Below are 49,107 nucleotides of genomic sequence, written 5' to 3'. Positions count from 1 at the left end.
GCCGCGCGGGACAGCCGGACAGCACCGCCGCCCCGCGCACGATCGGTTCCAGCCCGGCGCGGCCCTCGACCAGCCGGTCGAAGTACGCGATGACCTTGACCGTCTCGGCCGCGCCGGAATCGAGCGCGCTCAGATGCGTGACCAGCTCCCTCATCGGTCCATCATCGCGCGTCCGGCTCAGCCGAGCAGCCGCCGCAGCCACGGCGTCCGCTCGGCGCGGGCCTGCTGCGACAGCGCCGCCTGCGGGGCCGAGCCGTCGAAACCGTGGAAGGCACCGGGCCAGACATGCAGTTCGGCCTGCACCCCGGACAGCCACAGCCGGTTCGCGTAGGCGATGACCTCGTCGCGGAAGGTCTCGGTGCTCCCGACGTCGAGGAACGCGGGCGGGAGGCCGGACAGGTCTTCGGCGCGCGCGGGCGCGGCGTACGGCGACACGTCCGGGCCGCCGCGAGCGTCACCGAGCAGGGCCGTCCAGCCGACGTTGTTCGCGGCGCGGTCCCAGCTGCCCATTTCGGCCATCTGGATCGCCGACGGGGAGTCGTTGCGGTCGTCGAGCATCGGGTACACGAGCAGCTGGCCGAGCAGTTCCGGGCCGCCTCGGTCCCGGGCGAGCAGCGCCGTCGCGGCCGCGAGCCCGCCGCCCGCGCTCGCCCCGCCGATCACGACGCGGGAGCCGTCGAAGCCGTACTCGGCGGCGTGCTTGACCGTCCATTCCAGCCCGGCGTAGCAGTCCTCGACCGGTGCCGGATGCGGGTGTTCGGGCGCGACCCGGTAGTCGACACAGACGAAACCGAGTCCCAGTTCCGCCGCGTACTCCTTGAGGAAGTACAGGTCCCCGCCCTTGTGGCCGCCGATGATCATGCCGCCGCCGTGCAGCCAGTACAGGACCGGGACGTCGACCGCACCGGCCGGCCGCGCGACGATCAGCGGAATCGGACCGCGCGGCCCCTCGGCGTCCACTTCGGACACTTCGAGGGCGCCGTCGGCCGTGATCTCGTCCAGCGAGATCTGCCGCTTCGCCGCGGCCGCCCGCACCGCCGGGATCGACTCGAGCGTCTTGATCGGCGGACGCTCGGCGGCGAGCACCTCGAGCGCCGCGGCGAGCTCGGGGTCGAACGGGAGCGGCGGGTAGCTGGCGGTCATCTCGGGCGCCTCCAAGGGATCGGCTGGTGGCTCCATCCTGGCCGCCCGGGAGCCGGACGGGACCAGCCGGGCGGCGGGGATCCCCCGCCACGTGGCGGATCAGCGGTCCAGGCTGATCGCGTTCTTCGCCCGCTCGACGGATTCCTCCGAGGCGGGCCCGGCCGCGTTTTCCGTGGCCAGCGCCTGGTTCAGCTCGACGAACGGGCGCATCCGGGTTTCGTAGCCGGCGAGACCGTCGGCCAGGACGTACGCGCCGACCAGGGCGAGGCTCGTGCCCTGACCGGACAGCACGGACGCGCAGTACCCGGCGTCGCCGACGAGCGCGACCCGGCCGGTCGTCCAGCGGTCCATGCGGATCTGGAGCATGGCGTCGAAGAAGAACGTCTGCGAGTCCGCCATGGCTTCGACCAGGTCAGGGACCGGGCCGCCGACTTCGCTCAGCCGCTCCGCGACGAGTTTCTTCTGCTCCGCGACGTCGCGGATCTCGCGGTACTCCGGCTCGCCGAAACCGAGCGTCACCCGGATCTCCTCGTTGCCGGGCACCGGGTAGACCGCGCCGCCGACGCCCTCGCCCTGGAACCAGATCTGCCAGTCTTCGAGGCCGAGCGTGTTGGCCGCCGGGAAGATCGCCAGATACTGGCCGAGGTAGCGGCGGAACTGGTCCTCCGGGCCGAACGCGAGCCGCCGGACCGCCGAATGCGCGCCGTCCGCGCCGACGACCAAGTCGAACGTCCGCGGCTCGGCCTTGACGAACTCGACCCGGCCGGACTCGGCGTCGAGCGCGGTGATCTCGTCGCCGAAGCGGTACTCGACGTCGGCCGCCTTGTGCAGCAGCTCGACCAGATCGTCGCGGAGGATTTCGATGTCCGCGCTGTCGAGCCTCCCGCTGCTGTAGACGCGTTCCTCGGAACGGAACACCTCGTTGCCGGACGCGTCGAGCATCGACATCCCGCGCATCCGCGTCCGTGCGGCGCGGACCTGCTCCCCCAGCCCCATCCGCTCGACGACCTCCAGCGCGACCCCGCGGATGTCGACCGCCTGGCCCCCGTTGCGCAACCCCTCCGCGCGCTCGACGACCGTCACGTCGTAGCCCTTGCGGCGCAGCCAGTAGGCCGACGCGCACCCGGCGACTCCCGCGCCGCAAACCAGTGCTTCAGGCATGTCTTCGCCTCTCGATACGGTGCATCATTACCTTGATGAACCTGCCCTGACCTGCGTTCCGCCGCCAAAACTGAGCTAGTACAGATGACCCGCTGACCTAGTACAGACAGGACACCGATGCCGACCGAACCGCCGTACCTCCGCATCGCCGCCGCGCTGCGCGAAGAGATCTCGCAGGGAGAGCTGCCGCCGGGCGCGAAGGTGCCGTCGACGCGTCAGCTGGCTTCGGCGCACGGTGTCGCGACGGCTACCGCGGCCAAGGCACTCGACGTGTTGCGTCGCGAAGGCTTGGTCCGCGCCGAACCGCGGTCCGGCCATGTCGTCGCTGGTCAGCACACTGCGGCAGAGTCGAAGCGTCCGGTGTTGACGCGGGATCGGTTGGTGCGCACGGCAATCGCGATCGCCGATGCGGAAGGTGTGGCGGCGCTGTCGATGCGCGGACTCGCCGCGCGACTGGGCGTTCCGGCGATGGCACCGTACCGCTATCTGTCCGGAAAGGACGAGCTGGTCTTCCTGATGGCGGACACGGTCTACGGCGAAACCGGCTATCCGGCGCGGAAACCGGAGGGGTGGCGGGCGCAGTTGGAGTTGTCGGCGCGCACGCTGTGGTCAGTGCACCGGCGGCATCCGTGGCTGGCGCATCTCGTGCCGCTCACCCGGCCTTGGCCGCTGCCGAATCTCGCGGCGCACAACGAACGCGCGCTGGCCGCGTTGTCGGTCTTCGGGCTGAACGCGGCTGATCTGTGCGATCTGAATGTGTTGTTCTACAACCACATTCAAGGCACCGCGATCCATCTGGAGCGGGAGCGGCACGCGATGGGCGCGACCGGGATCACCGAGGACCAGTGGATGGAGACGCAGGCCCGGGGGTACGCGGCGTTGACCGGGTCCGGCCGGTATCCGGTGCTGGCGCGGATGATCGAGGATCTGGCCGAGGGGTACGAGCTGGATCTGGACCACCTGTTCGAGATCGGGTTGCAGGCACTGCTGGACGGGCTGGCGGTCCGATATCCGGTTGGCGGCTCGGTCTCGGAGAGGCAGGATCTGCGGGCGTGAGCCGCATCCGCCTGGTCCCGACGATCCGCGAGCGCAGCAAGTATCAGCGTGAACGCAAGTATCTCGACTTCGAGGTCGACGGCGTCAGCCTGCGCAGCTTGGTCGACACCGGGCTCGACCTGATCTCGGTGCTGGTCACCGACCGTCCGCGCGATCCGCCGCGTTTGGCGCGCGTGCTCGGCGAGGCTCCGGGCGACGCGCCGGACGGACGGGTGCTGCTTTACGTTTGCCCCGAATGCGAGGACATCGAGTGCGGTGCCATCGCCGCGAAGGTCTCGAGGCGAGGTGACCTCGTCACCTGGCGAGACTTCGGCGTACCGGAAGAGGATGAGGCGGACAACGAATTCGCCGAGACCACGGTCTCCTTCTCCGCGCGACAGCTCGTCCGCGAACTGGCCGACCGCTAAGCAGTGAGCTTCAGAATGTCGATCCCCCGCTTGTTGTCCGCCACATACACGTACCCGTCGTGCCAGTACGGAGCCCACGAAGCCGTGTCCGCTGGGCGGTAGTAGGCGATCTGCGTCGGGTTCGACGGGTCGCTCACGTCCAGGAACCGCGTGCCCTGCGAGTAGAACGACTGCACCAGCACATGCCCGCGCACGTCGAAGTAGTGCGCCGAGCAGTCGTCCGAGGCCGGGTCGCTGCCTTCCTGTCCGGCGACGCCCCAGGTGCCGATGCTGCGCATCCGGAACGGCTTCTCCGGCGTGGAGCGCCAGCCTTCGCCGTTGTACGAGCCGTCCAGCGCGGAAATGGTCAGCACGCCGTCGCCCGCGCAGCCGGGGAGGAAGCTTTCCTCGGTGGCGTACACGAGGTCGTGGCCGCGCCAGGCGCCGTCGTCGCCTGAGCCGACCGGGTGGAAGCTGTTGTGCAGGAACTTCGACGGCGCGGCGGTTTCCGACACCCCGCCGCCCGCGTACGGCACCGGCTTCAGCGCGGTCGCCAAGCGGTAGCGGTTCTGCACCGGGTCGCGATGGAAACCGGACGTCCAGTACCCGCGCACGCCGCCCGCGCCCGACACCCAAGCGACGCCCATCTTGTCCACCTGCACGTCGTGCACGTAGTCGGTTTTGCCGTCGTTGCGGGCGAGTTCGATCGGGTCCGGATGCACCTTCGGCGCGCGCGGGTCGCGCACGTCGGTGACCCAGATCGGCCGGCCGCCCCAGTCCGCGGGCTGGTTGTCGGCCTTCGCCGGGCCGCCGGTCCAGAGGTAGCGGCAGTCGTCGACGCAGCTGGTGGTGTGCCCCGCCGGGACCTTGACGTAGCTGAGGATCTCCGGTTTCTCCGGATGCGCCACGTCGACCACGTAAATCCCGGACTCGCCGGTGTGCGTGTTGCCCTTGAACGCGCGCGGGTCGCGGGACAGGAACACGAGCTTGCGCTTCGCGTCGACCTCGGTGTCCTCGGTCTCCCACAGACCCGGCAAGCTCAGTTCGCCGATCGCGCGCGGCTTCGCCGGATCTTGCGTGAGGTCGTACACCTTCAGGCCGAACTGGCCGGATACAACCATCACGTCGCGTTTGCCGTAGCTGAGGAAATTCGCCGAAATGGCTCCTTGCGCGTCGGGCACGTTGCCGACCGGCTGCACGCCCTTGATCGCGCCCGGATCGCCCAGGCTGTGCTTCGCCTCGGTGACCGGCTTGTCGTCCTCGCAGGCCGCGGCGGGCAAGCCGGTGGCGACGAGAGTCGCCGCCGCGGTCGCCATCGCCAGCCCGGAACGAATCCACCAACGGCGCACGCGAAACCTCCCCGAGACCCCAGTGTGACGGAAGCACTGTAAGCCGGTCCCTAACCGGACACAACCGCCTTTCGTTGCTTTCCGCCTGGTAATAAGACAGCATGCGATCGCGTCCGCTCGTCTCGCTCACGCTCGCCGCCGCCGTCGTCGCGGCCGGTCTCTCCGGCTGTTCGCCGTCGGCCGAACCCGCCCAGCCCGGCGTCCTGTCGGTCGGCCTCGGCGAACCCGGCACGCTGCTGCCCGCCGACGTCACCGATCCGTCCGGGCGGCTCGTCACCGGCGCGCTCTGGACGCCGCTCGCCGATTACGATCCGGCCAGCGGGAAAGTCACCCCGCGCGCGGCCGAATCGATCAGCAGCGCGGACCAGGTGACCTGGACCGTCCGGCTGCGGCCCGGCCAGTTCCACGACGGCACGCCGGTCACCGCGCAGTCCTATGTGGACACCTGGAAAGCGATCGCGGGCCATCACTGGGCAAGCACACCGGTACTCACGAAGTCGTTACGGGCCAAGGAAATCACCGCAGTCGACGCGAAACAGCTGCGGATCGTTCTCGACCGGCCGTCGAACCAGGTGCCGGCCTGGCTCTCCGCGCCCGGGCTCGTGCCGCTGCCCGCGTCGGTGCTGAAATCCCGCGACTGGAACGGCTTTGCCCGCCATCCGATCGGCAACGGCCCGCTCCGCCTGGAGGGCGACTGGCAGTCCGGTTCCGGCGGAAAGCTCGTCCGGGTCACGGCCGATCCGGAACGGGCCAAGGAAATCGATCTGCGCGTCGGCAATCCGGCGGAGCACTACGACGATGTCAAAGAAGGCAAACTCGACGTCGCCACATCCGTCCCGGGCGAACGGCACGAGGCGATGCACGCCGATTTCGCCGACCGGCACGCGATGTGGGCTCTCCCCCGCGCTGGTTATCTGGTTTTTTCCGCCGAGGCAACGCGGTTCGCCGACCCGACGGTGCGGCACGCCTTCGCGCTCGGCACCGACCGCGCCGCGCTGGAGTCCGGCCCGCTCGCGCACCAGGCGGACGCCGCCAAGGGGTTGCTGCCGCCGGTGGTCGCACCGGGCGAACGGTCCGGCAACTGCCGTCCGTGCACTTTTGACGGCCCGGCCGCCAAATCCCTGGTGAGCCAAGCGGGATTCACCGGCGACGTCACGGTGTACTACGACAGTTTCGACAGCACCTGGCCGCAGGCATTGGCCGACGGCTTGTCGAAAACCCTGGGAATATCGGTCACCGCACAGCGAAAAGCGACCGGGGGCAAGCCCACCGGGCCGTCCGCCGTGGAAGTCAAGGCCGTCTCGCCGAGCCCGGCCGACTTGCTCCACACACTCGCCGATGCCGCCAGTTACACCGACGCCGGATTCACCGCCGACCTCAACTCCGCCGAAACCACTGCGTCACCGGAAGAAGCCGCGCAGCTGTTCCGGATCGCGGAGAACGAAGCTCTGCGCGATCTCCCGGCGATTCCACTGTGGACTGGACACGGCCACGCCGTCTGGTCCGCCCGGGTCCACGACGCGGTCGCGACGCCTTTCGCCGGGATCGACCTGACGCGGCTGCGTGCCTAAACCCGCGCGTGCTGCGCCAGCATCTCGCCGAACGCCGCTGTCAACGGGTCCGGTTCGCTGCGGCCGTATGCGACCAGCTCGCGCCGGATCGGCTTGCCAGGGCGCAAAACCCGGCCGCTGAACTCCGCGGGCAGGACGTTCGCCGGGACCAGCGCGGGCCCCAATCCGGCCGCCGCGAGCAAGGGCGCGGCGGCGGTCTGTTCCGTGCGCACCGCCGGACGCGGCCGGAATCCCGCTTCCGCGCAAGCAGCGTCGAGAAGTTCCGCTAAACCGTGGCCAGGCGCGTAGTGCACCCACGCGCAGTCGGCAAGCTCGGCCAGGTCGACGGTACCGTCCGAAGTGGACTCCGTAGCTCCGTCAGCCGGGAGCACGACGACGAATTCTTCCGTGCCGAGCGTCCGCACCGGACCAGTCCACCCAGCCGGACGCGGACCGATCGCGAGGTCCGCTTCCCCGGCCAGCATCGCGTCGCGCAGTTCGTCGGCGTGGCGGTACTCGAAAAGCCGCACATCGACGTCCGGCCGTTCGCGCCGCCACACCCGGAGCGCGGGCGGCAGCACCCCGAGACTCACCGAGTAGACCGTGGCGACCAGCAGTTCTCCGGCGACCTGACCGGACGCCTGCCGGGCCGCGCACCGGGCGCGTTCGGCGTCGGCGAGCGCGGCGCGGGCGTGCGGCAGCATCGCGCGACCCATCGGCGTGAGCCGGACCGAACGCGGCAGCCGTTCCAGCAGCGGCCCGCCGACGCTGTGTTCCAGCGCGCGCATCTGGTGCGAAAGCGCGGGCTGCGTCACGTACAGCTGCTCGGCAGCCCGGGTGAACGAACCGGTGTCCACCACCGTGACCAGGTACTCGAGCTGCCGCAGGCTTGTCATAAACCCAGCTTATCGAAGCCGTGAGAAGTAAGCCTTGGACTCATCGGATGGGCGAGGTCAGGATCGGAGGCATGAGCAGCACACGCGTGGCCCTCGTGGCCGGGGCCAACGGCATCATCGGCCGCAAACTCATCTCTCACCTGCGCACTCTCGACGGCTGGGAGGTGCTCGGGCTTTCCCGTCGCGGCGGGCCGGGCAGCCTCGCCGTCGACCTGCTCGACCCGGCGGGCACCCGGGCGGCGCTGTCCGGCGTCGGCGCGACGCACCTGTTCTACGCGGCTTACCAGGACCGGCCGACCTGGGCGGAACTCGTGCCGCCCAACATGGCGATGCTGGAGAACCTGGTGAACGGCCTCGACGAAGGCCCGCTGGAGCACGTCAGCCTGATGCAGGGCTACAAGGTCTACGGCGCGCACCTCGGCCCGTTCAAGACCCCCGCGCGAGAAGCCGACGCCGGACAGCACATGCCGCCGGAGTTCAATGTGGACCAGCAGAAGTTCCTGGAACGCCGGGCCGCGGCCGGCGGCTGGTCGTGGTCGGCGATCCGGCCGTCCGTGGTCGGCGGGACGACGCTCGGCAACCCGATGAATCTCGCGCTCGTGATCGCGGTCTACGCCTCGATCTCGAAGGAACTCGGCCTGCCGCTGCGCTTCCCCGGCAAGCCCGGCGCGTACGACAGCCTGCTGGAGATGACGGACGCGCAGTTGCTCGCCGAGGGCACGGTGTGGGCGGCGACGTCGAGCCGCAACGAAGCGTTCAACATCGCCAACGGCGACCTCTTCCGCTGGCGCGAACTGTGGCCGAAGCTGGCCGCGTACTTCGACCTCGAGGTCGCGCCGCCGTTGCAGCTGCCGCTGGCCACCGTCATGGCCGACAAGGAACCACTGTGGACCGAGATGGCGGCGAAGCACGACCTCACCGCTTCGTACGCCGACGTCTCCTCGTGGGCCTTCGGGGACTTCGTGCTCTCCTGGGACTACGACATGTTCGCGGACACGTCGAAGTCACGTCGCGCCGGTTTTCATTCCTATGTGGACACTGAGCGGATGTTCTACCGGTTGTTCGACGAATTCCGCCGCGACCACGTCATCCCCGGCCGATGAACGGCATCGTGGTGGCGGTGATGGTGAGGAACTGGACGTTGGCGTCCAGCGGCAGGCCCGCCATGTAGAGCACCGCATCGGCGACGTGGGCCGCGTCGAAGGTCGGCTCGGCCATGAGCCGTCCGTCGGCCTGCGGGATGCCCGCGGCCATCCGCTCGGTCATCTCGGTGGCCGCGTTGCCGATGTCGATCTGTCCGCACGCGACATTCCAGGCGCGGCCGTCGAGCGAAATCGACCGGGTGAGGCCGGTGACGGCGTGCTTGGTCGCGGTGTAGGCGACGCTCGCCGGACGGGGCGCGTGCGCGGAGATCGAGCCGTTGTTGATGATCCGGCCGCCACGGGGCTCCTGGTCGCGCATCAGCCGCACGGCCTGCTGCGCGCAGAGGAACATGCCGGTGAGGTTCGTGTCGACGGTGCGCCGCCAGTCCTCGACGGACAGATCCGCGACGGTGCCGCCGAGCGACACTCCGGCGTTGTTGACCAGCAGGTCCAGCCGGCCCCACTCGCCGCGCACCGTCGAGAACAGCGCCTCCACCGAAGCCGGATCGGCGACGTCCGTCGGCACCACCAGCGCGTTCGGGTCCGAACCGGCCGTCTCGCGCAACGCGTCCTCGCGCCGTCCGGCGAGCGCGACCCGGTACCCGGCGCCGAGCAGCGCCCCGGCGATCCGGCGGCCCAGCCCGGAACCCGCCCCGGTGACCACAGCAGTCTTCTCCGACACGTCGCCTCCTCAAAAAATCCGCTCGCGCGCACGTTGCCATATCGCGGCACACTGGGTTCATGGGACCACGTGACACGCTGCTCGCCGGGTTCGCCAGACAGCTGGGCCATCCGCGGGGCCGGGCCGGGCAGGCTGTCGTCCGGCTGCTCAACAACGTCAACCGCGGACCGGTCACCGGAGCGGTCGAGGCGCTGGAGATCCAGCGCGGCGAAACCGCTCTGGACGTGGGGTTCGGCGGCGGGCTGGGTCTCGACCTGCTGCTGCGGGCCACCGAGGGCGGCACGGTGCACGGCGCGGAAATCTCCGAAACGGCGCTGGCCCGAGCGCGGCGGACGTTCCCGAAAAACCTCGCCGCCGGACGGTTGGTGCTGCACCAGGCCGGAATGGCCGAGCTTCCGCTGGGCGACGGGTCGATCGACGCGGCGCTGACCGTCAACACGGTCTACTTCATTCCCGAACTGGTGCCCGCGTTCGCCGAGGTCGCGCGGGTGCTCGCGGACGGCGGGCGGTTCGTCGTCGGCATCGGCGATCCCGCGATGATGCGGAACATGCCGTTCACCAGCCACGGCTTCCGGCTGCGACCGCCGGAAGAGATCGAGAAAGCGCTCGGGGACGCGGGGCTGGCGCTCCGCCGCCACGATCGGCTCGGCGACGGGCCTCGCGCGTTCCACTTGCTGGTCACCGGACGGTGAGAAGGGCGGGTTCCCCGTTCGAGGAACCCGCCCCTGCCGCTACTTCTTCGGCACGCCCAGCGCGGCCAGGGCCGGACCGGCCATGATCGCGCCGTTGCCGGTCACCGCGTCGAACCCGGGTGCGCCGAGGTCGATCGCGCTCGACACCAGCGCGGTGCGGACGTCCGCCGGGGTCGCGGACGGTTTGCCGGACAGCAGCAGCGCCGCGATCGCCGCCGCGTGCGGGGCCGCCGCCGAGGTTCCGAAGAACGGCTGGAAGCCGGTGACCGAGGTGGCCACGCCGTCGGCCGCGGTGATGTCCGGCTTCGCGCGGGTCGCGCCGCCGGTCGAGGACACGTTGCCCGGAGTCAGCTCAGTGCCGTCGGCGTTGTAGAAGACGTGCCGCTGGCCGTCGGAGGTGAAGCGCTCCCACTTGCTGGCCGAGGTGAACAGGCCCGGGTACGGGCCGGCCGGGTTCGCCGGGTCGCCGTTCTCCAGCGGACGGCCGAACGCGGCCGCGGCCGGGGCCGCGGCCACCGAGAACGCCGCGGCGGCCGCCGAGTGGCCCGAAGTCACGCCTGCGGTGCTGAAGCCCTTGAGCGAACCGGAGTCGACGAACCGGCCGCGGACCACGTTGAGCGCGAAGAACCGGTCGGCGCCGCTGTACTTGACCACCGCGAGGCGGTAGCCGGAGCCGGAGGACGGCACGGTCAGGCTCTCGTACGGGTTCTGCGAACCATTCTGCGGGTTGTCGCTGGAGGCGACGACGCTGCCGGAAGCGTCGAGCAGGAACAGGTCGTAGTCATTGGCCGAGTGCCCCCACGGATCCGACCAGAACAGCGTCACCGGCCTGCCGAGCGAACCCGGCGACAGCGGGTCGGTCGTCTGCACGCCGCTGCCCGGGTCGAAGTCGTGCGGGGTTCCGGTGACGCCCGGCAGCGTGGTGCCGGACGAGCGGAAGTCGCCCTCGTAGTAGCCGCTGGTGCCGTCGGTCAGGTTGCCGGAGTTGCCCGCGGAGGAGAAGTAGAGCGCGCCAGCCGCGGTCACGTCGTTGACTGCCTGCGCGACCTGGGTGTCCTGGAACGGCGACTCGTCGAAGTACGCGACGTCGTCGACGATCACCGTGCACTTGCCGGTGGTGCGCAGCGCGCGGATGTTGTCCGCGAAGCTCGACTCGCTGGTGAACGCGGTCGCGAAGCCGAGCGTCGCGCCCGGGGCGAGGTCGTGGACGATCTCCAGCATCGCGGTGCCCTCGTCGCCGCTGCCTGCCTGTCCGGGCAGCACGTCGACCGCGGGCAGTTCGCCTGCGTCCTGCGACTTTTTCAGCGAGTTGACGCCGTCGGAAAGCACGCAGACCTTCACGCCGGTGCCGTTCACGCCGTATTGCGTGCGGGCGGTGTCGGCACCGTGGGTCTTGTCCCCTTCGGACACCTGCACGGCGGCGACGGCCTTCTTGGCCAACTGCTGGCGCTGCGCGTCCGGCTCGTTCCAGGTCATCGCCTGCGTGGCGGGCTGGACCTGCCGGACGTCGCCACGCGCTGCGATCCGGTCCACCGCGTTGAGCGGCAGCTGGGCGCGAACCGAGCCATTGGACGAGGTGGACTGAACGGTGCCGCCCGCGGCGCGCACGGCCTTCGCGATCGCCGCACTGGCAGTCCCCGCGATGTCCACGGACACCGTGCCAGCCTGGGTGACCGGCAGGCCAGTGCGGTAATTCGGCAGCAGCGCGGCGAGACCGCGGTCAGCGCGCAGGCGCTTCTCCACGACGAGCTGGCTGGACTGCTTCTGCTCGGCCGGGGTGAGAGTCTTCTTGATCCCCTGCAACGCGCTGATCCCCGCCCCCGTGCGCGCGTTCGCCACGTCCGCGGCCGACGGCTGCGCGACGGCGACCCCGCTCCCGGCGAGCACCACCCCTACCGCGAGGGGCACCGAATACGCGGCCACCCGTCTCGTTCTTCTCATGCCAACTCCTGTCCTCGCCCCCGGCCACCCACTGTGGTCAGGTGAATCTAAAGAGCGACCGGGAGGAAGACCACCGACCAAAGTGGTATTTGCCCGGAAAGCCCACCTGGTGAGACTTCGCCGGGCGCTTCCCGGCCCGGAGCGGAGCTGGCACTCTGCTCTCGTGGCGAACCTGGGGAGGGACTTCGCGCGGCTCTGGTCCGCGTATGCGATCAGCACAGCGGGCAGCACGGTCGGCGCGGGCGCGCTCGGGCTCGTCGCGGTGCTCGTGCTCGACGCCCCCGCGTGGCAGGTTTCGCTGATCACCGCCATCTCGGCCGCCGCCAGCGCCGTCCTTGCCTTCCCGCTCGGACCCCGTGTCGAGTTCGCCCGGAAGCGTCCCGCGATGATCGCTGGAGACCTGGTCCGCTGCGCCGCGCTGGCGAGCGTGCCGGTGGCGGCCGCGCTGCACGTGCTGACCATGCCGCAGCTTTATGCCGTCGACATCGTCGTCGCCACCGCGGCCGTTATCTTCTCCGCGGCCAGCGGTGCGCACCTGAAAGCCCTTGTCGCGCCTAAGGAACGGGCTGTCGCCTTGAGCCGTTTCGAGAGCACGGACTGGGTCTGCTGGTCAGCCGGACCACCGCTGGGCGGCGTCTTGATCAGCGGGCTGGGCGCGACCGCGACGATGCTGATCGACGCTTTTTCGTTCTTGCTGTCCGCGCTCGGAATCCGCCGCTTGCGCACGCCGGAACCGCCGCCTGTTGTCTCCGAAGGACCTTCGCGGCGCGGATTCACCGACGGCTGGCATTACCTGCTGCGCAGTCCCGAACTGCGACCGCTGTTCTTCAACTCGGTGCTGTTCAGCGGCGCGGTTCTTTGGGTCACGCCGCTGCAAACCGTGCTGATGCTGCGCGATCTCAGCTTCGCGCCTTGGGAATACGGCCTCGTGCTCGGCGTTCCCTGCCTCGGCGGGCTCCTCGGCGCTCGTCTCGCGCCGACGCTCAGCTCCCGCTATGGCGCGCAGAAAGTGTTGCGCTGGACCAGTTTCGCGCGCACTCCGTGGCTTCTCGCGCTGCCGTTCGCTATTCCCGGAGCCGGCGGAGTCGCCTTGCTGATCGCCGCGAACTTCGGGCTGTTGCTGGTGGCGGGCATCTTCAACCCGACCTACTCGGCGTATCGCCTGTCCCTGATCGACGACACCGTCCTGACCCGGACGCTCACCGCCTGGTCGACCGGAACCCGTACCGCGAAACCGATTTTCGTCACCCTCGGCGGGATCGCCGCCGGAGTGCTCAGCGTGCGCGTCTCCCTGGGGATTGGCACCGTCCTTTGTCTGCTCAGCGCCGCGGCGTTGCCCGCCCGCCGAGCTGGGTGATCAGTTTTTGTCGGTGGCGCCGGTTACCGTGGCTGCCATGTTCAAGATCGACCGCGCGACCGCTGCCGACGCCGCCGCGCTCACCGACCTCATGCACGCGTCATCGGCCTATCAAGGCCGGTACGCCTCGATCCTGGAGGGATATGTCGTCACGCCGGATTACCTTCGTCAGCACCAGGTTCTGGTCGCCCGCGGTCCCGCCGGACCAGTCGGGTTCGCCGCGCTCACCGATGCCGAGCTGGACCTGCTGTTCGTCGCCGACGAAGCGCAAGGCACCGGGCTAGGTGCTCGGCTGGTAGCGGAAATTCTCGCTGTGGCAAGGGAAAACGGACTGTCCGAAGTGCGTGTGGTGTCGCATCCGCCCGCGGTGAAATTCTACGAACACATGGGTGCCCGGCAGGTCGGGACTATCCCACCGAAACCGCCGAAGATCTCGTGGTCCCGGCCCGAACTGGTTTTTTCCTTGGCAGCGCCCGAAAACGACCGCGCCCTGGCCCGCGAAACCACCGCGGGCCAGGGCGACCGTCGAAGAATCAGAAGTTGATCATATGGCCGGCCAGTCCGTGCACCGCTTCCTTGACCGCCTCGCCCAGTGTCGGGTGCGCGTGCACGTTGCGGGAAACCTCGTGCACCGTAAGGTCCCACTGCTGCGCCAGCGTCAGCTCCGGCAGCAGCTCCGTGACGTCCGGGCCGATGAGGTGCGCGCCGAGCAGTTCGCCGTACTTCGCGTCGCTCAGCACCTTCACGAAGCCCGCCGCGTCGCCGAGGCCGTGCGCCTTGCCGTTCGCCGTGAACGGGAACTTCGCCACCTGAACGTCGAAGCCCTTCTCGCGCGCCTGTTCCTCGGTCCAGCCGAAGCTCGCGATCTGCGGCTGGCAGTAGGTCGCGCGCGGGATCATCACGAAGTCCAGTTCCATGGTCTCCGCGCCGGCGATCGTCTCCGCCGCCACGATGCCCATCGACTCCGACGCGTGCGCCAGCATCAGCTTCGCCGTCACGTCGCCGATCGCGAACAGGTGCGGCACGTTCGTCCGGCCGCGGCCGTCGATCGCGATCGCGCCGCGCTCGGTCAGCTCGACGCCGGTGTTCTCCAGGCCGTAGCCCTCGACGTTCGGCCGGAACCCGATGGCCTGCAACACCTTGTCGGCCTCGAGCACCTGCTGCTCGCCGTTCTTCGACACGGTGACCGCCACCTTGGCTCCCGAGTCGTCGATCGCCTCGACCTTGGTGCCCACCAGCACCTTGATCCCCAGCTTGCGGTAGCGCTTCGCCAGCTCAGCCGACACCTCGGCGTCCTCGAGCGGCACCATCCGGTCGAGGAACTCGACGATCGTCACGTCCACACCGTAGTTGCGCAGCACGTACGCGAACTCCACGCCGATCGCGCCGGCCCCGGCGATCACGATGCTGCCCGGCAGCTCGCTTTCGAGGATCTGCTTTTCGTAGGTGACCACGCGCTCGCTGCGCTGCGTGCCCGGCAGCAGCCGAGCCGTCGCGCCGGTGGCGATGATGCCGTAGGTGAAGGTGATGCGCTCGCCGTTCACCTCGAGGGTGTTGGCGTCCACGAAGGTGCCGCGCCCGTTGTACTCGGTGATCTTGTTCTTCTTCATCAGGAAGTGCACGCCCTTGACGCGCCCGTCCGCGACCTTGCGGCTGCGCTCGTACGCCGCCGTGTAGTCGAACCGGATCTCCCCGTCGGAGGAGATGCCGTAGGTCTTGGCCTCCTCCTTCACCGTGTGCGCCAGCTCGGCATTGCGCAGCAGCGCCTTCGAAGGGATGCAGCCGACGTTGAGGCACACCCCGCCCCAGTACTTCTCTTCCACGACCGCCACGCTCAGGCCCAGCTGCGAAGCCCGGATCGCCGCGACGTACCCACCGACTCCGGCCCCGAGGACCACCACGTCATAGTCTGCGCTCATACCGTTGAAACTACCTCCCGCGCCAGCGCGGGGCGGCGTGACGGCGCCCGCTTCGAGCCCGGCTGCCGCCCGCCCTGGTTCGTCCGTCTCTTCCCGCCGCGCATCGCCGGGCGGCTGACCCCGGCGAAGCTCGCCAGAACCGGACGTCGTCTGCTCCGTCGCGCTGGCTCGGGGACGGTTGGATTGTCCACAGTGGCCGCCGCGCCTTCGGCTGGCGGGACCGCGGAATCCGCCGGTCAGACCGGCGGGCGCACCCCTCGGATCCCGGCCAGGAGCTCCGTGACGGCGGCCATGATCCGCGCTGTGGCCTCCTCCAGCACTTCCCTGGTCAGCTCCCGCCCGCGCAGGTCGCCGAGGTCCACCGGCTCCCCGGCGACGAACTCGATCTTCCGCCGCGGCAGGACGCGCGGGAACCACGCGCCGGCGGGCAGCAGTTCGTGCGTGCCCCAGTTCGCGACCGGGATCACCGGCACGCCGGTCTCCAGCGCGATCCGCGCCGCGCCGGTCTTGCCCTTCGAGGGCCAGCCGTCCGGATCGGCGGAGAGCCCGGCCTCCGGGAAGATCGCCACGCATTCGCCGGCTCGCACCGCGGCGACCGCGTCGCGGTACGCGCCCGCGGCGGTCGGCGCGCCGCGGTGGACCGGGATGTGCTTGCCCGAACGCATCACCGACTTGATCACCGGCGCGTTCCACAAGCTCGCCTTCGCCAGGTACCGCGGCACGCGCCCGGAGCCGAGGCAGAACGCGGTGAGCGTCGTCGGGTCGGCGTTGGACAGGTGGTTGGAGGCCACCACGACCCCGCCCGACTCCGGGATGTTCCGGGCGCCGCGCACGCGGAACCGGCTCGTCAGGGCGAGCAGTTGCCACACGACCTCGATCGCGAAGTGGTACCAGGCGCCCCGGCCGGACCGCGCGAAGCGCCTGCCGTACCTCTGCATGCCGCGGAAGCCGAGCAGCTCCCCTTCGAGCGGGGTCCAGTGGTCCCGGGTCCGGGTGCGCAGCGCCATGAGCGTCATTCGTAGCGGAAGACACTCCGGTTCGGCGCCGCGCGCACCCCGGACGCGGCACGGATCACACTCGCTCGAGCACCACCACGGGGATCTCGCGGTCGGTCTTCTTCTGATAGTCGTTGTAGGCGGGCCACACCGCGGCGAGCTTGTCCCACAGCCGGGCGCGTTCCTCGCCGGTCGCGGTCCGGGCGCGCGCGGTGAACTTGTCCGCCCGCACCTGCACGCGGACCTCGGGGTTCTCCTGCAGGTTCAGGTACCAGCCGGGGTGGTTCGGCGCGCCGCCCTTCGAGGCGACGATCACCGGGTTGCCGTTGTCCTCCTGGTAGATCAGGGCGAACTTGCGGTCCTGCCCGGTCTTGCGCCCCTTCGTGGTGAGCACCAGCGTCGGCACGCCCTCCTGCCAGTCGTGCCCGACCTCCCCGTCGGTCTCCTCGTAACGGCGAACGTGCTCGTCACCGAACAGCATGCGGATTTCCTTTCGTTCGACTTCCGCGCTCGACAGCCCGGACCTGCCCTCCCACCCTGCCGCGAACCGGTCGGTCGCGCTGATCAGCTCGTGCAGCGTGCCCGGTTCGTCGAAGGCGTGCCCGGCGTCGCCGATCATCTTCAGCTCGGCGCCCGGCAGCACCTGTGCGAGTTCCCAGGCGGTGGTGGCGGGAGTGACCACGTCGTACCTGCCCTGCACCAGAACGCACGGGATGCCCGACAGCTTCCCGGCGCCGCGGATCAGCTGGTCCGGGGCGAGCCAGCCGCCGTGGCGGAAGTAGTGGTTCTCGATCCGCGCGATCGCGAGCGCGAACTCCGGCTCGGCGAACGCGGCCACCACCTCTTCCTGCGGGGTGAACTTGACCGTCTCGCCCTCCCACCGGCTCCAGGCGAGCGCGGCCGGCCCGTGCACCTTCGGGTCCGGATGATTCAGCAGTTCGTGGTACACCTCGAGCAGGTCGGCGCCACGGCGCGCGTACGGCACCGGTGCGAGGAAGCGCGACCACGCCTCCGGGAAGATGCACGCCGCGCCGCCGCCGAAGAGCCACTGCACTTCTTTGCGCCGAAGCGTCGCGACGCCGCGCAGGATCAGCTCGGTCACGCGTTCCGGATGCGTCTCGGCGTAGGCGAGCGCGAGCACGCTGCCCCACGAACCGCCGAACAGCTGCCAGCGGTCGATGCCGCGGTCCTCGCGCAGCTGCTCCATGTCGGACACCAGATGCCAGGTCGTGTTCACCGAGAGGTCGACGTCCGGCTCGCTGCAGTGCGGCGTGCTCCGGCCGCAGCCGCGCTGGTCGAACAGGACGATCCGGTAGCGCTCCGGGTCGAACAGCCGCCGGTGCCGCGCGGAAGCGCCGCCCCCGGGCCCGCCGTGCAGGAACGCGACCGGTTTGCCCTCGGGATTGCCGCATTCCTCCCAATACAGCGTGTTGCCGTCGCCGACCGGCAGCATCCCGTGGTCGTACGGATCGAGTTCCGGGTACAGACCGAGCATGCAGCCACTATGCCCGACCTCGGCCGGGTCCCGCTGGGGGTCCACTGTGGACGCGCGGACGCGGCCGGAGGGCTCCGGTTAGGCTGCCCTCATGGCGAAGGTACTGGTGGTGGAGGACGACGCGGCGATCGGCAGCGTCCTCGACTCCGCGCTGCGCGGGCACGGCCACACAGTGCAATGGTGCCGGGACGGCCGGAGCGCGCTGCGCGAGACCGCGGCCGATCTCGTGCTGCTGGACCTGGGCCTCCCGGACGTCGACGGCGTCGAGGTGTGCCGGCGGCTGCGCTCGGCCCTGCCGGGCGCGGTGCTGGTGATCCTGACCGCGCGAGCGGACGAGATGGACGTCGTGGTCGGACTGGAGGCCGGAGCCGACGACTACCTCCCCAAGCCCATCCGGCTGGCCGAACTGCTCGCCCGGGTGCGCGCGCACCTCCGCCGCGGCGCGCCCGCCGCGCCGTCGACGCCGGTCGTCCGGATCGGCGCGCTGGAGGTCGACATCGCGAGCAGGCGGGTCACGCTGAACGGCCGGGAGGTCGCGCTGCGCGCACGGGAGTTCGACCTGCTCGCGCGGCTGGCCGTCCAGCCGGGGCAGGCGGTGAGCCGCGACACCCTGATGTCCGACGTGTGGGATTCGCACTGGCACGGTTCCACCAAGACGCTCGACGTGCACATCGCCGCGCTGCGCCGCAAGCTCGCCTCGGCCGCCGAGTCGCCGTACGAGGTGCCGCGGATCGCCACCCTGCGCGGGCACGGATACCGGCTCGAAGGGGACTGACGGAGTGCGCCGCCGGATCGTGACGCTCACCGTCCTCGCGGCCGTCCTGGCCACGAGCCTGTTCGGGCTGCCGCTCGCCGTCGGGGCGCTGTGGTACTTCCGCACGCACACCACGTCCGCGCTGGAGCGGGCCGCCGACAGCACGGCCGTCGTGATCTCCGACGCGCTGGCCGCCGGCCAGCCCTTCCAGGTCCCGGACAACGAGGACGGCGCCGAGGTCGGCGTCTACGACCCGGTCGGCCATCTCCTCGCCGGGGAAGGCCCGCCGACCGCGGACGACGTCGTGCGCGGAGTCGCCGCCAGCCGCAGCGACATGCTGAACCAGAAGGTCGGCGACGAGGACGTGCTGGCCGTCCCGGTGCTGACCGGCGCCCGCCTCACCGGCATCGTGCGCGCGTCGCTCCCCCGGTCGGCGCTGACGCACGACGTCGGCATCACGTGGCTGGTGATGGCCGGATGCGCGATCGGCGCGGTGCTCGCGAGCTGGCTCGTCGCCCGCCGGATCGCCGCCCGGCTGACCCGCCCGCTGGAAGACCTGGCCTGCGCCGCGACCCGGCTCGGCGAAGGCGACTTCTCCGCCCGCTCCCGGCGCTCGGCGATCCCGGAAATCGACCGCGTCGGCGCCGCCCTGGACGTCACCGCGACCCGCATCGGCGAAACGCTGGAACGGGAGCGCGCCTTCTCCGCCGAGGCCTCACACCAGCTCCGCACTCCCTTGGCCGGTCTGCGCCTGCAGCTGGAATCCGCCCTGGAAACCCCGGGCCGGGACCCCTACGCCGCGGTGCGCGCCGGAATCACCGCCGCTGACCGGCTGGAACGGACCGTCGAGGATCTGCTCGCGCTGTCCCGGGAACGCCGCGCCGCTCGCGCCGAACTCGACCTGCCCGCCCTCCTCGCGGAGTTGAACGACGTCCCGCTGCCCGACCACCGTCAGCTGCGCCTAGAAATCGTCGACCCGCCGCCAGTACGCGCGTCTGCCCCCGCGGTCCGGCAAGTGCTGGCCGTCCTGCTGGACAACGCGGTGAACCACGGCGAGGGCACCATCACCGTCCGAGCCCGCGACGCCGGCGGTGCCCTGGCCGTGGACGTCATCGACGAAGGCCCGGACCTGGGCGACCGCGACCCGTTCTCCGACCACACCCCCAGCGGGCACGGCATCGGCCTCCGCCTGGCGAGAAGCCTGGCCGAAGCCGAGGGCGGGCGGTTGCGCCTGTCCCGCCCCGACCCGCCGACGTTCACGCTGCTGCTTCCGGAAGCACCCGCCTCCTGACCCGCCCCAGCGGGCACTGGCTGTCCGTGGCAGAAGCGGCGCAGTCCGGGCCGGTGCAGGTCCCGGTGGTCGGCGCGGAGCTGGTCACCGCCGCTGCGCAGCACATCCACGGCGGCGGCATCATGACGCGCCCGGTGTCCCGATTCTGGTCGACGGCAAGGCGGCGGCGTACGTCTGCAGTGCGGTGTTTGCGCTCGCCCCAGCCGAACTATCGATCTCCGCAACAGGCGGCCGGAACACTTCTGCCCGCCGCAGTCCGTCCCCGAGCGCGGAGCCACCCACCGCGCCCGGACTCTTCGCCTGACTGGCCCGCGTACGCAACGACCGGCGCCCCGAGCACGCACCGCCGCACCCGACTCGCAGTTTCCAGCGTCCCCGGCCCGACCTGCGCCGGAAAACCCGCCGCCGCGGAGCCCCCGCCCCGATCACTTAGAGTCAACAACGGCCTGGAAGCCCTCGGCCCAGACCGCAAGCCCCGCAGAAACCAACCTCGAGAGCGCAATGAATCACCCTCCATCGCCAGCAATCCACAACAGATCTCGGTTCTCGGGGCAATTTTCGATCGATACCGTGGCTCGAAGTCGACAGTGCCGTCACAATCAATCGCTAGGAGCCAGCCGGTGAGCACCACCTCCACCAGTCCTGCGCGCGGAAGGCTCGCCACGGCCGTGCTGCGCCGCAAACCGGTCACCGATCTGGTGGCCGAGGCGGATCACGGTCCGCTGAAGCGGTCGCTCGGGCTGAGTCAGCTGACCATGCTCAGCATCGGGGCCACCCTGGGCAGCGGGATCTTCGTGGTGCTCGGCGAGGCGGTTCCGGTGGCCGGACCCGCCGTCGTGGTCTCGTTCGTGCTGGCCGGGATCACCGCGTTGTTCTCCGCGCTTTCCTACGCCGAGCTGGCGGGCATGATCCCGCTTTCCGGCTCCTCTTACTCCTACGCGTACGCGACCCTCGGCGAACTGGTCGCCTGGGTGTGCGGCTGGTGTTTGGTGCTGGAGTACGGCGTCTCCGTCGCGTCAGTCGCGGTCGGGTGGGGGCAGTACGTCAACGAACTGCTGCACGTGGCGTTCGGCGTGACGTTGCCGGATGCACTCAGCGGACCTCCGGGCGACGGCGGGCTGGTCAACATTCCGGCGATTGTCGTGGTGCTGCTGGCCATGGTGCTGTTGCTGTCCGGCGCGAAGGAGAGCGCGCGGGCCAACGCGATCATGGTCGCGGTGAAGATCGGCACGCTGATTCTGTTCTGCGCCATCGCGTTCACCGCGGTCCGGGCGCAGAACTTCACGCCGTTCCTGCCGCTCGGGCTGGCTGGGATGAGCGCCGGCGGGGCGAAGCTGTTCTTCTCCTACATCGGGTTCGACGCCGCCTCCACCGCCGGGGAAGAAGCCCGCAACCCGCAACGTGACCTGCCGCGCGCGATTCTGCTGTCGCTGGGCATCGTGACCGTTCTCTACTGCCTCGTCGCGGTCGCGGCGATCGGCGCGCTGCCCTGGCAGCAGTTCGGCGACAAGCAAGCCGCGCTGTCACACGTGCTGACCACGATCACCAGCAACCCGCTCTGGGCCATCCTGCTCGCGATCGGCGCGATCGTGGCGATCTCCAGCGTCGTGCTGACCGTCCTTTACGGACAGACGCGGATCCTGTTCGCCATGTCCCGCGACGGGCTCGTGCCGAAGTCGCTGTCCACTGTGCATCCGAAAACCGGCGTGCCGCGCACCAACACGCTCGTGGTGTCCGGGTTTGTCGCGGTGCTCGCTGCCTTCGTCCCGCTCGGCAAGCTCGCCGACGCCACCAGCATCGGGACGCTGTTCGCGTTCGGGCTGGTCAACGTCGCCGTGCTGATCCTGCGCAAACGCCGTCCCGAGGCCGAGCGCACGTTCCGCGTGCCGTTTTCGCCGGTCACGCCGATCCTCGGGGTGGCCTGCTGCGCCTACATGATGTTCAGCCTCGACGGGGCGACCTGGATCGTGTTCGGCGCGTGGATGCTGCTCGGCCTTGTCATCTACTTCGGCTACAGCGTCCGTCGCTCGCGGCTCGCGGAGAGCGTCCGATGATCGTCGCCGTCCACCAAGGACCGTTCGAACGGCTGCCCGAGGCGATGGCCGCCGCGGCCGAGCGGGGCGCCGAGCTGATCGTGACTGCCGAGATGGGCACGACGGGGTACAACATCGGCGCGCAAGCCGTCGCCGAACTGGCGGAACCGGCGGATGGACCACGGGCGGCCGAGCTGGGCGCGTTGGCTGCCAAACACAAGATCGCGCTGGTCTACGGCTATCCCGAGCGCGACGGTGACGCGGTGTACAACTCGGCGCAACTGCTGTCCGCACAAGGGGAACGGCTCGCGAACTACCGCAAGACCCACCTGTTCGGCGACCTCGACCGCGACCAGTTCTCGCCCGGCGACGACCCGGTGGTCCAGGCCGAGGTGAACGGCCTCCGCACCGGCCTGCTGATCTGTTACGACGTCGAGTTCCCCGAGCTGGTCCGCGCGCACGCGCTCGCGGGCACAGAACTGCTGCTCGTACCCACCGCGTTGATGCGGCCGTACGAGCGCGTCGCGGACCTGCTCATTCCGGTTCGTGCACACGAAAGCCAGCTGTACGTCGTGTACGCGAATCGCTGCGACACCGAGGGCGAACTCGCCTACTGCGGCCGCTCGACAGTCGCGTCGCCGGATGAAGTCGTCGCGAAGGCCGGGCCGGACGACGAGCTGCTGTTCGCCGAGCTCGACCCCGCAGTGCTCGCCCGAGCGCGAGCCGAAACCCCGTACCTGGCCGACCGACGGCCGTCGCTGTACCGCTCTCTCACCGAAGGACCCCGGGCATGACCTCCGCAGTTCCCGCCGCGATCCACGCCGAGGAACCCGCCGGCCGGCCGATCACGATGTTCGGCCCCGACTTCCCGTTCGCCTACGACGATTACCTCGCGCATCCGGCCGGGCTCGGCAGCGTGCCGGAGGAGGCGCACGGCACCGAGGTCGCGGTGATCGGCGGCGGCCTGTCCGGCATCGTGACCGCCTACGAGCTGATGAAGCTCGGGCTGCGGCCGGTCGTGTACGAGATCGACGGCATCGGCGGACGGCTGCGCACGCACCACTTCCCCGGCCTGCCCGACGACGTGGTCGCCGAGATGGGCGCGATGCGGTTCCCGCCGTCTTCGACGTCGCTGTTCCACTACATCGACAAGGCCGGGCTGGAAACCACGCCGTTCCCGAACCCGCTTTCGCCCGCCACGCCGAGCACAGTCGTCGATCTCAAGGGCCAAAGCCATTACGCGCGCACGCCCGAAGATCTGCCCGAGGTGTACGGCGAAGTGGCGCAAGCGTGGCAGCGCACGCTCGACGAGCACGCGTCATTCGCCGAGATGCAGACCGCGATCCGCAATCGCGACGCCGCGACGGTCAAAAAGATCTGGAACGAGCTCGTGCCCCGGCTCGACAATCAGACCTTCTACGGATTCCTGTGCGATTCCCCGGCCTTTTCCTCGTTCCGGCATCGAGAGATCTTCGGTCAGGTCGGATTCGGCACCGGCGGATGGGACACCGACTTCCCGAACTCGATTCTCGAAATCCTCCGCGTCGTCTATACCGGCGCGGACGACGACCACCACAGCATCGTCGGCGGCAGCGGACAGCTGCCGAAGCGGCTGTGGGACCACGTCCCGGAGAAGCTCGCGCACTGGCCGTCCGGCACGAATCTCGCTTCCCTGCACGAAAACGGCGAGCCGCGGCCGGGGGTCACGCGGCTGCACCGCACCGCGCCGAACAACATCACCGTCACCGACGCCTCCGGCCACATCCGCACGTTCGGCGCCGCGGTGTTCACCGCGCAGAGCTGGATGCTGCTGTCGAAGATCGAATGCGACGAGGCCCTGTTCCCGATCGACCACTGGACTGCGATCGAGCGCACGCACTACATGGCGTCCTCCAAGGTTTTCGTGCCCGTCGACCGCCCGTTCTGGCTCGACCGCGACCCGGTCACCGGCCGCGACACGATGAGCATGACGCTCACCGACCGGATGCCGCGCGGCACCTACCTTCTCGGCGACGACCCGGACCGGCCCGCGGTGATCTGCCTGTCCTACACGTGGGCCGACGATTCGCTGAAGTGGCTGCCGCTTTCCGTGTCCGACCGCGTCGAGGTGATGCTGCAGTCGCTGCGCGAGATCTACCCCGGCGTCGACGTGCGGCGGCACATCGTGGGCGACCCGGTGACCGTGTCGTGGGAGGCCGAACCGCATTTCATGGGCGCGTTCAAGGCGAACCTGCCCGGGCATTACCGGTACCAGCACCGGCTTTTCACGCACTTCGTGCAGGATTCACTGCCCGAACGCTATCGCGGTTTATTCCTTGCGGGGGACGACATCTCGTGGACCGCGGGCTGGGCCGAGGGCGCGGTGCAGACCGCGCTCAACGCGGTATGGGGCGTGCAACGGCACTTCGGCGGCGCGAGCGATCCGGCGAATCCCGGTCCGGGCGACCGTTTCGCGGACCTCGCGCCGATCGAGCTTCCGGACTGACCGGGTCGTCAACCCATACCGCGCGGTAGCAGCCGAACGTGTTTCCGCCGCGACATTCGGCCCGGTCAATCCGCCGTTCTGAACCGATCATGCGAAACTGATGCCATGAGCACCGATCCGGCGCCGAAGTGGCGGCGACTCGAACCGGACGAACGCAAAGAGCAGATCTACGCCTGTGCGGCGCGGCTGTTCGGCGAACGACCGTATTCGGAAGTGTCCACTTCGGACATCGCGGCCGAGGCAGGCGTGGCCCGCGGACTGATCAATCATTATTTCGGAACAAAGAGGGAGTTGTACCTCGAAATCGTTCGGCGTGCGCTCACCGTGCCGCGGATCGCGGTGCAGATTCTGCCGGACGGCCCGTTGGAAGTCCGCGCGGACGCCGCCATCGACTGGCTGCTCGACATGGTGCGCGGGCAGGAGAAGCTGTGGCTCGCCGCGATCGCGCCGGAGGGCATCGGCCGCGATCCGGAGGTGGACCGGATCGTCGCCGAGGCCGACCGCGCGTCGGCCGACCGCGTCCTCGAGGCGGTCGGGCTGTCCCGCGACAGCGCGCACGGCGAGGAACTGAACGCCGCGGTGCGCGCGTTCGCCGGCATGGTGAAGGCGGCGGGCCGCGAATGGCTCGTGCACCGCTCGCTGGACCGCAGGCAGGTGCACACGCTGCTGACCATGTCGCTCGTGACCTTGGTGAGCCGGGTGTTCCCCGCGATCCAGCATCCGCCCCAGCACTGACCCGCCGGAAGGAGAGCCCCCGGCACCACGAGGGGGGAGGAAAGTGCCGGGGGCCCCTTCCGGAGGCGAGGCCCCCGGTAGCTGTCCACGCTACGCCGGGAAGGCATCGAATCGGTGTCAGTCGGCGCAGCGGCCGCCCGACTTTTCACCACGACCACGCGGACGGCCCAGTGCGGATGCTCACGCGGAGCAATTTCGCGAATTTCAGCCGCGCAGCCGGGCCAATCGGCAGGTGAGCCCGTCGAGGCAGCTGCGGATCGCGAAGTCGAACAGTCGCGGATGGTAACCGGCCGCGGCTTCGGGGTCGGTGAGCAGCTCGTGCATCGCCCGGCCGTGCGCGGCCATGCCGGGCAGGTCCTCGCGGTCCCGGTAGGAGGCGTATTCCTCGGTGTTGTCCAGGCGCAACGCGAGGCTGCAGTCCCGGTCGTCCTCCAGCGCGACGTACTGGCACGCGGTAGTCGTGAGCACGGTGTAGGCGAGCGGGCTCTCGTCGCCGAAGCCCGCGTCGAGCAGGATCCGCACCCCTCGTTCCATCGTGGGCGTGGCCGCGGCCACCGACGGGCCGAACGACGCCATCCGGCGCGCCGTGCCCGGATGCTTGCGCAGCACCTCGCGCAGGCCGGTCAGCAGTTCGACGAACCACTCCTGCCACTCCAGCTTGTCGTCGGGCAGCCGCAACTGGCCGACGACCCGGTCCAGCACCGCGCACACCACCGCGTCGCGGTCCCCGACGTGGTGGTAGACGACCGCCGGGTACGCGCCGATCGCGGCGGCCAGCTGCCGCAGCGTCCAGTTCTCCAAGCCGCGTTCGACGGTGAGCTTCACCGCCGCGTCGACCACCTTTTTCGCGGTGACCGCGGGCAGCCCGGCGGCGGAACGGGACCTGGCGCGCTGTCCGGCACGCGGAGTCGGCATGCCGTGCACCGTAACCGGCGACCGGCCGGCTCGGCCACACGCGGTTCCGTGCTGCGGCATGATCGGGGCATGCCACGCGCACAGGCCAACGGCCTCGAACTCGAGTACGACACGTTCGGCGACCCGGCCGCCCCGCCGGTCGTCCTGGTGATGGGACTCGGCGCCCAGATGATCACCTGGGAGGAGGGCTTCTGCGAGCTGCTCGCGAGCCGCGGTTTTTACGTCGTGCGCTTCGACAATCGCGACGCGGGCCTGTCCACCTGGTTCGACGAACTCGGCACGCCGGACCTCGCCGGGATCATCGCCGGCACGGCCCCGGCTCCGTATCTGCTCTCGGACCTCGCCGACGACACCGTCGGGCTGTTCGACGCGCTCGGTTTCGCGAAGGCGCACGTCGTCGGCGCTTCGATGGGCGGGATGGTCGCGCAGCAGCTCGCGATCGACCACCCGGACCGGCTGCTGAGCCTGACGTCGATCATGTCGACGACCGGCGACCCGTCGGTCGGCCAGGTCTCGCCCGCCGCGCTGGAGACGCTCACCCAACCGGCGCCGGAATCGCGCGAGGAGCAGATCGAACAGAGCATCGCGAACTACCGCGTGACGGGGTCGCCGGGCTATCCGGCTACCGAGGAATACCTGCGACGCAAGGCAACCCGGAACTACGACCGGGGACGGCACCCGGTCGGGATGCAGCGGCAGGCGGCCGCCGTCGTCGCGTCGGGCGACCGCACTGAACGACTGCACGACGTCCGGGTGCCGGCCGTCGTTCTGCACGGCGACTCCGACGTGATGATCGACGTGAGCGGCGGCAAAGCCACGGCGGCGGCGATCCCGGATGCGGAACTGGTCATCGTCCCGGACATGGGCCACGACCTCCCGGAACCGCTGTGGCCGGAGATCGTGGCCGCGATCGTCCGCGCGACCGCCCGCGCCTGAGGAGGTCAAGAAGCCGTCAATAACGAGCGCCGGGGCGTACGGAACCCGTCCATGCGTCCTGCCAAGCGTGCCCGCGCGGAGTGCCATGGGGCATGCGTACTGAAGGACGGCTCGCTGGCGGATTCGGTTTCCCGCTCGGTTGTGTGGCGGTAGTAGCGGCTGAGATCGGTGCAGACCTCGCTGGAGACACTGCGCATCCCAGCTATGCCGTCGCGGCCGTCGCGCTCGTGGTCGGCGCAGTGGCAGTGGTCACCACTCCCCTCGCCGCGGCCGGGGTGACGGCGGTGGGCTGGGCGGTGCTGTCCGGCTTCGCGTACGGCCGGTCCGGGGCTCTGGTTTTCACCGCGGTGACCGCCCGGGTCGCGGTGATCTTGGCTGGTGCGGCGGTGTTCGGGCTTGTGCTCGGTGCCGGTTGGCGCATGGTTCAGCGGGTTCGTCCGGTGTTCGCGGAAGCTGTCGTGCCGATGCCGCGGAAGGCTGGCGAACCGAGCCACCGCCGGGTGGCGTCACTGTGAAATGGCTCGCCAAGGTGCGCGAAGGGTGCCAGGCTGGCGGAGTACCACGTCGTCACCTTCGGAGGTCAGCCATGAGTGAAGCGCAACCGGCACCCAGCGACGGGGAGGGCGACGTCAAGCGGAAGTACCGCGAGGCGCTGGAGCGGAAACAGGCCAAGGCGCGCGAGGGGGCCGCTCACGAGAACGCCGGACAGCAGAGCCAGCACGCGCATGGGCCGGCGGCTAATAAGCGGACTTTTCGGCGTAAGAGCGGCTGATCGCCGCATAGAGAAATAGGTTCGTGGGGCACCCCGAAGCCCCATTGTGACGACGGTCTGGGGTTGCTTGTCAAGGCGGGAAAGATGCCTTGACAAGCAACCCCAGACCGCGTTTTGGCTTCGTATCGGGGTGCGGGGGTGGTGTGGGTGCCTGGCTGGGTGAGTGCACCGGTTGCGGTTCGCGACGGGGGCAGGCCTCGCGGTGGCGGGGGTGGGGGTGGGGCGCTGAGCGGTCCGTGAAGGGCTCCTTGCGGGAATCTGATTCCCGCAAGGAGCCCTTCACGGACTCTTGCGGAGTTACACCGTGAGGATCGAGCGCAGGCGGCCGACGTCGGTCATCCGGCGTTCGGCGAGGCGGTCGGCAGCGGCGGCGGGGGGCACGCCGTCGGCCTTCGCCAGTTCGTACACCGCCTTCGTGGTGTCGAAGATGGCCGCCGTCTTGCGCTGGGCTCGGGCGAAGTCGAAGCCGTGCCGTTCGTCGTCCACCTGGATCACGCCGCCCGCGTTCACCAGGTAGTCCGGGGCGAACAGGATGCCGCGGTCGTTCAGCAGCTTGTCGACGCCGGGGTGCGCGAGCTGGTTGTTGGCCGCGCCGCAGACGATCTGGGCGCGCAGGGCGGCCACGGTCTCGTCGGTGAGCACGCCGCCCATCGCGCAGGGCGCGAAGACGTCCAGTTCGGTCTCGATCATGGTGTCCACATCGGACACCACGTCGACGTCCGGGTACGCCGCACGGGCGCGTTCCACGGCGCTGGGCGCGACATCGGTGATCACCACGCGTGCGCCGGCCTCCACTAGGTGGCCGACGAGGATGTGGCCGACCTTGCCGACCCCGGCGACGCCGACGCGGCGGCCGGTCAGCTCGGGCACGCCCCACACCTGCTCCGCGGACGCGCGCATCCCCTGGTACACGCCGAAAGCGGTGAGCACCGAGGAATCTCCGGCCCCGCCGTCTTCTGGGGAACGTCCGGTGACGTGCCGGGTTTCGCGGGCGACGACGTCCATGTCGCGCACGTAAGTGCCCATATCGCAGGCAGTGATGTACCGGCCGCCGAGCGAGTCCACGAACCGGCCGTACGCGCGGAGAAGCGCTTCGGACTTCAGCGTGTTCGGGTCGCCGATGATGACGGCCTTGCCGCCGCCGAGGTCGAGGCCGGCGAGCGCGTTCTTGTACGCCATACCCTTGGAGAGCGCGAGAACGTCGTCCAGCGCGGCGTCCTCAGTGGCGTAGGGGTAGAACCGGGTGCCGCCGAGGGCCGGGCCCAGAGCGGTGGAGTAGATGCCGATGATGGCTTTCAGCCCACTGGCCTCGTCGTTGCAGAACACGACTTGCTCATGGCCGCTGTGCCGGCCGAACACGCCTTCGGTCACGGTGGTGACTCCTTTGTCTCCCACGCGGCTCGTGGCCGCGCGCATGTGTGAACGGTGCGCACCGGGGAACGGGGGTTGCCCGTTCCGCAGTGCACACCGTCAACCTACTTCGCCGTTCTCCAGGCCACCACCCGCATCCCGCGAGCTTCACCCCAGATCCGCGACAGCTTCCCGAAGTGTGGAAATCGCCGTTTCGAGCTGTTCATCGGACAGGTACGGCGCGGGGCCGAACCGCAGGTAATGCCCTCGGCTGTCGGTCCGCACGCCGCGCGCAGCCAAGCGTTCGCACAGGCACCCGGCGACCGGGCTGCGCAGCGAGAGGAAGCCGCCGATGCCGTCGAGCGAGGTCTCGCGGTCGCGGGTGACGACGTCGTCCGGCAGGCCGAGATCGTCGAAGCAGCGGGCGAGCAGGCCGACCTGATGCTGCGACACCTCGCGCAGGAACTCGGCGGTGAGTCCGTGCTCGGCGAAGAACTGCTGCACCCGCACGCCGCGGTAGTGGCTCGACGGGTCGTAGGTGGCTCCGGCGAACCGGTTGCCGCCAGGGGCGTACGCGACTTCGTCCGGCCGGCGTTCGTCGGCGAGTGCGCCGAATTCCGCGTACCAGCCGGTAATCACCGGGCGCAGCTCCTGCGCGTGCGCGGGCAGCCGCAGGAAGCAGTTCCCTTCGCCGAGTTGCAGGTACTTGTAACCGCCGCCGAGCACCCACGCGTTGGTGAGACCGAGGTCGTGCAGCGGGAACGGGACCGCGCCGACCGCGTGGTACGCGTCGACGACCAGCTCGACCGAGCGGCTCCGGCACGTTTCAGCCAGATGGGCGAGACCGGGCACGATCCAGGACGTCTCGAACAAGACCGCCGACGCGAGCACCGCGGCGGTGCGGCCGTCGACCTGTTCGGCGAGCCGTTCGGCCAGCGTCGCGACCGGTGCGGCGGGCACGCGGACGACCTCGACCCCCTCCTCGGCCAACCGGGTGAGCTGGCGGCGCAGAGTGTGGAATTCCCCGTCGGTGGTCACCAAGCGCGGCCGCTTCCGCAGCTCGATCGCGGACAGGAACCGCAGCACGAGTTCGTGGGTGTTCTGGCCGAGGGCGTAGTCGCCGTGCGGATCGGACAGCCACTTCCGGAACCCGTTCCGCAGCTCGTCGGCCTTCGCGAACGCCCGGCCCCACTTCTCGTCCACCTCCTCCGCGGCGTCGGCGAACGCTTCGCGCAGGCCCTCTTCGGCGACGTCCGGCCAGGCCTGGTGCGAATGCGCGGACAACAACAGCCGGTCGGCGACGCGGAACCGCGAATAGTGCGGGGCGAGCGCGTTTTCCTTGGCGCGCAAGGACTCCACTGTGGTCACAACCGGCTCCGGACGGCCCACAGGTCCGGGAACATCGGGTTGAACAGCGTGGTGCGCAGGTAGGCCGCACCGGACGAACCGCCGGTGCCGGTCTTGTCGCCGATCGTGCGTTCGACCATCTTCACGTGCCGGTAACGCCATTCCTGCAGGCCCTCGTCGAGGTCGACCAGCGCCTCGGCGAGCACCGACGGGCCGCCGTCGTCCTGGTAGACCTTCAGCAGCACTTCCTGCAGTTCCGGCGAGGGCTCCAGCGGACGGGTCACGTCGCGGCCCGTGTCGACCGGGTAGCCCTTTCCGGAGAGGTAGGCCAGGAACGAGTCGAACACCGACGGACGGCGCATCGCGTCGGCGATCCGGGTGCGCTGCTCGCCGCCGTCCGGGTAGTGCGCGAACACGCGCTCGTCGCGGCGGCCGAGCACCGCCTCCAGCTCGCGGAACTGGCCGGACTGGAAGCCGCTCGAAGCGTCGAGGCGGGCGCGGAAGCTGGTGAACTGGCTGGGCGTCATCGTCTCCAGCACGTCGATCTGCGCGACCACCACCTTCAGCACGGTCAGGATGCGGCGCAGCGTGCGGATCGAATGCGCGGTGTTGCCCGCTTCCAGGTTCTCCTGCAGGAACGCGGCCTCGTGCAGGATCTGCTTGAACCACAGCTCGTAGACCTGGTGGATCACGATGAACAGCAGTTCGTCGTGTTCGTCCGAACGCGGGCGCTGCGCGGCGAGCACCTCGTCGAGCGCCAGGTAGGACGTGTAACTGAGCGCGGCCTGGGTGTCGTCTGTTCCGGTCATCGGGTTCCTCATCTCGGGGACAGGGTTCGGTCGAAGTGGCGCTGAGCGGGTGGCGCGAGCGCCGAATACAGGTCGTGGAACAGCTTGACCGCCGCCGCCCGCGTCTGCGGCGCGGGGATCAGCCCGGACGGCAATTCCGGGTCCAGCGAAGGGAATTCGCGATAAGTGTGCACCAGCCGGGTGCGCACGGCGAACGCTTCCGGGTCGCTGAGATCCTTCGGGCAGTCGCCGAATTCGGCGACGAACGCGGCGTAGCGGGCGGACAGTCCGTCGAGGTCCCAAGCCCGTCCGGCGAGCTGGCGCACGTCCAGCGCGGCGGACGGCGTGCCCAGCATCAGACCGGCGTGTTCGGCGACTTCGAGTTCGGAGAGCAGCGCAAGCACCTCGGCCTCGCGGTCGTGCGGGGCGAGCCAGGTGCCGTCCTGGACCGGGCCGAACCCGAGGAACCGCAGCCGCCGCACCAGCCGTTCGCGGGAGGTGCGCCGGGTCTCCGGGATGTTCTGCCACAGCACGGTCCAGGTCCCGGCCGGTTCGTCCCGGCGGCCGAGTCCGAAGATCCGCCGGTCGCCGTCGTCGAGCAGGGCGACCGTGCGCGGGGTCAGCGAGTAGTGCACCAGCCTGCCCTCGCGGTGCCGGGACAGCAGGCCGCGGCGCACCAGCCGAGTCAGCGCGATCCGGGCCGCGCCGTCGGAGAAGCCCAGCTCGTGCAGCAGCGCGACAAGCCCGCCGGACCACACGCGCCTGCTCTCGCGCGGGCGCACGTAGCTGCCCAGCAGCGTCATCACGAGCTCCTGGGGCGTGCGGGCGGGTTCGGTGTCGGGCACGAGGCAACTCTATACACCTCAGCCCGCTGCGGTGTAGCTTTCGGGAGTGAGCAGTTTTTCCGACCGAGTCGTCGTGGTCACCGGCGGCACCCGCGGCATCGGCGCGGCCGTCGCCGAGCGGTTCCGCGACGCCGGCGCGACCGTGCACTCCCCCGGCCGCGCCGAATGCGACGTGACCGACGAAGCCGCCGTCCGCGCGTACTTCGCCCGGCTCGGACCGGTCGACGTGCTGGTCAACAACGCCGGGGTGTCCTCGAGCGCGCCACTGGCGAAGACCGGTCTCGACGACTGGCGCGGCCAGTTCGAGGTGAACGCGACCGGCGCGTTCCTGTGCACCCGCGAGGTGTTGCCGGGCATGCGCGAACGCGACTACGGACGGATAGTCACGGTCGCGTCGACCGCGGGATTGGCCGGGGCGCGCTACACCTCGGGCTACACCGCGTCGAAGCACGCGGCGGTCGGGCTGATGCGTGCGGTGGCGGCGGAAGTGGCTGGCACGGGCGTCACGGCGAACGCGGTGTGCCCGTCGTTCGTGCGCACCGACATGACCGCGACGTCGGTCGCCCGGATCCGTGAGCGCACCGGCCGCGACGAAGCCGACGCGGAAGCCGCGCTCGCCGCCGCCTCCCCGCTCGGACGACTGCTCGAACCCGGCGAAATCGCTTACGCCGTGGAGTTTTTCGCCGCCCCGGAGGCGGCCGCGATCAACGGACAGACCCTCGTACTCGACGGTGGAGGAATCCAGAAATGAGCCCGTTCCGCGCCAGTGTCCCGCTCACGAAATCGTGGGAGCACTTCGAGTTCACGGTGGACGACGGGGTCGCGACGGTGACCTTCGACCGTCCGGAAAAACTCAACGCTCTCACCTTCGACGTCTACGCCGACCTGCGCGACCTCGTCGCCGAACTGCCGCATCGCGGCGACGTGCGGGTGCTCGTGCTCACCGGGAAGGGCCGCGGGTTCTGCTCGGGCGGCGACGTCGAGGAAATCATCGGCGAACTGCAGAAAATGGACACGGCGGAACTGCTCGAATTCACGCGGATGACCGGCGCGGTGGTGAAAGCCATGCGCGAAACGCCGATCCCGATCATCGCGGCGATCAACGGCGTCGCGGCGGGCGCCGGTTCCGTGCTCGCGCTGGCGAGCGATTTCCGGCTGCTGGCCGAATCGGCGAAGTTCGCCTTCCTGTTCACCAAGGTCGGCTTGGCGGGCGCCGACATGGGTTCGGCGTATCTGCTGCCGCGCCTGGTTGGCCTCGGCCGCGCGACGGAACTGCTGATGCTGGGTGACAAACTTCCCGCCGCGCGGGCCGAAGCGATCGGGCTGGCGAACCGGGTGGTCCCCGACGACGAGCTGGCCGGCGAGGCCGCCGCACTGGCGCGACGGCTCGCGGACGGCCCGGCCCTGGCGTACTCCACCACGAAGGTGCTGCTGACCCGCGAACTCGACAGCGATCTCGGGAGCTCGATCGAGCTGGAAGCCATCACGCAGGCGCTGCTGATGACCGCCAAGGACCACAAGGAGTTCTACGCCGCGTGGTCCGCCGGCCGCAGTCCACAGTGGACCGGACGCTGATTTCCCGCTTCACAGACAGCTGATCAGAGGTCGGTGTAGGCGATCGCGTTTTCTTCCAGGGAGCCGAACCACAGGCGGCCGTGGTACTCGCGGATGCCCACGAGCAGGTGGAAACCCGGGATCTCGCCGCGCAGTTCGCGCACCACCGCACCGTCCGGATCGACGGCGACCGCGCCCACCCGGCGTTTCGGCGCGGGCTGCAGCGAAGCCGGCAACGCGCGGACCGCCGTCCGGACCGGCGCGGGAAGACGGCGCACGAGGTCGAGCGCACGCAGCCGCGGACTGGCCTCGGTGATCCAGATCAGCCCGTCCGAACCGGTCGCGATGTTGTCCGGGAAACCCGGCAGGTCGCCGATCAGGACGTCGAGGTCGCCCGCGCGCGGACCGGTCAGCCAGACCCGGCTGACCCGGCACGCGCCGGTTTCGGCGACCGCCACATAGGACTCGTCCGGCGGCAGCGCGACGCCGTTCGCGAACTGGAGACCGTCGACGAGCAGGTCGATGTGCCCGTCCGGCGTGCGGCGCAGCAGCCGTCCGCCCGCGGTCTGCTCGATGAGGTCGTCGCGCCAGTTGTCGATGCCGAAGCGACGCGAGGAATCCGTGAAGTAGACCGTGCCGTCGGCGGCGACCGCGGCGTTGTTGCAGAACACGAAGTCGAGCCCGGCGCCGGAGGTCGCGAGAGTCGTGATCTCGCCGCCGGCCAGCGGCATGGTCAGCAACCCGGCGCGGGCGTCGCAGATCAGGAGTTCGCCGTCGCCGTACAGCTCCAGTCCGAGCGGGCGGCCGCCGGTGTCGCCGACCAGGTCGATCCGCCGTCCGTCCGGCGAAACCCGCAGGATCCGGCCGTCGTCGACGCCGGTGTAGACCCGGCCCTCGGCGTCCACGACCACGTCTTCCGGACCGTGCCCGTTCACCGGCACGATCGTGACCTCACCGAACTGCACGACGGCCTCCTACCGGTAGCTGAGCAGCCGCGCGGTCTCGCCTTCGAGATGCGGATGCTCGTTGAAGGACAACAGAGTCACGCCGCCGCGACCGGATGCCAGCTTCGTGATCCCGGTGTTCACGGTGACGCGGTTCAGCTTCAGCAGCCCGGGCCCGGGCGTGCCCAGCAACGACCCGGCGACCGCGCCCAGCACGCCGCCCGAGGTGAACACGAGCCCGTTCTCGCCCTTGCCCAGCGAACCGACCAGCTCGGCCAGCGCCGCCGTGCAACGGTCGAGGAAAGCGGGCCAGCTTTCCGTGCACGGACCACTGTCGCCGGAGCCGACCCACGCGGTCAGAGCGGCGTCCAGCAACCGCTGGTACTCGCGCGAATCCTCTTGCGGCGCACCGCCCGCGTGATGCCGCGCGATGTCGACGTGGTCGTATTCGTTCCACCGTTCGTCCTCGACCACCGGCACGTCGCAGCCGAGGACCTTCAGCGCCGTCGCCGCGGTGTCCCGCTGGCGGGCCAGCGTTCCCGAGCGCACCTGCGCGAACTCGACCCCGCGCCGCTTCAGTTCCGCACCGACCAAAGTGGACTGTTCGAAGCCCAGCGGCGACAACGCGTCGTAATCCGCCGCGCCGAACGACGCCTGGCCGTGCCGGATCAGGTAGATCGCACCCATTTATGCCGTCCCGTCAGGAAAACGTCCGCAGCAACCGGCCCGGAGCCAAGCGTACCGCGAGACTCAGCGGCACCCAGGGCCACGAAGGGACGTACGCGCGCTTGGGTTCCGCTTCGATCGCCTTCACCAGCGCGTGCGCACCGGCCTCGGCCGACACCATCAGCGGATTGCGCTTGGTCGAGCGCGCGGTCATCTCGGAGCTGATGTAGCCGGGCCGCACGTCGGTGACCTTGATGCCGTGGTCGCTCAGCTCCAGCCGCGCGCCCTCGGCGAACGCGGAGATCCCGGCCTTCGACGCGGAGTACGCGGTGAGGTTCCGGGGAAAACCGCGCAGCGCCATGAACGACGAGATCACCGCGAGATGCCCGTCGCGCTGCTCGCGGAAGATGCCCGCCGCCGCCTCGATCTGGGCCACCGCGCCGACGAGGTTGGTCTCGAGGGTCTGCCGGTTGGCGTCGAACCGTCCCGCGCCGACCGGCTGTCCCTTGCCGAGCCCGGCGTTGACGATCACGCGGTCGAGCCGGCCGAGTTCCGACCGGAATTCCTCGAACACCTTGAAGACGCGGTCGTGGTCGGTGACGTCGAGCGCGCGCGTGACGACGGCGATCCCCGGGTACGCGGCGCGCAGCTGCGCGGCCAGGTCGTCGAGCCGGTCGGTGCGCCGGGCGCACAGCGCGAGATTGCGGCCGCGGGCGGCGAACTGCCGGGCCATTCCCTCGCCGAGACCGGAGCTGGCTCCGGTGATCAGGATGTTCTGCCGCAAGACCATGCCCGGAGCCTACCCGCTGGTAACCAGCCTGGCGGTGGCGCGGCTCACCCCGCCGTCCACCTCCGGTCCGCGCGTTCCCGGCTGCCGGGGATCAGCCGGAACAGGAATTTCGGCACCGCCCCGGAGAAGTAGTAGGTCTTGCCGTCGATCTCCAGCGCGTGCTCCGGCTTGCCCGCGGGTGCTTTGCTCGCGGGACCGAGACTCAGCGCGAAGGCGCACTTGCCGTCGAATTCCGGTGCGGCCATCTCACGCCCCCTGCCGCGGAAGGATTTCCCGCACGCCGACCGTGCGGGTCCCGGCGGCTTCCGGCGGCGCCTGGGCCGACTGGTCAGCACGGGAAAGAAGAAGGAATTTCACCATTTCGACCACCTGCGATCGAGGGAAATCGCCCCGCGGACGGGGATCCCGCTCATCGTCTGCCGCCCCGGCCGCGGGCGCAAGTCACGGCGGATCCGCGCGGATGACCGGTGGCCCGGCCTCTGGGGGCATGCCGGGCCACCGGTTCCGGGCGCGGCCGCCGGCCGGGCGCGGGGCGCGGTCCGCGCTGCCGGGGCCGAGGCTCCGGACGCGCCGGGGGCGGCGCGTTCCGTCCTGGCTATGGAAGCGCGACGGCGCAGGTCACGGCAATGGTTCACAGTTGCCAGTACTAGCCCGTTCGTCCGAGTCCCGCGGCGCTGTGCCTGGTCCGGCGGCTGCTACCGTGCCTGTGTCGGGCTCGGCACGGTCGGTTACCAGCGGGGGCGGGCGGCGGGACATGACGCAGCGGCATGCGGACCACGCCGGTCCGGACACCGACGGAGGTGCCCGGACCGCGTTCGCGAGCGCGCTGCGCGCCGCGATCGGAGCGAGCGGCCTTTCCCTGGACCGGATCCAGGCACGGTTGCGCGCCCGGGGAGCGACGGTCAGCGTCACCGCGCTCAGCTACTGGCAGTCGGGCAAACGCCAGCCGGAACGCGCCGGGTCGCTGTCGGCGGTGCGGGTGCTGGAGGAAATCCTCGACGTCCCCGACGGCGCGCTGCTCGGCTTGCTGCCGCCGCCCCGTCCGCGCGGCGCGAGCAGACGCGACCGGGCGGGCGAGGAACCGGTCACGTTCACCCGCGAGATCCTGCAGCCGCTGCTGGAACGCGTCGGCGCGCCCGACGCGCTGGACCAGCAGCACCAGCTGAAGCTCGTCGGCCTGCACGACCGCTGCGAGATCGCGGCCGACGGCGGCCAGCGCGCGGTCACCTCGCGCGCGGTGTTCCAGTCCGGTGCGGACGGTCAGGACCGCTGGCTGCTGGTGTACGCACAGGGCGACGCGACCGCGGTGCCCGATCTGCAGCCGGTGCGCAACTGCCGCGTCGGCCGCGCCGAAGTCGACGACGACCACGGAATCCTGGTGGCCGAACTGCTCTTCGACCGCGCACTGGAACGCGGCGAGACGCACCTCATCGAGTACACCCTGCGCAACTCCGGGCCGCCGTACCCGCGATGCCGGTCGACGCACTACCGGGAATTCCGCCGCCCGGTCCGCGAATACCTGCTGGAGGTCCGCTTCGACCCGACCGCGGTGCCCGCGCGGTGCTGGCAGTACGCGAACGCCACCGACGAACCGCCCGCCCGCCGCCGGCTGCGGCTGGACAGCGGCAACGGCGTGCACGCGGTCGCGCTGGACTTCGGCCCGGGGATTTTCGGCATCGGCTGGGATTCGTGAGCCTGGCTGCTCGATCGCGGCCGGAGCGCGCCGAAGACGCCGGGAAGGCAGCGGCGGCACCGGTCCATCAGCCGAAATCCGTGCTCGCGCGGCTCCTTGCCTGCCGGGCTTTTCCTCACCCCGCTCAGCTCAGCTTGTTCCGCAACACTTTCCCGGTCGCGTTGCGCGGCAACTCGTCCAGGAACTCCACATCCCGCGGCACCTTGTAGCGCGCCAGGTTCGCCTTCACGTACTCGCGCACGCCGTCCTCGTCGAGCGTCGAGCCCTCGGTCCGCACCACGAACGCCTTGAGCCGCTCGCCGAAGTCCGCGTCCTCGACCCCGATCACCGCCGCCTCGAGGACGTCTTCGCGTTCCACCAAGAGGTTCTCCACCTCGATCGGGAACACGTTCTCGCCGCCGGAGACGATCATTTCGTCGTCGCGGCCGTCGATGAACAGCAGGCCGTCCTCGTCGAAGTGGCCGACGTCGCCGCTCGAGAGCAGGCCGTCGATGATCTCCTTGTTGCGGCCGTCGGTGTAGCCGCCGAAGCTGAGCCCGCTGCCGACGAACACCCGTCCGGTCACGTGCGGCTCGGTGATCTTATTGCCGTGTTCGTCGTACAGCGCGACGCGGCAGCCGACCGGCGCGCGGCCGACCGTGCCCGGCGCGCGCTTCCAGTCCTCCGGCGTGGCGACCGTCGCCACCGCCACTTCCGTGGAGCCGTACAGGTTATGCACGACGTCGCCGAACTCCTCGTTCGCCCGGTTGCCGAGATCCGGCGACAGCGCGGACCCGGCGACGAAGATGATCCGCAGGCACGAGGTGTCGTAACGGTCGCGGACTTCCTTCGGCAGGTCGACGATCCGCTGCAGCATCGTCGGCACCAGCACGAGCGCGGTGCACCGGTGCGTGGCGACGCCCTTCAGCGTGGCCTCCGGGTCGAACTTCCGGCGCATCACCACCGTGCAGCCGAGCGCGAAGCTGAGGATGAACTGCGACAGCCCGGTGCCGTGGAACAGCGGCGCGCCCATGAAGGTCGCTTCGCCGGCTCGCAGCGGGATGCGGTCGAGGAACTGCGCCGAGGCCAGCGCGGACGTATGCGGTCGCGGCGCACCCTTGGGCGTGCCGGTGGTGCCGCTGGTGAGCAGCACGAACCCGCCGGGCTTGGCGGGCGCGGGCATTGGCCGGTCGTCGGTGCTGGCGATGATCTCGGCGAGCACCGGGATCTCGTGCCCGCCCGGCTCGTCCACCCAGGCGAGGTAGCGGTCGACGTTCTCGTCGATCGCGTCGAGCAGGCCGGTGAACTCCTGGTCGTAGACGAGCGCGGTGACGCCCTCGCGCTTGGCGACGTCGGCGAACTGCGGTTTGGCGAAACCGGTGTTCATCAGCAGCAGCCGCGCGCCGAGCTTGCCCGAGGCGGCCATCGTGAGCACGAGCCCGCGGTGGTCGCGGCACAGCGCGGCGATCACCGAACCGGGGCCGAGGCCGCGCTGCGACCAGGCGCGGGCGAGCGCGTTGGACTGGTCGTCGAGCTGCTTGAACGTGAGCGGGCCGAGGTCGTCGACGATCCCGACGGCCGTCGAATCGCGCCGGGCCGCGATGTGGTTCGCGCCGGCGAACGGGCCGTACTTGCGGATCGCGACGAGGGACCGCAAGCCCTCGTCGAGGCGGGGAAACGGCACCAGCCCGGCGCGGCGCATCACCTCGACGCTGCGCACGGTCTCGGTCAGCTTCCCGGCCACCTGGCCGGCCAGCTCGGCCACACTCATCCGGGCACCTCCATTGCTGCGGCGGGAGCGCCCACGCCGACGGTCTCCGTACCGCCGGTATGGGAGTTACTCGACAGTAAAGCAAGGCCCGGCCGCGCACCAGTGCCCGGCCGGGGAGGAATCTCCCGCACCGGTCGCCGAGCCTCCGTGAGCCGGGCGGGCGGAAATTGTCGGTGGTGGTCCGCACAATGTGACAGTGCAGGTGATCACCGGCCGGGAGGAGGACTCCGGCTACACGATCGAGGGCCCCTCGGGGACCCTCCGCGGGCTTTCGCGCGCCGACTGGGTCGACGAGGTGCGTCGGCTGGAGGCGGCCGAGAGCCCGCGCTGGGTGCTGCCCTCGGCCGAGGAGATCTATCCCACGCTGATCAAGGCCGGGGTGCGGCTGAGCCGGTGCCAAGACCTGTCGCTAGCCGAAGGGCTGCTGCTCGCCTACGAGGGCCGGGAGGGCGAATCGCGCAGTTTGCGGGCCGCGTGGGCCCGGGCGAACGGGGACGAACCGCCCGACGACGGCCCGGCCTTCGGCGAGGACGCGCAGCCCACGCTGTTCTCCCCGCGCGGCCCTGGCCTGCCGCCGGGAGTCACCGTCGCCGCGGCGGCCCGGCGAGTACTGGCCGAACAGGAGAAACGCGTCGCCGCCACCGAGGCTCCCGCCCGGATGCGGCTGCTGCTCGCGGCCGAATCGGCCAGCGCGCTGGCCGCCGCGGAAATCTCCGCCGCCGGGCTGCCCTGGCGCGCCGACCGGCACCTGCGGTTGCTGGAAGAACGGCTGGGGCCGCGCGTACCGGCTGGTCAGCGTCCGAAAGCCCTCGTCGACCTCGCCGCGAAGATCTCGGACGCGCTGGGCGGACGGCCGGTCAACCCAGACTCCTCGGCCAGCATCGTGCGCGCACTGGCCAGGGAAGGCATCGAAATCCCGGCGGCCCGGAAGTACCTGCTGCAGGAGATCGACCACCCCGCGGTCGCGCCGCTGCTGGAGTACAAGGAACTCTCGCGGCTGCACTCGGCCAACGGCTGGGCGTGGCTGGACGAATGGGTCACCGACGGACGCTTCCGCCCGCACTACGTGGTCGGCGGCGTGGTGTCCGGTCGCTGGGCCACCCGGGGCGGCGGGGCGCTGCAGATCCCGCGCGCGCTGCGCTCGTGCGCGTCCGCGGACCCCGGCTGGAAGCTCGTCGTAGCCGACGGCGCGCAGCTGGAGCCGCGCGTCCTCACCGCCCTGTCCGGCGACCGCCGCCTGGCCGAAGTCGCCGCGGCCACCGATTTGTACGCGCGCTTGGCGGAAGCCCTGTTCTCCGGTACCCGCTACGTGCCGCTCCGCCCCGGGGATACGCGAGACGACCGTTCCCGCGCGAAGATCGCCATGCTGTCCGCGATGTACGGCGGCTCCTCCGGCGAGGCCGGGCCGCTGCTCGCGTTGCTGCGCCAGCGTTTCCCGGATGCGGTGTCCTATGTGGAGCGTGCCGCCGCGGCGGGCGAGCGAGGCGAACGAGTCCGGTCCCGGCTGGGCCGCACCTCCCCGGCCCCGTCCGCCGCCTGGCGAGCGTTGACCGGCGGACTCACCGAGGACGAGGCCACGGAAACCCGCGCGCGGCGAGCGTCCCGCAGCTGGGGCCGGTTCACGCGGAACTTCGTGGTGCAAGCCAGCGCGGCCGACCTGACGGCGGTCCTGCTGGCCACCCTGCGCGGCCGGCTGCCCGCACCGGCGCATCTGGTGTTCTTCCTGCACGACGAGGTGATCGTGCACTCGCCCGCGGAACTGGCGGACGAGGTCGCGGCGATCGTGGAGGCGTCGATCCAGGAAGCCGCCCGCCTGGTCTTCGGCGAGGCCTGCCCGGTGCGGTTCCCGATGCACGCGAAACCGGTGGACACGTATGCGGAGGCGAAGTGATCAGCTGACTCAGGGTTCCCAGCTACCACATGGCGGCATTCGGGAAATCCATCCGGGGGAACGCGCAGTTGCCGTCGGTCGCGCTTGCCGCGAGACGTTCCACCGCAAAGGCGCTATCCAGAAGCCGAGAATGATCAGTACCGTCGTCCGCCATGGTGGGGAGAAAAACAAAACACAAGTTCGGCACCTTCTGGAGCTTTCTTGCCTTTGTCGCTGTCGTGGCCCTGTGGACAATCCCGGCGTTAGGGCCGGGTGTCATCGCCGTTCTATCCGCGTTCGTGGTGCTGTATTGCCTCTTCCAAGCACCGACCTGGTGTTGTGCCAGCACCCGGAAGAACGAGTTCTGCCGGAACAACGCGAATGGCATCCTGCTCGGTTGTCATATCCGGCAGCACAAGTGGCAAAAGCTGAAGATGGCGTTCAGAGAGCAGCGCGCGGCGGAGGCATTGCGCAAGATGCTCAGCAACATCAGCGGTGTGGCCGCCTCGCTATCCGCGGTCGCGGGCACGATTTCAGCGAGCGCCGCCACGGTCACGCTCCTGGTGAAGTGATCCTCAGGCCAGTGCGTCGTCCAGCGCCTTCGTGATCCGCTTCAACGACACCGGATGCGCCGTCCCCAGCGTCTGTGCGAAGAAGCTCACCCGGAGCTCCTCGATCATCCACCGCACTTCCGCCAGCGCCGGCGAAGACGTGCCCGGCGGCAAGGCGGCCACCGCGTCCTCGTACTCCTTCGTGATCCACGCGACGTCAGCCATGCGCTGCAGGTCCCGGGTCTGCTCCAGCGGCAGCTTCTCCAGCCGCCGCTCGATGCCGCGCAGATACCGGACCACGTTCGGCAGGCGATCGGCGCCGGTCTCGGTCACGAAGCCCGCGTGTACCAAACCGTCCAGCTGACGCCGGATGTCCGCCAGCGATTCGGCCGGGCCGCGAGTGTCCGCCAGGCGCGTTTCGACGTCGATGGCCGCGCGCAGGATCCGCTCGACCTCCGTCAGCACCTCCAGCACCTTCGGGTTCAACCCCGCCCGCACCTTCTCCAGCAGCGCGGCGAAACCCGCCTCGTCCCAGGCCGGGCCGCCCGCCGAGGCCATCAGCGCGTCCACGGCACAGTCGACGCAATCCTCCAGCAAGCTCGCGACGCTGCCGTGCGGGTTGCGGTTCAGCACGAGCTTCGAGGAGTTCGACAGCGACCGCGTAATGAACTTCATCGGCGAGTTCAGGTTCAGCCGCAGCATCCGCCGGGTCCCGGCCCACATCGCGTGTTGCTGTTCGGCGGGCGTGTCGAGCAGCCGCACGGCCACCGACTTGCCCTCGTCCACCAGCGCCGGGTACGCCTTCACGTCGTGGCCGCGCCGGGTCGAAGCGAACACCTTCGGCAGCTCGCCGAACGACGGCTGCACCAGGCCAGCCTTCTCAATGCTGTTGGCCGCCTTGGAAATGGTCTCCCGCACGCGCGGCGCGAGCCGGCGCTTCAGCTCGTCCAGATCCTTGCCCTCGGCCACTCGCTTGCCGCGCTCGTCCACTACACGGAAGGTGATCCGGAGGTGGTCCGGCACCGCCGAGAGATCCCACGCCGAATGCGGAATGTCGATGCCGCGCATCGCGTGCAACTCGTCGCCCAGGATGTCGAGCAGCGGACCGTCCGAAGGGGACATGCGCGTCAACGCGTCAGCGGCCGTGTCGAGAGCCGGGACGAAGTTGCGGCGCAACGCTTTCGGCAGCGACTTGATCAGCTGCGTCACCAGTTCGCCGCGCAGGCCGGGCACCTGCCAGTCGAAACCGTCCGGCGTCACCTGGTTCAGCACCGGCAGCGGGAGGTGCACGGTCACGCCGTCGGCGTCCGCGCCGGGCTCGAACTGGTAGGTCAGCTTGAACACATGCGTGCCCTGCGTCCACGAGTCCGGGTAGTCCGATTCGCGGACCGCGCCCGCGACCTCGTTGATCAGCATGGACTTCTCGAACGACAGCAGGTCCGGCTCGGTCCGCCGCGCCTTCTTCCACCAGCTGTCGAAATGCCGCACGGACACGACGTCCTCGGGCACGCGCGCGTCGTAGAACTCGTACAGCGTCTGGTCGTCCACCAGGATGTCGCGCCGCCGGGCCCGGTTCTCCAGGTCCTCGACCTCGTCCAGCAGCGCGCGGTTCTCGGCGAAGAACCGGTGGTTCGTCTGCCAGTCGCCCTCGACCAGCGCGTGCCGGATGAACATCGCGCGCGAGATCTCCGGGTCGATCCGCCCGTAGTTCACCCGCCGGTCGGCGACCAGCGGCACGCCGTACAGCGTCACCTTCTCGGTCGCTATCACCGCGCCCTGCTTGCGCTCCCAGTGCGGCTCCGAATACGAACGCTTCACCACGTGCTGCGCGAGCGGTTCGACCCAGTCCGGCTCGATCCGCGCGTTCACCCGGCCCCACAGCCGCGACGTCTCCACCAGCTCTGCTGACATCACCCAGCGCGGCTGCTTCTTGAACAGCGCCGAACCGGGGAACACCGAGAACCGGGCCCCGCGCGCGCCGAGGTAGTCGCCCTTCGCCGGGTCCTTGAGCCCGATGTGCGACAGCAGCCCGGAAATCAGCGCCGTGTGCACGTGCTGCGGTTCGGCGGGCGTGGTGTTCAGCGTGATGCCGAGCGGTTTGGCGAGCTGGCGCAGCTGGCCGAAGATGTCCTGCCACTCGCGGATCCGCAGGTAGTTCAGGTACTCGGTGCGGCACATCCGGCGGAACTGGTTGCCGGACAACGTCTTCTGCTGTTCGCTGACGTACTCCCACAGCTTGAGGTAGGAGAGGAAGTCCGACGTCGGATCGGCGAACCGGGCGTGCTGCGCGTCGGCGGCCTGCTGCTTTTCCGCCGGCCGTTCGCGCGGGTCCTGAATGGACAGTGCGGCGGCGATGATCATCACCTCGCGCACGCAGCCGTTCCGCGCGGCCTCCAGCACCATCCGGCCCATCCGCGGGTCCACCGGCAGCAGCGCGAGCTTGCGGCCGACCTCGGTGAGCTTCGAGGAATCGCCCGCCTCGAACGCGCCGAGCTCCCGCAGCAGCTGCACGCCGTCGGTGACCTGGCGGCGGTCCGGCGGCTCCACGAACGGGAACGCGTTCATGTCGCCCAGCCCGAGCGACGTCATCTGCAGGATGACCGACGCCAGGTTCGTCCGCAGGATCTCCGGATCGGTGAACTCCGGCCGCGACTCGAAGTCTTCCTCGGAGTACAGCCGGATGCAGATGCCGTCCGAGGTCCGCCCGCACCGGCCCTTGCGCTGGTTCGCCGACGCCTGCGAAATCGCCTCGATCGGCAGCCGCTGGACCTTCGTGCGGTGGCTGTAGCGCGAGATGCGCGCGGTCCCCGGGTCGATCACGTACTTGATCCCGGGCACGGTCAGCGACGTCTCGGCGACGTTCGTGGCCAGCACGATCCGCCGTCCGGTGTGCCGCTGGAACACGCGGTGCTGGTCGGCCGCGGACAGCCGCGCGTACAGCGGCAGCACCTCGGTGTTCCGCAGCTCCAGCCGGTTCAGCACGTCGGCGGTGTCGCGGATCTCGCGTTCGCCGGAGAGGAACACGAGGATGTCGCCGGGGCCCTCGCCGGACAGCTCCTGGACCGCCTCCGCGATCGCCTGCGTCTGGTCGCGGTCCGGGTCGCCCTCGGGGTCGTCCGGGTCCACGAGCGGGCGGTAGCGCACCTCGACCGGGTAGGTCCGGCCGGAGACCTCGACGATCGGCGCGTCGTCGAAATGCCGCGAGAACCGCTCCGGGTCGATCGTCGCCGAGGTGATGATCACCTTCAGGTCGGGGCGGCGCGGCAGCAGCTGCTTGAGGTAGCCGAGGATGAAGTCGATGTTGAGGCTGCGCTCGTGCGCCTCGTCGATGATCAGCGTGTCGTACTGGCGCAGCATCCGGTCGGTCTGGATCTCGGCCAGCAGGATGCCGTCGGTCATCAGCTTGACCAGGGTGTCCTGGCCGGACTGGTCGGTGAACCGGACCTTGTAGCCGACGGTGTCGCCCAGTTCGGTCTTCAGCTCGCTGGCGATCCGGTCGGCGACCGTGCGCGCGGCCAGCCGGCGCGGCTGGGTGTGCCCGATCTGCCCGCGTACCCCGCGGCCCAGCTCGAGGCAGATCTTCGGCAGCTGCGTGGTCTTGCCCGACCCGGTCTCCCCGGCGACGATCACGACCTGGTGGTCGCGGATCGCGTCGCCGATCTCGTCCTTCAGCCTGCTGACCGGCAGCTCGGCGGGGTACTCGATCTTCGGCACGCTTTCGCGGCGCTGCTGCACGCGCAGCAGCGCCGTTTCGACGTCGGCGGCGATGCGCTCAGCCGTCTGCTGCTTGTCGCGAGACCGGCGCGCGCCGTCGAGACGACGGCGGAGCCGGTGCTCGTCGCGCAGCATCAATTCGGGCAGCTGGGCGCGCAGCTCTGCGAGGGGAGATGGAGTGGACATACTTGGGCCAAGGATAGCCGTGCGTGACCGCCGTGGCTTCCGAATATGCCGCGAGTGACAGCCCGGCGGCCCCGGTTCACGCCACCGGGGCCGGGCGCGGCCGCACGAGCTTCGCCGGGAGCAGCCAGGTCAGCCGGTCCGAGCGGAGCACGGCGAGCGGTCCGATCACGACCAGGAGCAGCACGTATCCGGCGACGAACGGGGCCACCCGCGCGTCCAGGCCGGCCGCGGTCGCCATCGTCGCCAGCACCAGCGAGAACTCCCCTCGGGTGAGCACGGTCAGGCCGATGTTCACGCCCTCCTGCCGGTCGAAGCCGTGCAGCCGGGCGGCGAAGACACCGGCGGCGAGGTTCAGCACCAGCGTCAGCACGACCGCGGCGAGCACCGGGAGGACGACCGTGCCGACCGCGCCCGGGTCGATCGACAGCCCGAAGATGAAGAAGAACAGCGCGCCGAACGCGTCCCGCAACGGCAGCACCAGTTTGTGCACCCGCGGCGCGACCTGGGAATTGCCGAGCATCATGCCGACCATGAACGCGCCGATCGCGTCGGACACGCCCACCTCCTCGGCCACCGCGGCGCCGAGCACGGCCACGCCGACGAAGCAGACGGTCAGCAGTTCGTCGTCCGCGGAACCGAACAGCCGCGAGACCAGCCGTCCGCCCCAGCGGGCCAGCGCGGCGAGCACGAGCAGGAAGCCGAACGCCTTGCCGAAGTCGGCGAGTGCCGCGCCGAAGCCGTCCGCACCGCTCAGCACCGGCTGCAGCAGCGCGAGATACAGCGCGAGGAAGAGGTCTTCCAACACGATGATGCCCATGACGAGCCGGGATTCCCGGTTGTTCATCCGCCGGGTTTCCAGCAGCAGTTTGGTGACGATGGCCGAGGACGAGATGCCGATCGCGCCGGCGATCACCAGCGCCTCGCGCGCGCCCCAGCCGAGCGCGAAGCCGAACGCGAGCCCGCCGCCGACATTCAGCACGAGGTAGGCCAGCCCCGCGCCGGCGAGTCTGGCGCCGCCGCGGGCGAGGTCGTCGAGCGAGAACTCCAGTCCGAGATAGAAGAGCAGGAACACGAGACCGAGCCCGGCCAGCACGCCGAACTCGGCTGGATCGTCCACAAGGGACAGTCCGGGGGTGTGCGGGCCGAAGACGAAACCGGCCAGCATGAACAGGGGAATCGTGGGCAGCCCGATCCGGGCGCCGACGCGGGCGAGGGCGCCGGCGGCGAGAAACGCGCCGCCGACGGCCAGCAAAGCATGACCGTTGCTCATGAAATCCTCCGAAAGCCAGGCACAGGCGGGGAACGAGTACTCAGCGATCAGGAGGGGCGCGCGCCGCGGCGGACGCGGGTGCGCGGTCCAGTTCGACCGGCGGTGCGGCGGCGAACGGAACGGTGCGCCGATCAGGCCGGGCGAGGCGGATCTCGCCCGGGGTGTCGGCGAGCGGCAACGGGTGCGCCGCGACAAGATGCGGGCCCTGTTCCTGGACCAGGGCCGGTTCGGGGTCGTGCGGTTTCGGGCCTGCCGGTCCCGGACCGGGGACAGCCACGCCGAGCAGGAGCAGCGCGGCGAGCAGCAGGACGAAGATGGACCGGTGCCGCGGCGCGGGAGCGGCGGCAGCAGTCGTCATCTCAGATTGAGTTTACCATGTCTTTAACGTGTGCCGAGCGCTCCGCTTTGAGTCCACAATAGACAATCCGGCGCCGGAACCTCCCGCCTCCGGCCATTCTCCGGTAATCCGCAGTGTCCATAGTGGACCGGCGATGTTCACATCCGTGAAATCTCGGCGCATCCCTTGCCCCGCCGGTTCACGCTCGGTTATCGTGACGCTACGCCGCAGCAGTACCCGGAACCGGTCCCTCGCGAGAGGATTCGCCGGTCCGGCCGCCTTGCCCACGTACCGCGGAAAGGGATTCCCTTCATGCGCAAGACGATGCGGCCCGCTCTGGTCGCCGGTCTCACGGCTGCCTCAGCCCTCGCCCTCGTGCTCGGCACTCCCGCTGTCTCGGCCGCCGCCGTGCCCGCCCCGCTCGCCGCTTCGGCGTCGTCCGTGCTCGGCTCGGGCGGTGACCTCGCGTCTCCGGAAAAGAAGGAGATCGCGATGGAGCTGGTGTCGAGCGCGGAGAACTCGTCGCTCGACTGGAAGAAGCAGTACTCCTACATCGAGGACATCGGCGACGGCCGCGGCTACACCGCGGGCATCATCGGGTTCTGCTCCGGAACCGGCGACATGCTCGAATTGGTGCAGGCCTACACCAATTCGGTGCCGGACAACCCGCTGGCGAAGTTCCTGCCCGCGCTGGAAAAGGTCAACGGCTCCGCTTCGCACGAAGGTCTCGGCTCGGCCTTCGAAAGCGCGTGGAAAGAGGCAGCGGCCACGAAGGAATTCCAGGCCGCGCAGGACAGCGAACGCGACCGCGTTTACTTCGATCCGGCGGTGAACCAAGGAAAATCCGACGGTCTCGGCGCGCTCGGCCAGTTCATTTACTACGACGCCATCGTGATGCACGGCCCCGGCACGAGCACCGACAGCTTCGGCGGCATCCGCGACGCCGCGCTGGCGAAGGCCAAGCCGCCGGCCCAGGGCGGTGACGAAACCGCCTATCTCAAGGCGTTCCTCGACGCGCGCAAGGTGGTCATGAAGAAGGAAGAAGCACATGCGGACACGTCCCGCGTCGACACCGAACAGCTGGTGTTCCTCAACGACGGCAACCTCGATCTGCACACGCCGCTGAAGTGGAAGGTCTACGGCGACCCGTACGAGATCAACTGAACCCGCAGCAGGTTCTCGCGGTCAGCGCACGCAGCGCGTCCGCGTGCGACCACGACGGCGACCGCTGGGTACGGGCACTCGATCCGTACCCAGCGGAAGTCGGCGCGCAAGGAATCGGCGCCGCACGCGAAGGGCTTTCCGTTACCCCGGCCGGAATCTGGTCGCTCACCGAGGCCTTCGGCATCGCCCCGAACCCCGGCACCCGGCTCCCCTACCACCAAGTGACCACTTCGGACTGGTGGGTGTCCGATGTGCACTCTCCGCTGTACAACACGCATTACCGAGGCGAGTCAGGTCCGTTCGACGAAGCCGCCGGAGAGAATCTCGGCGCCGCGGGACCGGCGTACGCGCACGCGGTGGTGATCGACTACAACCGCTCGCCAGTCGTGCCCGGCGCCGGTTCGGCGTTCTTCCTGCACGTGGCCACCGGCGGGCCGACCGCTGGCTGCGTCGCCCTGGCACCCGGCGACCTGCTCGCCGTCCTGCGCTGGCTCGATCCCGCCCGGAATCCCGTCATCGCAATAACTGATCGGCCGTCCGCGTGTTGACGATCCGGTCCGGCCCGATGCCCGCCTTTTCCGCGCGCTCGCAGCCGTAGACCTG

45 protein-coding genes and 1 pseudogene are annotated in these 49,107 nt (G+C 70.0%); 23 read left to right on the top strand and 23 right to left on the bottom strand.

Annotation, left to right across the window (positions count from 1 at the left end; genetic code table 11):
* Positions 1–177: 177 nt before the first annotated feature.
* Positions 178–1,143 carry an alpha/beta hydrolase fold domain-containing protein gene (locus H5411_RS34795; protein WP_101434005.1) on the bottom strand — a complete coding sequence of 322 codons (966 nt, stop codon included), beginning with the start codon at positions 1,141–1,143 and terminating at the stop codon, positions 178–180.
* Positions 1,144–1,242: 99 nt separating this feature from the next.
* Complete coding sequence (locus H5411_RS34790; RefSeq protein ID WP_183126254.1) at positions 1,243–2,304, bottom strand: FAD-dependent oxidoreductase; 1,062 nt, start codon at positions 2,302–2,304, stop codon at positions 1,243–1,245.
* Positions 2,305–2,421: 117 nt separating this feature from the next.
* Between H5411_RS34790 and H5411_RS34785 the strand changes: the two genes are divergently transcribed.
* The gene (locus H5411_RS34785; protein WP_183126253.1) at positions 2,422–3,360 is read left to right on the top strand and encodes a TetR/AcrR family transcriptional regulator C-terminal domain-containing protein; all 939 of its coding nucleotides are present in this window, start codon (positions 2,422–2,424) and stop codon (positions 3,358–3,360) included.
* The gene (locus H5411_RS34780) at positions 3,357–3,767 is read left to right on the top strand and encodes a hypothetical protein (RefSeq protein ID WP_183126252.1); all 411 of its coding nucleotides are present in this window, start codon (positions 3,357–3,359) and stop codon (positions 3,765–3,767) included. Before H5411_RS34785 ends, H5411_RS34780 begins: the two co-directional genes overlap by 4 nt.
* Here the strand turns inward: H5411_RS34780 and H5411_RS34775 are convergent.
* A complete protein-coding gene (locus tag H5411_RS34775; RefSeq protein ID WP_183126256.1) occupies positions 3,764–5,062 on the bottom strand; it encodes an LVIVD repeat-containing protein in 1,299 nt (432 codons plus the stop codon). The two genes, H5411_RS34780 and H5411_RS34775, sit on opposite strands and share 4 nt — an antisense overlap.
* Before the next feature lie 134 nt (positions 5,063–5,196).
* On the opposite strand from H5411_RS34775, the gene H5411_RS34770 reads away from it, so the two are divergent.
* Entirely contained in the window at positions 5,197–6,666 is a 1,470-nt protein-coding gene (locus H5411_RS34770; RefSeq protein WP_183126251.1) for an ABC transporter substrate-binding protein, read from the top strand.
* Here the strand turns inward: H5411_RS34770 and H5411_RS34765 are convergent.
* Complete coding sequence (locus H5411_RS34765; RefSeq protein ID WP_183126250.1) at positions 6,663–7,541, bottom strand: LysR family transcriptional regulator; 879 nt, start codon at positions 7,539–7,541, stop codon at positions 6,663–6,665. The two genes, H5411_RS34770 and H5411_RS34765, sit on opposite strands and share 4 nt — an antisense overlap.
* A 71-nt stretch (positions 7,542–7,612) precedes the next feature.
* On the opposite strand from H5411_RS34765, the gene H5411_RS34760 reads away from it, so the two are divergent.
* A complete protein-coding gene (locus tag H5411_RS34760) occupies positions 7,613–8,644 on the top strand; it encodes an SDR family oxidoreductase (protein WP_183126249.1) in 1,032 nt (343 codons plus the stop codon).
* On the opposite strand, the gene H5411_RS34755 is transcribed toward H5411_RS34760, so the two are convergent.
* Positions 8,628–9,365 (bottom strand): SDR family oxidoreductase, encoded by a 738-nt coding sequence (locus H5411_RS34755; protein ID WP_183126248.1) that lies wholly within the window; start codon positions 9,363–9,365, stop codon positions 8,628–8,630. The genes H5411_RS34760 and H5411_RS34755 overlap by 17 nt on opposite strands.
* 59 nt (positions 9,366–9,424) lie before the next feature.
* Between H5411_RS34755 and H5411_RS34750 the strand changes: the two genes are divergently transcribed.
* On the top strand, positions 9,425–10,057 hold the full coding sequence (locus H5411_RS34750; RefSeq protein ID WP_183126247.1) for a class I SAM-dependent methyltransferase: 633 nt from the start codon (positions 9,425–9,427) through the stop codon (positions 10,055–10,057).
* A gap of 39 nt (positions 10,058–10,096) precedes the next feature.
* Here the strand turns inward: H5411_RS34750 and H5411_RS34745 are convergent, their stop codons facing one another.
* Complete coding sequence (locus H5411_RS34745) at positions 10,097–11,998, bottom strand: S8 family peptidase (RefSeq protein ID WP_183126246.1); 1,902 nt, start codon at positions 11,996–11,998, stop codon at positions 10,097–10,099.
* Positions 11,999–12,161: 163 nt separating this feature from the next.
* Here H5411_RS34745 and H5411_RS34740 point away from each other — a divergent pair, with 163 nt between their 5' ends.
* Together H5411_RS34740 and H5411_RS34735 are read left to right on the top strand one after the other, a co-directional pair.
* A complete protein-coding gene (locus tag H5411_RS34740) occupies positions 12,162–13,355 on the top strand; it encodes an MFS transporter (protein WP_312878679.1) in 1,194 nt (397 codons plus the stop codon).
* Positions 13,356–13,392: 37 nt separating this feature from the next.
* Positions 13,393–13,899 carry a GNAT family N-acetyltransferase gene (locus H5411_RS34735; RefSeq protein ID WP_183126245.1) on the top strand — a complete coding sequence of 169 codons (507 nt, stop codon included), beginning with the start codon at positions 13,393–13,395 and terminating at the stop codon, positions 13,897–13,899.
* Here the strand turns inward: H5411_RS34735 and lpdA are convergent.
* The 4 genes and pseudogenes from lpdA to pip all read right to left on the bottom strand — a co-directional run.
* A complete protein-coding gene (gene lpdA / locus H5411_RS34730; protein WP_101433992.1) occupies positions 13,889–15,274 on the bottom strand; it encodes a dihydrolipoyl dehydrogenase in 1,386 nt (461 codons plus the stop codon). The genes H5411_RS34735 and lpdA overlap by 11 nt on opposite strands.
* A gap of 236 nt (positions 15,275–15,510) precedes the next feature.
* Positions 15,511–16,290 (bottom strand): lysophospholipid acyltransferase family protein, encoded by a 780-nt coding sequence (locus H5411_RS34725; protein ID WP_183126244.1) that lies wholly within the window; start codon positions 16,288–16,290, stop codon positions 15,511–15,513.
* Positions 16,291–16,345: 55 nt separating this feature from the next.
* Positions 16,346–16,750 carry a nitroreductase family deazaflavin-dependent oxidoreductase gene (locus H5411_RS49870; protein ID WP_460431641.1) on the bottom strand — a complete coding sequence of 135 codons (405 nt, stop codon included), beginning with the start codon at positions 16,748–16,750 and terminating at the stop codon, positions 16,346–16,348.
* Between the two features lie 75 nt (positions 16,751–16,825).
* Positions 16,826–17,764: pseudogene (pip, locus tag H5411_RS34720) on the bottom strand (prolyl aminopeptidase); the annotation flags it as partial.
* A gap of 91 nt (positions 17,765–17,855) precedes the next feature.
* Between pip and H5411_RS34715 the strand changes: the two are divergent.
* The 6 genes from H5411_RS34715 (at position 17,856) to H5411_RS34690 (ending at position 25,062) form a co-directional block, all read left to right on the top strand.
* Entirely contained in the window at positions 17,856–18,539 is a 684-nt protein-coding gene (locus tag H5411_RS34715) for a response regulator transcription factor (RefSeq protein ID WP_183126242.1), read from the top strand.
* Between the two features lie 4 nt (positions 18,540–18,543).
* Entirely contained in the window at positions 18,544–19,809 is a 1,266-nt protein-coding gene (locus H5411_RS34710; protein WP_183126241.1) for a HAMP domain-containing sensor histidine kinase, read from the top strand.
* A gap of 620 nt (positions 19,810–20,429) precedes the next feature.
* The gene (locus H5411_RS34705; protein WP_183126240.1) at positions 20,430–21,863 is read left to right on the top strand and encodes an amino acid permease; all 1,434 of its coding nucleotides are present in this window, start codon (positions 20,430–20,432) and stop codon (positions 21,861–21,863) included.
* On the top strand, positions 21,860–22,636 hold the full coding sequence (locus tag H5411_RS34700; protein ID WP_183126239.1) for a carbon-nitrogen hydrolase family protein: 777 nt from the start codon (positions 21,860–21,862) through the stop codon (positions 22,634–22,636). The genes H5411_RS34705 and H5411_RS34700 overlap by 4 nt, the downstream gene beginning before the upstream one ends.
* Positions 22,633–24,327 (top strand): flavin monoamine oxidase family protein, encoded by a 1,695-nt coding sequence (locus H5411_RS34695; protein ID WP_183126238.1) that lies wholly within the window; start codon positions 22,633–22,635, stop codon positions 24,325–24,327. The genes H5411_RS34700 and H5411_RS34695 overlap by 4 nt, the downstream gene beginning before the upstream one ends.
* A 105-nt stretch (positions 24,328–24,432) precedes the next feature.
* Complete coding sequence (locus H5411_RS34690; RefSeq protein WP_101433985.1) at positions 24,433–25,062, top strand: TetR/AcrR family transcriptional regulator; 630 nt, start codon at positions 24,433–24,435, stop codon at positions 25,060–25,062.
* Positions 25,063–25,266: 204 nt separating this feature from the next.
* Here H5411_RS34690 and H5411_RS34685 read toward each other — a convergent pair whose 3' ends face one another.
* Positions 25,267–25,977, bottom strand: coding sequence for a TetR/AcrR family transcriptional regulator (locus H5411_RS34685; protein ID WP_183126237.1), 711 nt, complete (start codon positions 25,975–25,977; stop codon positions 25,267–25,269).
* 69 nt (positions 25,978–26,046) lie between these two features.
* On the opposite strand from H5411_RS34685, the gene H5411_RS34680 reads away from it, so the two are divergent.
* The 3 genes from H5411_RS34680 (at position 26,047) to H5411_RS34670 (ending at position 27,685) form a co-directional block, all read left to right on the top strand.
* On the top strand, positions 26,047–26,913 hold the full coding sequence (locus tag H5411_RS34680) for an alpha/beta fold hydrolase (protein ID WP_183126236.1): 867 nt from the start codon (positions 26,047–26,049) through the stop codon (positions 26,911–26,913).
* Between the two features lie 92 nt (positions 26,914–27,005).
* On the top strand, positions 27,006–27,428 hold the full coding sequence (locus H5411_RS34675; protein ID WP_183126235.1) for a hypothetical protein: 423 nt from the start codon (positions 27,006–27,008) through the stop codon (positions 27,426–27,428).
* A 71-nt stretch (positions 27,429–27,499) separates the two neighbouring features.
* Complete coding sequence (locus tag H5411_RS34670) at positions 27,500–27,685, top strand: DUF5302 domain-containing protein (protein WP_183126234.1); 186 nt, start codon at positions 27,500–27,502, stop codon at positions 27,683–27,685.
* Positions 27,686–27,982: 297 nt separating this feature from the next.
* Here the strand turns inward: H5411_RS34670 and H5411_RS34665 are convergent, their stop codons facing one another.
* From H5411_RS34665 to H5411_RS34650, 4 genes are all read right to left on the bottom strand, one after another.
* The gene (locus tag H5411_RS34665) at positions 27,983–29,056 is read right to left on the bottom strand and encodes a Glu/Leu/Phe/Val family dehydrogenase (protein WP_183126233.1); all 1,074 of its coding nucleotides are present in this window, start codon (positions 29,054–29,056) and stop codon (positions 27,983–27,985) included.
* 147 nt (positions 29,057–29,203) lie between these two features.
* Positions 29,204–30,403 carry a kynureninase gene (locus H5411_RS34660; protein WP_183126232.1) on the bottom strand — a complete coding sequence of 400 codons (1,200 nt, stop codon included), beginning with the start codon at positions 30,401–30,403 and terminating at the stop codon, positions 29,204–29,206.
* Positions 30,400–31,191, bottom strand: a complete 792-nt coding sequence (locus H5411_RS34655) for a tryptophan 2,3-dioxygenase (protein WP_183126231.1) — start codon at positions 31,189–31,191, stop codon at positions 30,400–30,402. Before H5411_RS34655 ends, H5411_RS34660 begins: the two co-directional genes overlap by 4 nt.
* An 8-nt stretch (positions 31,192–31,199) precedes the next feature.
* On the bottom strand, positions 31,200–31,973 hold the full coding sequence (locus H5411_RS34650; protein ID WP_101434417.1) for a PaaX family transcriptional regulator: 774 nt from the start codon (positions 31,971–31,973) through the stop codon (positions 31,200–31,202).
* 88 nt (positions 31,974–32,061) lie between these two features.
* Here H5411_RS34650 and H5411_RS34645 point away from each other — a divergent pair, with 88 nt between their 5' ends.
* Both H5411_RS34645 and H5411_RS34640 read left to right on the top strand, forming a co-directional pair.
* On the top strand, positions 32,062–32,766 hold the full coding sequence (locus H5411_RS34645; RefSeq protein ID WP_101433978.1) for an SDR family NAD(P)-dependent oxidoreductase: 705 nt from the start codon (positions 32,062–32,064) through the stop codon (positions 32,764–32,766).
* Positions 32,763–33,590, top strand: coding sequence for an enoyl-CoA hydratase family protein (locus tag H5411_RS34640; protein ID WP_101433977.1), 828 nt, complete (start codon positions 32,763–32,765; stop codon positions 33,588–33,590). Before H5411_RS34645 ends, H5411_RS34640 begins: the two co-directional genes overlap by 4 nt.
* A gap of 23 nt (positions 33,591–33,613) precedes the next feature.
* Here H5411_RS34640 and H5411_RS34635 read toward each other — a convergent pair whose 3' ends face one another.
* Genes H5411_RS34635 through H5411_RS34620 form a run of 4 tightly spaced genes read right to left on the bottom strand, consistent with a single transcriptional unit; the run spans position 33,614 to position 36,214 of the window.
* A complete protein-coding gene (locus H5411_RS34635) occupies positions 33,614–34,534 on the bottom strand; it encodes an SMP-30/gluconolactonase/LRE family protein (protein ID WP_101433976.1) in 921 nt (306 codons plus the stop codon).
* A gap of 9 nt (positions 34,535–34,543) precedes the next feature.
* The gene (locus tag H5411_RS34630) at positions 34,544–35,200 is read right to left on the bottom strand and encodes a histidine phosphatase family protein (protein ID WP_101433975.1); all 657 of its coding nucleotides are present in this window, start codon (positions 35,198–35,200) and stop codon (positions 34,544–34,546) included.
* A 13-nt stretch (positions 35,201–35,213) separates the two neighbouring features.
* Positions 35,214–35,969, bottom strand: a complete 756-nt coding sequence (locus H5411_RS34625; RefSeq protein ID WP_101433974.1) for an SDR family oxidoreductase — start codon at positions 35,967–35,969, stop codon at positions 35,214–35,216.
* A gap of 44 nt (positions 35,970–36,013) precedes the next feature.
* Positions 36,014–36,214, bottom strand: coding sequence for a hypothetical protein (locus H5411_RS34620; protein ID WP_101433973.1), 201 nt, complete (start codon positions 36,212–36,214; stop codon positions 36,014–36,016).
* 509 nt (positions 36,215–36,723) lie between these two features.
* Here H5411_RS34620 and H5411_RS34615 point away from each other — a divergent pair.
* On the top strand, positions 36,724–37,662 hold the full coding sequence (locus H5411_RS34615; protein ID WP_183126230.1) for a hypothetical protein: 939 nt from the start codon (positions 36,724–36,726) through the stop codon (positions 37,660–37,662).
* A gap of 124 nt (positions 37,663–37,786) precedes the next feature.
* Here H5411_RS34615 and H5411_RS34610 read toward each other — a convergent pair whose 3' ends face one another.
* A complete protein-coding gene (locus H5411_RS34610) occupies positions 37,787–39,412 on the bottom strand; it encodes an acyl-CoA synthetase (RefSeq protein ID WP_183126229.1) in 1,626 nt (541 codons plus the stop codon).
* A gap of 196 nt (positions 39,413–39,608) precedes the next feature.
* Between H5411_RS34610 and H5411_RS34605 the strand changes: the two genes are divergently transcribed.
* Together H5411_RS34605 and H5411_RS34600 are read left to right on the top strand one after the other, a co-directional pair.
* Complete coding sequence (locus H5411_RS34605; RefSeq protein WP_183126228.1) at positions 39,609–41,303, top strand: bifunctional 3'-5' exonuclease/DNA polymerase; 1,695 nt, start codon at positions 39,609–39,611, stop codon at positions 41,301–41,303.
* 152 nt (positions 41,304–41,455) lie between these two features.
* Positions 41,456–41,854: a hypothetical protein gene (locus H5411_RS34600; protein WP_246369628.1), complete on the top strand. Its 399-nt coding sequence runs from the start codon at positions 41,456–41,458 to the stop codon at positions 41,852–41,854.
* Between the two features lie 3 nt (positions 41,855–41,857).
* Here the strand turns inward: H5411_RS34600 and hrpA are convergent, their stop codons facing one another.
* The 3 genes from hrpA to H5411_RS34585 all read right to left on the bottom strand — a co-directional run bounded on the left by hrpA (position 41,858) and on the right by H5411_RS34585 (position 47,361).
* The gene (gene hrpA / locus H5411_RS34595; RefSeq protein WP_183126227.1) at positions 41,858–45,733 is read right to left on the bottom strand and encodes an ATP-dependent RNA helicase HrpA; all 3,876 of its coding nucleotides are present in this window, start codon (positions 45,731–45,733) and stop codon (positions 41,858–41,860) included.
* A 76-nt stretch (positions 45,734–45,809) separates the two neighbouring features.
* The gene (locus H5411_RS34590) at positions 45,810–47,003 is read right to left on the bottom strand and encodes a cation:proton antiporter (RefSeq protein WP_183126226.1); all 1,194 of its coding nucleotides are present in this window, start codon (positions 47,001–47,003) and stop codon (positions 45,810–45,812) included.
* Between the two features lie 40 nt (positions 47,004–47,043).
* On the bottom strand, positions 47,044–47,361 hold the full coding sequence (locus tag H5411_RS34585; protein ID WP_183126225.1) for a hypothetical protein: 318 nt from the start codon (positions 47,359–47,361) through the stop codon (positions 47,044–47,046).
* 291 nt (positions 47,362–47,652) lie between these two features.
* On the opposite strand from H5411_RS34585, the gene H5411_RS34580 reads away from it, so the two are divergent.
* Positions 47,653–48,504 carry a chitosanase gene (locus H5411_RS34580; protein WP_183126224.1) on the top strand — a complete coding sequence of 284 codons (852 nt, stop codon included), beginning with the start codon at positions 47,653–47,655 and terminating at the stop codon, positions 48,502–48,504.
* Positions 48,468–49,052, top strand: a complete 585-nt coding sequence (locus tag H5411_RS34575; protein ID WP_183126223.1) for a L,D-transpeptidase family protein — start codon at positions 48,468–48,470, stop codon at positions 49,050–49,052. The genes H5411_RS34580 and H5411_RS34575 overlap by 37 nt, the downstream gene beginning before the upstream one ends.
* Positions 49,053–49,107 lie beyond the last annotated feature (55 nt).

Source organism: Amycolatopsis echigonensis (assembly GCF_014174495.1).
Lineage (GTDB): Bacteria > Actinomycetota > Actinomycetes > Mycobacteriales > Pseudonocardiaceae > Amycolatopsis > Amycolatopsis echigonensis.
This window is presented reverse-complemented; position numbering and strand designations above follow the sequence as displayed.

Excerpts from the sequence above, each read along its gene's own strand:
- H5411_RS34680 (WP_183126236.1), top strand. The coding sequence starts at position 26,047 with ATGCCACGCGCACAGGCCAACGGCCTCGAACTCGAGTACGACACGTTC.
- H5411_RS34615 (WP_183126230.1), top strand. The coding sequence starts at position 36,724 with ATGACGCAGCGGCATGCGGACCACGCCGGTCCGGACACCGACGGAGGT.
- H5411_RS34695 (WP_183126238.1), top strand. The coding sequence starts at position 22,633 with ATGACCTCCGCAGTTCCCGCCGCGATCCACGCCGAGGAACCCGCCGGC.
- H5411_RS34795 (WP_101434005.1), bottom strand. The coding sequence starts at position 1,143 with ATGACCGCCAGCTACCCGCCGCTCCCGTTCGACCCCGAGCTCGCCGCG.
- H5411_RS34670 (WP_183126234.1), top strand. The coding sequence starts at position 27,500 with ATGAGTGAAGCGCAACCGGCACCCAGCGACGGGGAGGGCGACGTCAAG.
- H5411_RS34770 (WP_183126251.1), top strand. The coding sequence starts at position 5,197 with ATGCGATCGCGTCCGCTCGTCTCGCTCACGCTCGCCGCCGCCGTCGTC.
- H5411_RS34735 (WP_183126245.1), top strand. The coding sequence starts at position 13,393 with ATGTTCAAGATCGACCGCGCGACCGCTGCCGACGCCGCCGCGCTCACC.
- H5411_RS34610 (WP_183126229.1), bottom strand. The coding sequence starts at position 39,412 with ATGAGTGTGGCCGAGCTGGCCGGCCAGGTGGCCGGGAAGCTGACCGAG.
- H5411_RS34625 (WP_101433974.1), bottom strand. The coding sequence starts at position 35,969 with ATGGTCTTGCGGCAGAACATCCTGATCACCGGAGCCAGCTCCGGTCTC.
- H5411_RS34590 (WP_183126226.1), bottom strand. The coding sequence starts at position 47,003 with ATGAGCAACGGTCATGCTTTGCTGGCCGTCGGCGGCGCGTTTCTCGCC.
- H5411_RS34750 (WP_183126247.1), top strand. The coding sequence starts at position 9,425 with ATGGGACCACGTGACACGCTGCTCGCCGGGTTCGCCAGACAGCTGGGC.
- hrpA (WP_183126227.1), bottom strand. The coding sequence starts at position 45,733 with ATGTCCACTCCATCTCCCCTCGCAGAGCTGCGCGCCCAGCTGCCCGAA.
- H5411_RS34765 (WP_183126250.1), bottom strand. The coding sequence starts at position 7,541 with ATGACAAGCCTGCGGCAGCTCGAGTACCTGGTCACGGTGGTGGACACC.
- H5411_RS34725 (WP_183126244.1), bottom strand. The coding sequence starts at position 16,290 with ATGACGCTCATGGCGCTGCGCACCCGGACCCGGGACCACTGGACCCCG.
- H5411_RS34640 (WP_101433977.1), top strand. The coding sequence starts at position 32,763 with ATGAGCCCGTTCCGCGCCAGTGTCCCGCTCACGAAATCGTGGGAGCAC.
- H5411_RS34775 (WP_183126256.1), bottom strand. The coding sequence starts at position 5,062 with ATGGCGACCGCGGCGGCGACTCTCGTCGCCACCGGCTTGCCCGCCGCG.
- H5411_RS34760 (WP_183126249.1), top strand. The coding sequence starts at position 7,613 with ATGAGCAGCACACGCGTGGCCCTCGTGGCCGGGGCCAACGGCATCATC.
- H5411_RS34600 (WP_246369628.1), top strand. The coding sequence starts at position 41,456 with ATGGTGGGGAGAAAAACAAAACACAAGTTCGGCACCTTCTGGAGCTTT.
- H5411_RS34690 (WP_101433985.1), top strand. The coding sequence starts at position 24,433 with ATGAGCACCGATCCGGCGCCGAAGTGGCGGCGACTCGAACCGGACGAA.
- H5411_RS34715 (WP_183126242.1), top strand. The coding sequence starts at position 17,856 with ATGGCGAAGGTACTGGTGGTGGAGGACGACGCGGCGATCGGCAGCGTC.
- H5411_RS34745 (WP_183126246.1), bottom strand. The coding sequence starts at position 11,998 with ATGAGAAGAACGAGACGGGTGGCCGCGTATTCGGTGCCCCTCGCGGTA.
- H5411_RS34650 (WP_101434417.1), bottom strand. The coding sequence starts at position 31,973 with ATGACGCTGCTGGGCAGCTACGTGCGCCCGCGCGAGAGCAGGCGCGTG.
- H5411_RS34675 (WP_183126235.1), top strand. The coding sequence starts at position 27,006 with ATGCGTACTGAAGGACGGCTCGCTGGCGGATTCGGTTTCCCGCTCGGT.
- H5411_RS34580 (WP_183126224.1), top strand. The coding sequence starts at position 47,653 with ATGCGCAAGACGATGCGGCCCGCTCTGGTCGCCGGTCTCACGGCTGCC.
- H5411_RS34630 (WP_101433975.1), bottom strand. The coding sequence starts at position 35,200 with ATGGGTGCGATCTACCTGATCCGGCACGGCCAGGCGTCGTTCGGCGCG.
- H5411_RS34585 (WP_183126225.1), bottom strand. The coding sequence starts at position 47,361 with ATGACGACTGCTGCCGCCGCTCCCGCGCCGCGGCACCGGTCCATCTTC.
- H5411_RS34700 (WP_183126239.1), top strand. The coding sequence starts at position 21,860 with ATGATCGTCGCCGTCCACCAAGGACCGTTCGAACGGCTGCCCGAGGCG.
- H5411_RS34620 (WP_101433973.1), bottom strand. The coding sequence starts at position 36,214 with ATGGCCGCACCGGAATTCGACGGCAAGTGCGCCTTCGCGCTGAGTCTC.
- lpdA (WP_101433992.1), bottom strand. The coding sequence starts at position 15,274 with ATGAGCGCAGACTATGACGTGGTGGTCCTCGGGGCCGGAGTCGGTGGG.
- H5411_RS34785 (WP_183126253.1), top strand. The coding sequence starts at position 2,422 with ATGCCGACCGAACCGCCGTACCTCCGCATCGCCGCCGCGCTGCGCGAA.
- H5411_RS34685 (WP_183126237.1), bottom strand. The coding sequence starts at position 25,977 with ATGCCGACTCCGCGTGCCGGACAGCGCGCCAGGTCCCGTTCCGCCGCC.
- H5411_RS34790 (WP_183126254.1), bottom strand. The coding sequence starts at position 2,304 with ATGCCTGAAGCACTGGTTTGCGGCGCGGGAGTCGCCGGGTGCGCGTCG.
- H5411_RS34655 (WP_183126231.1), bottom strand. The coding sequence starts at position 31,191 with ATGACCGGAACAGACGACACCCAGGCCGCGCTCAGTTACACGTCCTAC.
- H5411_RS49870 (WP_460431641.1), bottom strand. The coding sequence starts at position 16,750 with ATGCTGTTCGGTGACGAGCACGTTCGCCGTTACGAGGAGACCGACGGG.